The 56508-nt window shown below is 72.9% G+C and carries 49 protein-coding genes, 3 tRNA genes and 2 pseudogenes (1 of these 54 only partly in view); 30 read left to right on the plus strand and 24 right to left on the minus strand.

What is annotated here, in order from left to right; all coding sequences use genetic code 11:
* A pseudogene (locus tag OP86_RS38720) lies at positions 1-377 on the plus strand (TerD family protein); the annotation flags it as partial.
* Positions 378-434: 57 nt separating this feature from the next.
* Here OP86_RS38720 and OP86_RS09755 read toward each other — a convergent pair.
* Positions 435-1169: a Tellurium resistance gene (locus OP86_RS09755; protein WP_030061107.1), complete on the minus strand. Its 735-nt coding sequence runs from the start codon at positions 1167-1169 to the stop codon at positions 435-437.
* A 363-nt stretch (positions 1170-1532) separates the two neighbouring features.
* Here OP86_RS09755 and OP86_RS09760 point away from each other — a divergent pair, with 363 nt between their 5' ends.
* Positions 1533-2522, plus strand: a complete 990-nt coding sequence (locus OP86_RS09760; RefSeq protein ID WP_033331498.1) for a DUF2637 domain-containing protein — start codon at positions 1533-1535, stop codon at positions 2520-2522.
* A gap of 107 nt (positions 2523-2629) precedes the next feature.
* Here the strand turns inward: OP86_RS09760 and OP86_RS09765 are convergent, their stop codons facing one another.
* The 5 genes from OP86_RS09765 to OP86_RS09785 all read right to left on the minus strand — a co-directional run bounded on the left by OP86_RS09765 (position 2630) and on the right by OP86_RS09785 (position 6591).
* A complete protein-coding gene (locus OP86_RS09765) occupies positions 2630-3724 on the minus strand; it encodes a DUF475 domain-containing protein (RefSeq protein ID WP_030061113.1) in 1095 nt (364 codons plus the stop codon).
* A 146-nt stretch (positions 3725-3870) separates the two neighbouring features.
* Positions 3871-4449 (minus strand): TerD family protein, encoded by a 579-nt coding sequence (locus tag OP86_RS09770; protein ID WP_030061114.1) that lies wholly within the window; start codon positions 4447-4449, stop codon positions 3871-3873.
* 229 nt (positions 4450-4678) lie between these two features.
* A complete protein-coding gene (locus OP86_RS09775; RefSeq protein WP_030258351.1) occupies positions 4679-5254 on the minus strand; it encodes a TerD family protein in 576 nt (191 codons plus the stop codon).
* Positions 5255-5465: 211 nt separating this feature from the next.
* Positions 5466-5924, minus strand: a complete 459-nt coding sequence (locus tag OP86_RS09780) for a peroxiredoxin (protein ID WP_030061116.1) — start codon at positions 5922-5924, stop codon at positions 5466-5468.
* A gap of 226 nt (positions 5925-6150) precedes the next feature.
* Positions 6151-6591 carry a DUF3052 domain-containing protein gene (locus OP86_RS09785; RefSeq protein ID WP_030061117.1) on the minus strand — a complete coding sequence of 147 codons (441 nt, stop codon included), beginning with the start codon at positions 6589-6591 and terminating at the stop codon, positions 6151-6153.
* Between the two features lie 517 nt (positions 6592-7108).
* Between OP86_RS09785 and aceE the strand changes: the two genes are divergently transcribed.
* Both aceE and OP86_RS09795 read left to right on the plus strand, forming a co-directional pair.
* Positions 7109-9859 carry a pyruvate dehydrogenase (acetyl-transferring), homodimeric type gene (gene aceE, locus OP86_RS09790; protein ID WP_030061118.1) on the plus strand — a complete coding sequence of 917 codons (2751 nt, stop codon included), beginning with the start codon at positions 7109-7111 and terminating at the stop codon, positions 9857-9859.
* A 106-nt stretch (positions 9860-9965) separates the two neighbouring features.
* Positions 9966-10415, plus strand: coding sequence for a nitroreductase/quinone reductase family protein (locus tag OP86_RS09795; RefSeq protein ID WP_051829905.1), 450 nt, complete (start codon positions 9966-9968; stop codon positions 10413-10415).
* 71 nt (positions 10416-10486) lie between these two features.
* Here OP86_RS09795 and OP86_RS09800 read toward each other — a convergent pair whose 3' ends face one another.
* Positions 10487-12091: an MFS transporter gene (locus OP86_RS09800; RefSeq protein ID WP_030258348.1), complete on the minus strand. Its 1605-nt coding sequence runs from the start codon at positions 12089-12091 to the stop codon at positions 10487-10489.
* A 214-nt stretch (positions 12092-12305) separates the two neighbouring features.
* Between OP86_RS09800 and OP86_RS09805 the strand changes: the two genes are divergently transcribed.
* The 9 genes from OP86_RS09805 to OP86_RS09845 all read left to right on the plus strand — a co-directional run bounded on the left by OP86_RS09805 (position 12306) and on the right by OP86_RS09845 (position 24045).
* Positions 12306-12995 carry a TetR family transcriptional regulator gene (locus OP86_RS09805; protein WP_030061122.1) on the plus strand — a complete coding sequence of 230 codons (690 nt, stop codon included), beginning with the start codon at positions 12306-12308 and terminating at the stop codon, positions 12993-12995.
* Positions 12996-13110: 115 nt separating this feature from the next.
* Complete coding sequence (locus OP86_RS09810; RefSeq protein WP_078588939.1) at positions 13111-14424, plus strand: sensor histidine kinase; 1314 nt, start codon at positions 13111-13113, stop codon at positions 14422-14424.
* Positions 14421-15095, plus strand: a complete 675-nt coding sequence (locus OP86_RS09815) for a response regulator (protein ID WP_030061124.1) — start codon at positions 14421-14423, stop codon at positions 15093-15095. Before OP86_RS09810 ends, OP86_RS09815 begins: the two co-directional genes overlap by 4 nt.
* A gap of 126 nt (positions 15096-15221) precedes the next feature.
* On the plus strand, positions 15222-16343 hold the full coding sequence (locus OP86_RS09820; protein WP_030061125.1) for an alpha/beta hydrolase: 1122 nt from the start codon (positions 15222-15224) through the stop codon (positions 16341-16343).
* A gap of 30 nt (positions 16344-16373) precedes the next feature.
* Entirely contained in the window at positions 16374-17603 is a 1230-nt protein-coding gene (locus tag OP86_RS09825) for an acyltransferase family protein (protein WP_030258341.1), read from the plus strand.
* A 231-nt stretch (positions 17604-17834) separates the two neighbouring features.
* Positions 17835-19772, plus strand: a complete 1938-nt coding sequence (locus OP86_RS09830; protein ID WP_030258339.1) for a galactose oxidase early set domain-containing protein — start codon at positions 17835-17837, stop codon at positions 19770-19772.
* Between the two features lie 41 nt (positions 19773-19813).
* Positions 19814-22201, plus strand: a complete 2388-nt coding sequence (locus OP86_RS09835; protein ID WP_051829906.1) for a Dyp-type peroxidase — start codon at positions 19814-19816, stop codon at positions 22199-22201.
* Between the two features lie 93 nt (positions 22202-22294).
* Positions 22295-22630 carry an MmcQ/YjbR family DNA-binding protein gene (locus OP86_RS09840; RefSeq protein ID WP_030061132.1) on the plus strand — a complete coding sequence of 112 codons (336 nt, stop codon included), beginning with the start codon at positions 22295-22297 and terminating at the stop codon, positions 22628-22630.
* Between the two features lie 200 nt (positions 22631-22830).
* Positions 22831-24045 carry an alpha/beta hydrolase gene (locus OP86_RS09845; RefSeq protein WP_030258336.1) on the plus strand — a complete coding sequence of 405 codons (1215 nt, stop codon included), beginning with the start codon at positions 22831-22833 and terminating at the stop codon, positions 24043-24045.
* 56 nt (positions 24046-24101) lie between these two features.
* Here the strand turns inward: OP86_RS09845 and OP86_RS09850 are convergent, their stop codons facing one another.
* Positions 24102-25091 (minus strand): helix-turn-helix transcriptional regulator, encoded by a 990-nt coding sequence (locus OP86_RS09850; protein ID WP_030061134.1) that lies wholly within the window; start codon positions 25089-25091, stop codon positions 24102-24104.
* A 101-nt stretch (positions 25092-25192) separates the two neighbouring features.
* Here OP86_RS09850 and OP86_RS09855 point away from each other — a divergent pair, with 101 nt between their 5' ends.
* Positions 25193-25771, plus strand: coding sequence for a TIGR03086 family metal-binding protein (locus OP86_RS09855; protein ID WP_030061135.1), 579 nt, complete (start codon positions 25193-25195; stop codon positions 25769-25771).
* Positions 25772-25865: 94 nt separating this feature from the next.
* On the opposite strand, the pseudogene OP86_RS34680 reads toward OP86_RS09855, so the two are convergent.
* Positions 25866-26718, minus strand: a pseudogene (locus tag OP86_RS34680) (aldo/keto reductase); the annotation flags it as partial.
* 101 nt (positions 26719-26819) lie between these two features.
* Positions 26820-27323, minus strand: coding sequence for a MerR family transcriptional regulator (locus tag OP86_RS09865; RefSeq protein WP_078588937.1), 504 nt, complete (start codon positions 27321-27323; stop codon positions 26820-26822).
* A 131-nt stretch (positions 27324-27454) separates the two neighbouring features.
* On the opposite strand from OP86_RS09865, the gene OP86_RS09870 reads away from it, so the two are divergent.
* Positions 27455-28285, plus strand: coding sequence for a serine hydrolase domain-containing protein (locus OP86_RS09870; RefSeq protein ID WP_030061139.1), 831 nt, complete (start codon positions 27455-27457; stop codon positions 28283-28285).
* Positions 28286-28288: 3 nt separating this feature from the next.
* Here OP86_RS09870 and OP86_RS09875 read toward each other — a convergent pair whose 3' ends face one another.
* Complete coding sequence (locus OP86_RS09875) at positions 28289-29065, minus strand: pirin family protein (RefSeq protein ID WP_030258330.1); 777 nt, start codon at positions 29063-29065, stop codon at positions 28289-28291.
* A 205-nt stretch (positions 29066-29270) separates the two neighbouring features.
* Between OP86_RS09875 and OP86_RS09880 the strand changes: the two genes are divergently transcribed.
* The 5 genes from OP86_RS09880 (at position 29271) to fabF (ending at position 34309) form a co-directional block, all read left to right on the plus strand.
* Positions 29271-30467, plus strand: coding sequence for a PucR family transcriptional regulator (locus tag OP86_RS09880; protein ID WP_051829920.1), 1197 nt, complete (start codon positions 29271-29273; stop codon positions 30465-30467).
* A 91-nt stretch (positions 30468-30558) separates the two neighbouring features.
* Complete coding sequence (locus OP86_RS09885; protein WP_030061144.1) at positions 30559-31509, plus strand: ACP S-malonyltransferase; 951 nt, start codon at positions 30559-30561, stop codon at positions 31507-31509.
* A complete protein-coding gene (locus OP86_RS09890) occupies positions 31506-32537 on the plus strand; it encodes a beta-ketoacyl-ACP synthase III (RefSeq protein WP_030061145.1) in 1032 nt (343 codons plus the stop codon). Before OP86_RS09885 ends, OP86_RS09890 begins: the two co-directional genes overlap by 4 nt.
* Positions 32538-32616: 79 nt before the next feature.
* Complete coding sequence (locus OP86_RS09895) at positions 32617-32859, plus strand: acyl carrier protein (RefSeq protein WP_030258327.1); 243 nt, start codon at positions 32617-32619, stop codon at positions 32857-32859.
* A gap of 184 nt (positions 32860-33043) precedes the next feature.
* Positions 33044-34309: a beta-ketoacyl-ACP synthase II gene (gene fabF / locus OP86_RS09900; RefSeq protein WP_030061148.1), complete on the plus strand. Its 1266-nt coding sequence runs from the start codon at positions 33044-33046 to the stop codon at positions 34307-34309.
* 63 nt (positions 34310-34372) lie between these two features.
* Here the strand turns inward: fabF and OP86_RS09905 are convergent, their stop codons facing one another.
* Both OP86_RS09905 and OP86_RS09910 read right to left on the minus strand, forming a co-directional pair.
* Complete coding sequence (locus OP86_RS09905; RefSeq protein WP_030061150.1) at positions 34373-34867, minus strand: DUF3145 domain-containing protein; 495 nt, start codon at positions 34865-34867, stop codon at positions 34373-34375.
* Positions 34868-35231: 364 nt separating this feature from the next.
* Positions 35232-36257, minus strand: a complete 1026-nt coding sequence (locus OP86_RS09910; protein WP_030061152.1) for an NADP-dependent oxidoreductase — start codon at positions 36255-36257, stop codon at positions 35232-35234.
* Positions 36258-36359: 102 nt separating this feature from the next.
* Here OP86_RS09910 and OP86_RS09915 point away from each other — a divergent pair, with 102 nt between their 5' ends.
* Both OP86_RS09915 and OP86_RS09920 read left to right on the plus strand, forming a co-directional pair.
* Complete coding sequence (locus OP86_RS09915; protein ID WP_030061154.1) at positions 36360-36824, plus strand: MarR family winged helix-turn-helix transcriptional regulator; 465 nt, start codon at positions 36360-36362, stop codon at positions 36822-36824.
* 118 nt (positions 36825-36942) lie between these two features.
* Complete coding sequence (locus OP86_RS09920) at positions 36943-38475, plus strand: LCP family protein (protein ID WP_078588935.1); 1533 nt, start codon at positions 36943-36945, stop codon at positions 38473-38475.
* Between the two features lie 4 nt (positions 38476-38479).
* On the opposite strand, the gene OP86_RS09925 is transcribed toward OP86_RS09920, so the two are convergent.
* The 5 genes from OP86_RS09925 to OP86_RS09945 form a co-directional block, all read right to left on the minus strand.
* On the minus strand, positions 38480-39415 hold the full coding sequence (locus OP86_RS09925; RefSeq protein ID WP_030061157.1) for a 1-aminocyclopropane-1-carboxylate deaminase/D-cysteine desulfhydrase: 936 nt from the start codon (positions 39413-39415) through the stop codon (positions 38480-38482).
* Positions 39416-39498: 83 nt separating this feature from the next.
* Positions 39499-40137, minus strand: coding sequence for a GOLPH3/VPS74 family protein (locus tag OP86_RS09930; protein ID WP_030061158.1), 639 nt, complete (start codon positions 40135-40137; stop codon positions 39499-39501).
* Between the two features lie 38 nt (positions 40138-40175).
* Complete coding sequence (locus OP86_RS09935) at positions 40176-40403, minus strand: type II toxin-antitoxin system antitoxin (RefSeq protein ID WP_033331506.1); 228 nt, start codon at positions 40401-40403, stop codon at positions 40176-40178.
* Between the two features lie 9 nt (positions 40404-40412).
* Positions 40413-41360 (minus strand): SPFH domain-containing protein, encoded by a 948-nt coding sequence (locus OP86_RS09940; RefSeq protein ID WP_030061161.1) that lies wholly within the window; start codon positions 41358-41360, stop codon positions 40413-40415.
* 88 nt (positions 41361-41448) lie between these two features.
* Positions 41449-42105, minus strand: coding sequence for a TetR/AcrR family transcriptional regulator (locus tag OP86_RS09945; protein WP_030258321.1), 657 nt, complete (start codon positions 42103-42105; stop codon positions 41449-41451).
* 128 nt (positions 42106-42233) lie between these two features.
* Here OP86_RS09945 and OP86_RS09950 point away from each other — a divergent pair, with 128 nt between their 5' ends.
* Complete coding sequence (locus OP86_RS09950) at positions 42234-42815, plus strand: NADPH-dependent FMN reductase (protein WP_030258318.1); 582 nt, start codon at positions 42234-42236, stop codon at positions 42813-42815.
* A 25-nt stretch (positions 42816-42840) separates the two neighbouring features.
* Entirely contained in the window at positions 42841-44379 is a 1539-nt protein-coding gene (locus OP86_RS09955) for a DHA2 family efflux MFS transporter permease subunit (protein ID WP_078588933.1), read from the plus strand.
* Positions 44380-44595: 216 nt separating this feature from the next.
* Here the strand turns inward: OP86_RS09955 and OP86_RS09960 are convergent.
* Positions 44596-44669, minus strand: a tRNA-Ile gene (locus tag OP86_RS09960).
* 191 nt (positions 44670-44860) lie between these two features.
* On the opposite strand from OP86_RS09960, the gene OP86_RS09965 reads away from it, so the two are divergent.
* Both OP86_RS09965 and OP86_RS09970 read left to right on the plus strand, forming a co-directional pair.
* Positions 44861-45715 (plus strand): trypsin-like serine peptidase, encoded by an 855-nt coding sequence (locus OP86_RS09965; RefSeq protein WP_030258311.1) that lies wholly within the window; start codon positions 44861-44863, stop codon positions 45713-45715.
* A gap of 106 nt (positions 45716-45821) precedes the next feature.
* Positions 45822-46571 carry a trypsin-like serine peptidase gene (locus tag OP86_RS09970; RefSeq protein ID WP_033331509.1) on the plus strand — a complete coding sequence of 250 codons (750 nt, stop codon included), beginning with the start codon at positions 45822-45824 and terminating at the stop codon, positions 46569-46571.
* Positions 46572-46693: 122 nt separating this feature from the next.
* Here the strand turns inward: OP86_RS09970 and OP86_RS09975 are convergent.
* Together OP86_RS09975 and OP86_RS09980 are read right to left on the minus strand one after the other, a co-directional pair.
* Positions 46694-46766 (minus strand) — tRNA-Asn (locus OP86_RS09975).
* A 62-nt stretch (positions 46767-46828) separates the two neighbouring features.
* Positions 46829-46901: transfer RNA gene (locus OP86_RS09980), tRNA-Asn, on the minus strand.
* A gap of 231 nt (positions 46902-47132) precedes the next feature.
* On the opposite strand from OP86_RS09980, the gene OP86_RS09985 reads away from it, so the two are divergent.
* The 4 genes from OP86_RS09985 (at position 47133) to OP86_RS10000 (ending at position 51926) form a co-directional block, all read left to right on the plus strand.
* Positions 47133-47438: a hypothetical protein gene (locus OP86_RS09985; protein WP_234434980.1), complete on the plus strand. Its 306-nt coding sequence runs from the start codon at positions 47133-47135 to the stop codon at positions 47436-47438.
* Between the two features lie 107 nt (positions 47439-47545).
* Positions 47546-48979, plus strand: coding sequence for an FGGY family carbohydrate kinase (locus tag OP86_RS09990; protein ID WP_030258307.1), 1434 nt, complete (start codon positions 47546-47548; stop codon positions 48977-48979).
* 100 nt (positions 48980-49079) lie between these two features.
* On the plus strand, positions 49080-50483 hold the full coding sequence (gene gad, locus OP86_RS09995; protein ID WP_030258304.1) for a glutamate decarboxylase: 1404 nt from the start codon (positions 49080-49082) through the stop codon (positions 50481-50483).
* Positions 50484-50888: 405 nt separating this feature from the next.
* Complete coding sequence (locus OP86_RS10000; protein ID WP_030258301.1) at positions 50889-51926, plus strand: helix-turn-helix domain-containing protein; 1038 nt, start codon at positions 50889-50891, stop codon at positions 51924-51926.
* A gap of 47 nt (positions 51927-51973) precedes the next feature.
* Here OP86_RS10000 and OP86_RS10005 read toward each other — a convergent pair whose 3' ends face one another.
* The 3 genes from OP86_RS10005 to OP86_RS10015 form a co-directional block, all read right to left on the minus strand.
* A complete protein-coding gene (locus OP86_RS10005; protein ID WP_106973376.1) occupies positions 51974-53203 on the minus strand; it encodes an RNA polymerase sigma factor in 1230 nt (409 codons plus the stop codon).
* A gap of 121 nt (positions 53204-53324) precedes the next feature.
* Complete coding sequence (dnaG, locus tag OP86_RS10010) at positions 53325-55232, minus strand: DNA primase (protein WP_030061187.1); 1908 nt, start codon at positions 55230-55232, stop codon at positions 53325-53327.
* A gap of 68 nt (positions 55233-55300) precedes the next feature.
* Positions 55301-56508, minus strand: the 3' portion of a protein-coding gene (locus OP86_RS10015) for a deoxyguanosinetriphosphate triphosphohydrolase (protein WP_030061189.1). The gene runs 100 nt beyond the window's last position; the window shows 1208 of its 1308 coding nt (coding positions 101-1308); its start codon lies beyond the right edge, outside the window — the gene reads right to left on this strand; the stop codon is at positions 55301-55303.

Consider the following 56508-nt stretch of genomic DNA (forward strand, 5'->3'; position numbering starts at 1 on the left):
CGGCCCCGCCGACCGTCCCCCCGGCCCCGCCCACCCCGCCGCCGGGCCACCAACCCGCCCACCAGCCGGGCACCGGCTACGGCTACCCCCAGCAGCCCGGCACGGGGTACGGCTACCCGCAGCAGCAGCCCGGGACCGGCTACGGCTACCCGCAGCCCACCCAGCCGTACCCGCAGCAGCCGGGCACCGGCTACGGCTACCCCCAGCCGAACCCCTCCGTCCCGGCGCAGCCGCACCCGGGCGGCTACGGCTACCCGCAGCCCGGCACCGGCCAGCAGCCGCCTGTCCCGCCGCAGCCGCCGACGGCCCAGCCCCCGGCGCCCACCGGCGAGCCGTTCGCCCTGCCCCCGCAGGGCCCCCAGTTCCAGCCCCGCTGACCCGGCCCACCCGAACGGCCCCGCCCGAACGCGCACCCACCCGGCGGGGCCGCCCGGCTACCCCTTGTACCCCCGCTGCCACTGCATCCCGAACCCGTACAGCCGGTCGATGTCCGACTGGAACCCGTTGACGTACCGCACCTCGCGCCGCACCGTCAGCTGGTTGTCCCCCGCGTTCTCGATCAGCACCACGGCACAGGAGCGCGCCGCCCGGGCCCGCTCCTCCAGCTTGATCTCGATCCGCGGCCCGGTCTGCGGCACGATCGTCACCACCGCCTGCGACTGCTCGAAGGCCGGCGTGCCGTCGTAGATGTAGACGAAGATCAGCAGCCGTTTGAACTTGTCCTTCTTCTCCAGGTTGACGTACATCGTCTCGCCGGAGGGCGCCCCGTACTGGTCGTCGCCGCTGAGCTTGACGTACGGCGGGTTCTGGAGGTCGCCGAACAGGCCGCCGAGCGGCTGCACGACGCCCGTGGAGCCGTCCGAGAGCTCGTACATGCAGGCCAGGTCGAGGTCGACGTTCATCGGCTCGCTGTTCTGGGGCGAGTCCGGCTCCAGCGGGCTGAGGATCCGCGGGCTGAAGAACCGCTTGATGTTGTCCCGGGCGCTGGGCCGGGAGGCGCCGGGGCGCATCGACCAGTGCAGGTTGACGTAGAGGTAGCCGGTGGTGGCGGCCGCTCCGGTGATCGCGTGCTGCGGGGCCGACTTGGTGAGTATGACCTTGTGCTGACCGCCCGGGTTGTCGAAGGTGTAGCTCTTCTCCCCGCGCAGGTACTCCCAGATCGAGACCATCCCGTCCTCTCCCCCTGCTCCCGCCAGGCGATCTGACGGTCCGCCGACCAATGATCGGGCATCGGCCCGGCCGCCGGATACCCCGTCCTCCCCCTCCTCTACCCCGCCCGGCCACCCGCCGGTCATCGGCGGGACGAACCGGCGGGTCGATTGGCGGGAGCCAGCCGACCTCCCGTAGCATGCCGCCCCTTCGGACGCGATATCGTCTAGCCGCACAGGTGTCCCGTCCGCCCCTGCGCGGGCGCGGTGGGGAACGCCGTGCGGTGACGAACGAACCGTCAGGCAGAGCCCGCACGGCGGGCCCTGATCGCCTGTGTCGCACTGTGAACCTGTCCCCTGCGGAAACCCGAGGCCCGACCCGCAATGAACCTGACCTCCATACAGCTGGTCTGGACCGTCGTCGGCGGCGCAGCCCTGCTGTTCGTTGCCGTCCTGATGGCGACGCTGCGATTCAAGAGCTCGAACAAGGACGAGTCCTCCGACTCCTGGGAGCGCAGCGAGGAGCGCCGCCGCCGCAAGGAGATGATCTACGGCATCTCCTCGTACACGCTGCTGTTCTGCTGTGCCGGTGTCGCCGCCGCGCTCTCCTTCCACGGGCTGGTCGGCTTCGGCAAGGAGAACCTGGGCCTGTCCGGCGGCTGGGAGTACCTCGTCCCGTTCGGTCTGGACGGCGCCGCGATGTTCTGCTCGGTGCTCGCCGTCCGCGAGGCCAGCCACGGTGACGCGGCGCTCGGCTCGCGCCTGCTGGTCTGGGTGTTCGCGATCGCCTCGGCCTGGTTCAACTGGGTGCACGCCCCGCGTGGCGTCTCGCACGACGGCGCCCCGCAGTTCTTCTCCGGCATGTCGATCTCGGCGGCGATCCTGTTCGACCGCGCGCTGAAGCAGACCCGCAAGGCCGCGCTGCGCGAGCAGGGCCTGGTGCCGCGCCCGCTGCCGCAGATCCGCATCGTCCGCTGGCTGCGCGCCCCGCGCGAGACCTACGCGGCCTGGTCGCTGATGCTCCTGGAGAACGTCCGCAGCCTGGGCGGCCGCCAGGTGCCCGCCCTCACGGCTGCCGGAGACGGCCCGAGCGCTACGGAGCCTGCCCTAGCCGCGGATTCCGCCGCCACCACCTCGACCTCCTCGCTGGAGCCCGCCGCGCTGGACGCCGGCCGCCGCCCCCGTGCCGCCGTCTCCTCGTCCTACTCCTCCTCGCTCTCCGGCTCCGGCTCCTCGTCCTACTCGTCCGCCCTCTCCGGCTCGTCCCACCGCAGCTCGACCGTCGACCTGACGTCCGACGACGACACGCTGTCGATGCCGAAGCTGGACTCGCTGGAGCGCAAGCTGCGCGCGATCGAGCAGCAGCTCGGCTGACCGCGGCACCCGCGGAACCCGCAGCACCCCTGGCACCAGACACGCGGAACGGCCGCCCCCGGGAAACCCCGGGGGCGGCCGTTCCGCGTGCCAGGCGGCCTGCTTGCCTACTTGCCGCTGCCGACCAGCTCCGGTTCCTCGTCCGCACCCTCGCGCCGGTTGCGCAGGATCGACGAGCCCAGTGCCAGCCCGATGAAGGCGACGCCGATCAGCCCGGTGACGATCTCCGGGATGTGGTACTCGATCCCGACCAGCAGGATCACCGCCAGCGCGCCGATCGCGTAGTGCGCGCCGTGCTCCAGGTAGACGTAGTCGTCCAGGGTGCCCTTGCGGACCAGGAAGACGGTCAGCGAGCGGATGTACATCGCGCCGATGCCGAGGCCCAGGGTGATCTGGAAGATGTCGCTGGAGATGGCGAACGCGCCGACCACGCCGTCGAAGGAGAACGAGGCGTCCAGGACCTCCAGGTAGAGGAACAGGAAGAACGCGGCCTTGCCGGCGACCTGGACGACCGACTTGCCGGACTTCTCCACCTCCTCCTCGCGCTCGGCCTCCTCTTCGAGCCCCGACTCGAAGATCGAGGAGAGGCCGCCGACGGCGAGGTAGGTGATCAGGCCGAGGACGCCGGCGAGCAGAACGGTTTCAGCGTGCTCGGCGGCGAAGAAGCGGGAGGCCAGCACCAGCGCGACCAGGGCGACGACGCTGGACAGCGCGTCCAGCTTGCCGACCTTCTCCAGCGGGCGCTCCAGCCAGCCCAGCCAGTTGTGCTCCTTCTCCTCGAACACGAAGTCCAGGAAGATCATGAGCAGGAAGATGCCGCCGAAGGCGGCGATGGCCGGGTTGGCCGCCTCCAGGTACTGGCCGTAGGTCAGGCCGTCGTGGGTCTTGTCGGTGTGCAGCGCGAGGTCGATGACCGTCGCGGGGTTGAGCTTGGCGGTGAGGCCGACGACCAGCAGCGGGAAGACCAGGCGCATGCCGAAGACGGCGATGAGCACGCCGACGGTCAGGAAGATCTTCTGCCAGTACGGGTTCATCCGCTTCAACACCGTGGCGTTGACCACCGCGTTGTCGAACGACAGGGAGATCTCCAGGATGGAGAGGATCAGCACGATGCCGAAGCCTTGAGCTCCCCAGAGCAGTCCGGCCGCGGCCAGGCCGATGGCTGTGATCGCGAACGACCAGCCGAATGTGCGGAGGAACACGGGAGTTGGCTACCTTTCGGGTTCAGGCCGTGCCGGGGGCGGCCTCGTCCCCGAGACGCCCTGACCGGGCCGGGCCCGGTCAGGTCACCCCCGCACTGCCCTCTGTTCTCATGATCGGGTCGGGTGCGATTAGTCCGATTTCCGCCCTACTGTACGTTCACGCCGAAGTCGAGCGCGATGCCGCGCAGGCCGGAGGCGTACCCCTGGCCCACCGCGCGGAACTTCCACTCGCCCGCGTAGCGGTACAGCTCGCCGAAGATCATCGCGGTCTCGGCGGACGCGTCCTCGGACAGGTCGTAGCGGGCGATCTCCTGGCCGTCGACCGAGTTGACGACCCGGATGTAGGCGTTGCGGACCTGCCCGAAGTTCTGCAGCCGCGCCTCGGCCTCGTAGATCGAGACCGCGAAGACCACCTTGTCCGCCTGCACCGGGACGAGGTCCAGGTTGACCAGGACCACCTCGTCGTCACCCGTGTCGTCGCCGCCGGTGAGGTTGTCGCCCTGGTGCTCCACCGAGCCCTCGGGGCTCTTGAGGTTGTTGTAGAAGACGAAGTACTCGTCACCGAGCACTCGCCCGCCACCACAGAGCAGGGCGCTCGCGTCGAGGTCGAACGGGGCGCCCGTGGTCGAACGGGCGGACCAGCCGAGGCCGATCTGGACCTGCGTCAGGTTCGGCGCGGCCTTCGTGAGCGAGACGTTGCCGCCCTTGGCGAGCGTGACCACCATGACGTTCTTCCTCCCTTGCTTCTCCCGGGGCGCGCCTTACAGGTTTAGTCCCCCGCGACCCCGGCCGACCCGTTCTGGCCGGCTGAACTTCCTGAACTCACATCCTCGCAGCGCGGCGGACCGCCGCGGCAGCGGGTCGGACGGAACCGGGGCGGCCCCGGACCGCGAAGGTCCGGGGCCGCCCCGGGAGAACGGCGCGAAGCCCGCGCTGCAGGGCGCCGGCGACGGCTCAGACGTTGACGCCGAAGTCCTGCGCGATGCCGCGCAGACCGGAGGCGTACCCCTGGCCGATGGCGCGGAACTTCCACTCGGCGCCGTTGCGGTACAGCTCGCCGAAGACCATCGCGGTCTCGGTGGAGGCGTCCTCGGAGAGGTCGTAGCGGGCCAGCTCGGTGTTGTCCGCCTGGTTCACCACGCGGATGAACGCGTTGCGCACCTGGCCGAAGTTCTGGCCGCGGTTCTCCGCGTCGTAGATCGACACCGGGAAGACGATCTTCTCCACGTCGACCGGGACGCCCGCCAGGTTGACCTTGATCGCCTCGTCGTCGCCCTCGCCCTCACCGGTGCGGTTGTCGCCGGTGTGCTCGACGGAGCCGTCCGGGCTCTTCAGGTTGTTGAAGAACACGAAGTTGCCGTCCGAGGCGACCTTGCCCTGGGCGTTGCAGAGCAGTGCGCTGGCGTCCAGGTCGAAGTCGGTCCCGGTGGTGGTCCGGACGTCCCAGCCCAGGCCGACGACCACGGCCGTGAGCCCTGGGGCCTCCTTGGTGAGCGAGACGTTGCCGCCCTTGCTGAGGCTGACTCCCACGTGTCCTCCAAGAATCGGGAGGCACGTCCTTGGTGGTGCCCCCGGTGGTGCGGGTTCGGGGGCCCGGGAGCGCACCGGCTCCCGCACCCCACCCTGCCAACGGCCCGAGCGTAGTACGCGGTTCCCGTCCGCAGCGCGGTTGCGGCCGGACACGGCCGTCGGGCACCCGGCCGGCCGGGTGCCGGCCCCGTGCCGGGCGGCCGCGGCGGGCTCAGAGCCCGGCGAGGACCTTCAGGTACTCCTGCTCGTCCCGGGCGTCCGGGAGGCCGTTGACGACGCTCCAGCGCACCGTGCCGGCCTTGTCGATCACGAAGGTGCCGCGCAGCGGGCAGCCCCGCTCCTCGTCGAGGACGCCGTACGCGCGGGTGACCTCACCGTGCGGCCAGAAGTCGGCCAGCAGCGGGAACTCCAGGCCCTCCCGGTCGGCGAAGACGCGCTGGGAGAACTGCGAGTCGCAGGAGAGGCCGAGCACCTGGACGTCGTCGTTCTGCAGCCCCGCCAGTTCGCGCTGGATCGCGCCCAGCTCGCCGGTGCAGACCCCGGTGAACGCGAACGGGTAGAAGACCAGCACGACGTTCTTCGCGCCCCGGAAGTCGGCGAGCCGGACCGTCTCCCCGTGCTGGTTGCCGAGTGCGAAGTCCGGGGCCTGGGTGCCGACCTCGATGGCCATGAACGGGACCTTTCTGACGCGACCGCGCCGCGCGGCGGACGCGGCAGGCCACATCCTCCCATTCGTCGGCGACCGTTGCGCCGAACGGATGAGGCGGGCCGGGCCGACGGCCACCGGCGTTCGCCCTGGGCGAACATCCGGGGAAGCCGGTGCGCGCTCCGGAAAAGCGCCGGGCCCCGCCGGAGTGTTCCTCCGACGGGGCCCGGTGCGGGGCTTCAGAACCCGCTCAGCGCTTGTTGCCCGCCTTCGGCGTGGACTTGGTCGCGAGCCGCGTGGCCGCCCAGTCCTGCGCGATGTTGATCGAGCTCGTCTGCGAGAGCCCGGCGGTACGGGCCGCCTCGTTGATTTCGGAGGCCTCGATGTGGCCGTCCCGGCCGGTCTTGGGCGTCAGCAGCCAGATGACGCCGCCCTCGGCGAGGTATTCCAGCGCGTCGACGAGGGAGTCGGTGAGGTCCCCGTCGTCGTCGCGGTGCCACAGCAGGACGGCGTCCGCGACGTCGTCGTAGTCCTCGTCGACGAGTTCCGTCCCGGCGATCTCCTCGATGCCCTCGCGGAGATCCTGGTCAGTGTCTTCGTCGTACCCCAGCTCCTGGATGATCTGGCCTGCTTCGAAGCCGAGACGGGTCGCCGGGTTGGACTTGTCCGCGGGGTCCGCGGTCGCGCTCACGGGAATAACCTCCAGTATTCGGCTCGGCATCCATGCCGAGGCTGTGGCCGTAGTCCACACGGGCGCGGCGGTTCGCGCAAGTACCCGACCCCCGATCCCCTCCAAAGGTTGACGTGCCACACCGGGACACGCCGTTGGAGGTGTCGGGAATCACACCGATTTGCCCTTCTCTGCGTGGGACAAGGATGCTTCGGGTGGTCCCGGCCCACAGGCCGTACTCATGACCGAGATGCGAACGGCATTCGGGTCCGCGCGTGCGCGGGCGTAGAGTCTCCTGTTGGCCCTCACCCCGGCCGCCCGCCATCGGGCGGACGGGACACCAGGTCGGACCACCTCTTTTCGTAACACCCGGGGGTGCGCGGAACGGGCGATGAAGCCCGCGCCGCATGCCGCCAGACCGGACCGCCCACCCAGGCGGAACGGTTACCGATCGGTAGAGATGACGGATCTCCGAGCGCGGTAGCACGATGGAGGCGGCGCGACACACCTCAGTTTCGACCGACAGTGAAGGAACAGCGTGGCTTCCGGATCCGATCGCAACCCGATCATCATTGGCGGCCTTCCGAGTCAGGTCCCGGACTTCGATCCCGAGGAGACCGCGGAATGGCTGGAGTCGCTCGATGCGGCCATCGACGAGCGGGGGCGTGAGCGTGCCCGTTACCTGATGCTGCGGCTGATCGAGCGCGCCCGCGAGAAGCGTGTCGCCGTGCCCGAGATGCGCAGCACGGACTACGTCAACACCATCGCCACCAAGGACGAACCGTTCTTCCCCGGTAACGAGGAGATCGAGCGGAAGATCCTCAACGCGACGCGATGGAACGCGGCCGTCATGGTCTCCCGGGCGCAGCGCCCGGGCATCGGCGTCGGTGGCCACATCGCCACCTTCGCCTCCTCCGCGTCGCTCTACGACGTCGGCTTCAACTACTTCTTCCGTGGCAAGGACGCCGAGGGCGAGTCCGGCGACCAGATCTTCTTCCAGGGCCACGCCTCTCCCGGCATCTACGCCCGCGCCTTCCTCCTGGACCGGCTCACCGAGCAGCAGCTCGACGCGTTCCGCCAGGAGAAGTCGAAGGCCCCGTACGGCCTGTCCAGCTACCCGCACCCGCGGCTGATGCCGGACTTCTGGGAGTTCCCGACCGTCTCGATGGGCCTCGGCCCGCTCGGCGCGATCTACCAGGCCCGGATGAACCGCTACCTGGAGCACCGCGGGATCAAGGACACCTCCGACTCGCAGGTGTACGCCTTCCTCGGCGACGGCGAGATGGACGAGCCCGAGTCGCTCGGCCAGCTCTCCCTGGCCGCCCGCGAGGGCCTGGACAACCTGACCTTCGTGGTCAACTGCAACCTGCAGCGCCTGGACGGCCCGGTCCGCGGCAACGGCAAGATCATCCAGGAGCTGGAGTCCCAGTTCCGGGGCGCCGGCTGGAACGTGATCAAGCTGGTCTGGGACCGCAGCTGGGACCCGCTGCTCGCGCAGGACCGCGACGGCGTCCTGGTCAACAAGCTGAACACCACGGTGGACGGCCAGTTCCAGACCTACGCCACCGAGACCGGCTCCTACATCCGCGAGCACTTCTTCGGCGGCGACCTGCGCCTGCGCGCCATGGTCGAGAGCATGACCGACCAGCAGATCCAGCACCTGGGTCGCGGCGGCCACGACCACAAGAAGATCTACGCGGCGTTCAAGGCGGCCCGCGAGCACAAGGGCCAGCCGACGGTCATCCTCGCCCAGACGGTCAAGGGCTGGACGCTGGGCCCCAACTTCGAGGGCCGCAACGCCACCCACCAGATGAAGAAGCTGACGGTCGAGGACCTGAAGCGCTTCCGCGACCGGCTGCACCTGCCGATCACCGACAAGCAGCTCGACGAGGGCTACCCGCCCTACTACCACCCGGGCCGCGACTCGGAAGAGATCCAGTACATGCACGACCGCCGCAGCGAGCTGGGCGGCTACGTGCCCACCCGCAAGGTGCGTCCGCGCAAGCTGGAGCTGCCCGGCGACGACGCGTACAAGGCGGTCAAGAAGGGCTCCGGCAACCAGACCATCGCCACCACCATGGCGTTCGTCCGGGTGCTCAAGGACCTCATGCGGGACAAGGGCATCGGCAACCGCTTCGTGCCGATCGCGCCCGACGAGTACCGCACCTTCGGCATGGACTCGCTCTTCCCGTCGGCGAAGATCTACAACCCGCTCGGCCAGACCTACGAGTCGGTCGACCGGGACCTGCTCCTCGCCTACAAGGAGTCGCCGACCGGCCAGATGCTGCACGACGGCATCTCCGAGGCCGGTTGCACCGCCTCGCTGATCGCCGCCGGCTCCTCCTACGCCACCCACGGCGAGCCGCTGATCCCGGTCTACGTCTTCTACTCGATGTTCGGGTTCCAGCGCACCGGCGACCAGTTCTGGCAGATGGCCGACCAGCTGGCCCGCGGCTTCGTGATCGGCGCCACCGCCGGCCGCACCACGCTGACCGGTGAGGGCCTGCAGCACGCCGACGGCCACTCGCAGCTGCTGGCCTCGACCAACCCCGGCGTCGTCGCGTACGACCCGGCGTACGGCTTCGAGATCGCGCACATCGTCCAGGACGGTCTGCGGCGGATGTACGGCTCCAGCGCCGAGCACCCGCACGGCGAGGACGTGTTCTACTACATGACCGTCTACAACGAGCCGATCAAGATGCCGGCCGAGCCCGAGAACGTGGACGTCGAGGGCATCCTCAAGGGTCTGCACAAGTACGCGCCGGGCACCGCCGGCCAGATCCCGGCCCAGATCCTCGCCTCCGGCGTGGCCGTGCCGTGGGCCCTGGAGGCCCAGCGCATCCTCGCCGAGGAGTGGAACGTCAAGGCCGACGTCTGGTCCGCGACCTCCTGGAACGAGCTGCGCCGCGACGCGGTGGAGGCCGAGGAGTTCAACCTGCTGCACCCCGAGGAGCAGCAGCGCGTGCCGTACGTCACCCAGAAACTCCAGGGTGCCGAGGGCCCGGTCGTCGCGGTGTCCGACTGGATGCGCGCGGTGCCGGACCAGATCTCCCGCTGGGTGCCGGGCCAGTACCAGTCGCTGGGCGCCGACGGCTTCGGCTTCGCCGACACCCGTGGCGCGGCCCGTCGCTTCTTCCACATCGACGCGCAGTCGGTCGTCCTGGCGGTGCTCACCGAGCTCGCCAAGCAGGGCAAGATCGACCGCTCGGCGCTGAAGGACGCGATCGACCGCTACCAGCTGCTGGACGTGACCGCGGCCCACCCGGGCGCCGCCGGCGGCGACGCCTGATCACCCGCTAGCGCCTGAGAGGGCCGGACTCCCGTACGGGGTCCGGCCCTTCGGCGTTCCTCGGTCCTTGAACCTGACACCGGTGGCAGAGCCTAGAGTGACCGGCATGAAGAACCAGAGTGCGAACCCCCGCCACCCCGAACCCGCCGACGGCGCAGGAGAGTTCAACCGCAAGGTGATCGCCGGGTTCCGGACCGGCGAGGGGGTGGTGGGCGGCGATCTCGCCGGGATGCAGCTGCTGCTGCTCACCGTGGTCGGCGCCCGCAGCGGCGAGCCGCGCACCACCCCGCTGGTCTACCTCCCGGACGGCGAACGGCTGGTGGTCTTCGCCTCCAACGGCGGCAGCGACACCGACCCGGTCTGGTACCGCAACCTGGTCGCCCACCCGGAGGTCACCGTCGAGGTCGGCGCCGAACGGTACCCGGCCGTGGCGGCCGCGGTCGACCCGGCCGAGCACGACGCGCTCTGGGCCCGGGTGGTCGCCGCCTACCCGCAGTTCGCCGGGTACCGTACGACGGCCCGGACGGTCCCGCTGGTGGCGCTCGTCCGGGTCTGAGGCAGGCCCTGAGCAGCGCGGCGGCCCCGGACTCCCCCACGGAGTCCGGGGCCGCCGGTATGGCGGCGGGCTCAGATGTGCACGGCCGGGCCCGCGTCGGTGGTGCCGCGACGGGTCAGCAGGGCGAGCAGGGCGGCGCCGAAGGCCACCACCGCGGCCACCACGAAGGCGAGCGACATCCCGCTGACGAAGGACTGGTGCACGGCACCGGCCATCGCGTCCACCGCCTGCTGCGGGGTGCCGGGCGGGGCCGGCGGGGTGATGCCCAGCTGGGCGGCCTGCTTGAGGCCGTCGGCCTGCGGGCCCTCGACCGGCGGCAGTCCGGCCTTGGCCCAGTTGCCGGGCAGCACGTCGCCGACCTTGGCCGCCATCAGGGCGCCCAGCACGGCGGTGCCGAGGCTGCCGCCGACCTGCATCGCGGCCTGCTGGAGGCCGCCGGCCACGCCGGACAGCTCCAGCGGGGCGTTGCCGACGATGACCTCGGTGGCGCCGACGATGACCGGGCTGATGCCGAGGCCCATCAGGACGAACCAGAGCGACATCACGCCGGTGCCGGAGCCGGTGTCCAGGGTGGACATGCCGACCATCGCACCGGTGGTGAGCAGCATCCCGACCATGATCGGGATCCGCGGGCCGAGCTTGCCGATCGCGATGCCGGCCAGCGGCGAGCCGACGATCATCATGCCGGTCATCGGCAGCAGGTGGACGCCGGCGTCGACCGGCTTCATCCCGTGCACGTTCTGCAGGTAGAAGGTCACGAAGAAGATCGCGCCGAAGAACGCGAAGGCCATCAGCACCATCAGCAGCACGCCCGCCGACAGCGGCACCGAGCGGAACAGGCTGAGCGGGATCAGCGGCTCCTTCGCCCGGCCCTGCCAGAGCGCGAAGAGCACCATCAGCGCCACCGCGCCGCCCAGGAGCAGCAGCGTCCGCGTGTCGCCCCAGCCCCACTCGGGGGCCTTGATGATGCCGAAGACCAGCGCGAACATCCCGACCGACAGCAGCGCGATGCCCGGCAGGTCGAAGGACTTGGCGGCGTTCTCGGCCCGCACGTCCTTCAGGATCCACAGGCCGAGCGCCAGCGCGATCAGGCCGACCGGGATGTTGATGAAGAACACCGACTCCCAGCTGACGTGCTCGACCAGCAGGCCGCCGACGATCGGGCCGGCCGCGGTGGAGGCGCCGATCACGCCGCCCCAGATGCCGATCGCCATGTTGAGCTTCTCGGCCGGGAAGGCCCCGCGCAGCAGGCCGAGCGCGGCCGGCTGGAGCAGCGCGCCGAAGAGGCCCTGCAGCACCCGGCAGGCGATCACGGTCTGGATGTTGCCGGCGAAACCGATCGCGGCCGAGGTCGCGGCGAAGCCGACCGCGCCGACCAGGAAGGTGGTCTTGTGGCCGAACCGGTCACCGATCTTGCCGGCCGTGATCAGGAAGACCGCCAGGGCGAGCAGGTAGCCGCTGGTGACCCACTGGATCTCGGAGGGCGCCGCGTGCAGCTTCTCCTGGATCACCGGGTTGGCGATGGCGACGATCGTGCCGTCCAGGGCGACCATCATCACGCCGACCGCGACGGTCAGCAGGGTCAGCCAGGGGTGCCCCTTGAGGCCACCCCCGGACGTGGGTGTCGGCGGCGGCGGGGCGTCCGCCTCCGAGTTCTTGACGACGGACTGGCTCATCTGGGCCCTCCGGGGCGTGGCTGGTTCGGAACGTGGTCGTGGCGCCCCGGCCCACCCGTCCCCACAGGTGCCCCGGCCGGACGGGCGCCACTAGCGGGAGATTATGTCAGCGACTGACATTCGGCAAACAGTGACTTCTGGCCATTACTGACATTTGTCAGAACGCTAAGGTTGTGTTCCCACCCGTCACACCCGCGCTCCGGAAGGCCCCGCCATGGCCGCTCACACCCCCCGCCCCACCGCCGCCCCGGAGGACGCCGGGCGGACACCCGGGCTGCGTGAGCGCAAGAAGCAGCAGACCCGGGACGCCCTGGTCCAGGCCGCCCACGAGCTCTTCCTCGGCCAGGGCTTCGCCCGCACCACCGTCGACGAGATCGCCTCCGCCGTCGACGTCTCCCAGCGCACCTTCTTCCGCTACTTCGCCAACAAGGACGAGGCCGCACTCGCCGTGATGGCCGAGGCCGAGGACTACTTCATCGAGTGCCTGCACCACCGCCCGGCCGACGAGACCCCGCTCCAGGCCCTGCGCGCCTCGATCATCAAGGCCTGGCGCGACCTCGGGAACGACAAGGCCTCCGGCCCCGGCTCGATCACCAGCGCCCTCGAACTCATGCGGCTGATCGAGGACACGCCCACCCTGCTCGCCGCCCACCTGCGCCGCGTCACCGAACAGGAACGCATCGTCGTCCGGGTGCTCGCCGAACGCGAAGGGCTGGACCCGCGCGAGGACCTGCGCCCCACCGTGCTCGCCGCCGTGTTCGGCAGCGTGCTGCGCGCCGCCCACCTGTCCTGGACGGCCGACCGCGAACCCGAAGGCCCGGAAGGCATGATCGCCCTGATCGAGCAGCACTTCGACCAGCTCGGCCCCGCCCTCGCCGGCCACTGGCGCACCCCCGCCACCTGACCGCCGGCGCACCCCCGCGACCTGACCGCTGATACCCGGGTACTACCTGGGTACTACCCGGGATCCAGCCCCGTGGTCCGACGCCGGCCCCTCCGCCCGCCCCTACCCTGGCGGGATGATCCACCCGTCCACCGGGCAGTCCCGCGGCCCGTCCCCGCGCACCCTGCTCGCGTCCCTGCTCGCGTCCCTGCTGCACCCGTCCACCGACCACACCCCGCTGCTGGCACAGGCCCGACGCCGCTGGCTGCGCTACCTGCCCTACGTCGCCGCGCTCGCCGCGATCTCCTCGCTGCTGCCCAGCTCGATCAACGTGCTGGCGCACGACTACGGACTCAACGCCGGGCTCGCCGCGGCGCTCTCGGTGGCCCAGACCGTACCCCTGCTGCTGGCGCCCACCCGACCGTTGGCCGCCTGGTGGATGGTCGGGTCGGCGAACGTGCTGACCTCCGCGCTGACGCTCGCCACCGGCCAGAACACCTCTCCGGTGTGGCCCTGGCCGGCCACCGGCCTGGTCGGCTACCTGCTGCTGATGCTGCCGCTCGCCCTCCGCGAGGAGCGGCGGACCCTGGTCGCGGTCTGGCTGGCCACCAGCGTATGGAGCCTCGCCTTCTCGGTGATCGGCACGGTGCGCGACTGGGGCGGCGACAACAGCCTGCTCGCGATCGCCCTGACCGGCGCGGTCCTGGTCCTCGGCGGCGCCCTGCGGGAACGCGCCGAGGCGCGCCGGCTGCTCACCGAGCAGGAGCAGATCAGCGAGGTCGAGCGCGAACGGCGCACCCTGCTGGAGGAACGCGCCAGGATCGCCCGGGAGTTGCACGACGTGGTGGCCCACCACATGTCGGTGATCGCGGTGCAGGCGGCCAGCGCGCCGTACCGGATCGCCGACGTCCCGGCCGAGGCCGCCGAGGAGTTCACCACGATCGCCGGCACCGCCCGCGAGTCGCTCGCCGAGATGCGCCGGCTGCTCGGTGTGCTGCGCAGCGAGGAGTCCGGCGGGGAGAAGGCCCCGCAGCCCGGGGTCGGCCAACTCGCCCAGCTGGTCGAGACGGTGGGACGGGCCGGGGTGCCCGCCGAACTGAGTGTCGACGAGGGGCTGGCCGAGCGGGTGCCGCAGGCCGTCGGCCTCTCCACCTACCGGATCGTCCAGGAGGCACTGGCCAACGTGGTGCGGCACGCCCCCGGCGCCCGGACCTGGGTGTCGCTCTCCTCCGACGGCCCGGAACTGCGGCTCACCGTGGTCAACGCGCCCCCGCCGGAGCGCACCGAGTCGCTGGAGGCCTCGGCCGAGGGCACCGGGCACGGCCTGGTCGGAATGCGCGAACGCGTCCGGCTGGTCGATGGCAGGCTGGACACCGGCCCGCTGCCGGACGGCGGCTTCAAGGTGGCCGCCGTCCTGCCCCTCGACACTCCCCGGGAGACCACCGCATGACCATCCGCGTGATCATCGTCGACGACCAGGCCATGGTGCGCGCGGGCTTCGCCGCCCTGCTCAACGCCCAGAGCGACATCGACGTGGTCGGGGACGCGGCGGACGGCGCCCAGGCCCTGGACGTCGTCGGCCGCACCCACCCGGACGTGGTGCTGATGGACGTCCGGATGCCCGTGATGGACGGCCTGGAGGCGGCCCGGCGGCTACTCGACCCGGCCGTGCCGGGCGCGCACCGCCCCAAGGTGCTGATGCTGACCACCTTCGACGTGGACGACTACGTGTACGAGGCGCTGCGCGCCGGGGCCAGCGGCTTCCTGCTCAAGGACGCCCCGCCGGCCGACCTGATCGCCGCCGTCCGGGTGGTCGCGGCCGGCGAGGCACTGCTCGCCCCCTCGGTGACCCGCCGGCTGATCGAGGACTTCGCCCGCACCCGCCCGGCCAGGCGCCACGACCCCAGGGTGTGGCTCAACGGCCTGACCCCGCGCGAGACCGAGGTGCTGGAGCTGATCGCCCGCGGCCTGTCCAACCAGGAGATAGCCGCCCGGCTGGTGCTCGCCGAACAGACCGTCAAGACCCACATCGGCCGCATCCTCGCCAAGCTCGACCTGCGCGACCGCGCCCAGGCCGTGGTGCTGGCCTACGAGTCGGGCCTGGTGACCCCCGGTCAGTGAGGGGGGATATCCCCCTGATACCCGGGTAGCACCCGGGAGTTGGCCCCGCGGTGTGACGTCCGCGGGGCCGTCGCGTTCCTACCTTCCTCTCCGTCGCCAGTCGAACGGACGAGGGAGAGCAGGGACATGCGCAGATTCCGGGCCGGGCGGGCACTCGCCGCCGCCGCCGTGGCACTGGCCGTGGTGCTCGGCGCCGGCGGCTGGGCCGCCGACACCCAGACCCCCCTCACCGGCCCGCCGCCCGGCAGCGCCGCCTGGACGGCCGACACCTCGCTCGGCCTGCGGCCGCCCGACCCGGCCACCGCCACCCCCGCCCGAGTCGCCTCGTTCTTCGCCGGGTTGACCCAGGCCCAGCAGGACGCGCTGGCCACCCGGCACCCGCTGGTGGTCGGCAACCTGGACGGCGCCCCGGTCGCCCTCCGGTACCGGGCCAACGCCCTGGCCCTCGCCGCCGAACGCACCCGCGAACTCGCCCGCGCCACCGACCCCGCCCTCACCCCGCAGGACCACGAGGCGGCCCGCACCCGCGCCGAGCGCTACCGCACCCTGCTGGACGGCGGCCGGCAGATCCTCGCCTTCGACCCGCGCGGCCGCGGCCAGGCCGCCGAGGTGTACGGCGACCTCGCCACCGCCCGCCGCACCGCCGTGATCGTCCCCGGCTCGGACATCGACCTGCTCCGATTCGACCGCGCCTCCGACCCGTACGGCGCCCCCGCCGGCATGGCCCGCGCGCTGTACCAGGCCACCGACCGGCAGACCGCCGTGATCGCCTGGGCCGGCTACACCACCCCGGTCGGCCTCGGCCTGGACGCCGCCACCGAGGACCTCGCCCGGGCCGGCGCCACCCGCCTGACCCGGCTGCTCGACGGACTCGCCGTCAGCACCCGCCCGCAGGCCCCGCCCACGGTGTTCTGCCACAGCTACGGCTCGGTGGTCTGCGGCCTGGCCCGCCCCACCCCGGCCCAGGCCTCCGGCCTGGTGGTGCTCGGCTCGCCCGGCATGGGCGTCGACTCGGCCGCCGACCTCGACCGCGGCGTCCCGCTCTGGGCCACCGCCCGCAACGGCTCCGACTGGATCGGCTACGTGCCGGGCGTCCGGCTGCTCGGCCTCGGCCACGGCGCCGACCCGACCGCCCCCGGCTTCGGCGCCCGCCCGCTGCCCGCCACCGGATCCCACGGCCACACCGGCTACTTCGCCCCCGGCACCGCCTCCCTCGCCGCCTACGCCGCCGTCGCCCTCGGGCACTGAACCGCCCGCACCCCGACAGGAGCTCCAGCCATGGCCCACCCGCTCACCACCCTGCGCCGCGCCGCCGAGAAGGTCGACGCGAAGACCCCCGCCAGCCGCGACCGCGCCCTGGACGGCCTGCGCGCCCTCGCCCTGCTCGCCGTCCCGGTCGGGCACTGGATGCTCGGCGGCTTCACCCTCTCCCCCGACGGCGCCCTGCACAACGCCAGCCCGCTCTCCTCGCTCGGCTTCTTCGCCCCGATCAGCTGGGGCCTCCAGATGCTCGGGGTGTTCTTCCTGGTCGGCGGCCACTCCTCGGTCCGCTCACTGGAACGGGCCCGGGAGAAGGGGCTGACGGTCGGCGGCTGGCTGCGCGGCCGTACGGTGCGGCTGCTGCGCCCGGTGCTCGGGGTGACGGCGGTCTGGGCGCTGCTGGTCCCGCTGCTGCCCGCGCTCGGCGTCCCCGCGGACACCCTGCGCACCGGCGCGACGCTGGTGGTGCAGCCGCTCTGGTACATCGCCGTCTACCTGGGGCTGACCGCGCTCACCCCGCTGTGCGTGGCCGCCGGGCGCCGGTTGGGCGGCTGGTCGGCGGGCCTGCTGGTGGTCTCGGTGGCCGCCGTCGACCTGCTGCGGTACGGGCCGTGGGCGCAGGCCGTGCCGTCCTGGGTCGCGCTGCTGAACATCCTGCCGGGCTGGCTGTTCGGCTACCAGCTCGGCGTGCTCTGGGCGCAGGGCCGGCTGGGCCGCCGGGCGGCCCGGGTGCTGCTGCTGGGCGGCGGCGCACTGTTCGCGGTGCTGCTGCTGGTGTTCCACTACCCGGCCAGCATGGTCGGCGTGCCCGGGGCCGAGCGCACCAACTCGCACCCGCCGTCCCTGCTGGTGCTCGCCCTGGCGGCGTTCCAGTGCGGCGCCGCGGTGCTGCTGCGGGAGCGGCTGGGGCGGCTGCTGGCGCGCCGTCCGCTGCTGTGGCTGCCGGTGGTGGCGGTCAACCTGTCGGCGATGACGATCTTCTGCTGGCACCAGAGCGCGATGCTCGCGGTGGCGGTGCCGGGCGCGGCCGGCCTGGGCGCCGTCCCGGGGCTGACCACCGCACCGGACTCGCTCGGCTGGGTGGCCGCCCGGCTGGCGCTGCTTCCGCTGTTCGGAGCCGTCCTGGTGGCGATCGGGTGGTTCGCCCGGAGGTTCGACGGGCCGTGGACGTCCTTCTCCCGGGCCGGGAAGGCGGTGGCCGGCGCCGCGGCCGCACTGTTCGCGGCGTACGCGCTGGGCGTGGTGTGAGCCTGGCGGAGCACCGGACGAAGGGGGCGTGGACCGGCCGGTCCACGCCCCCTTCGGGCAGTCCGCGCGGCCCTCGCCCGGTGGCTGCACGAGGGAAGAACACCCGCATGCGAACCACCACACACTGTGATGTCCTGTGACGGTCGGCGACCACCGCAGGACCGCGCCCGCCCCTGGCCCGTCCGTCCGCATTCGCCGGCCTCCCCCGACACCCCGCTCCCTAGGAGACCCATGTCCACGCCCCCATCACGCCCACAGCCGCGGCCCCGGGCCCGCCGCCGGCTCGCGGGCACCGCCGTCGTCCTCGCGGTGACCGCCGGCACCCTGCTGAGCGCCGTCGCCCCGGCCGTCGCCCACGGCGGACCGGCCACCCCCGGCGCCGACGACGTCACCCCGCACGTCGACTCCCCCCGGGTGATGGCCGAGCTACGGCAGGACGAGGTCGCGGCACTCGGCCAGGAGCACGCCGAGGAGCACGCCCGGATGCGCGCCGCCATCCGAGGCATCGGCGACTACCCGCAGACCACCCGCACCAACCGGTACAACGCGCTGACGGCCTCCCAGGCCGACCACAACAAGGCCTTCGACCCGGCCACGTTCGGCGCGTTCAAGCAGTACTTCCCCTCCCCGGACTTCGGCGACCACGTCGCCCTGCTGCCGACCGGCAAGGTGCTGCTGTTCTCCTTCGAGCGGATCGAGACCAACCCGGAGAAGGAGCCCGCCCCCACCCAGACCATCGGCAAGGAGAACGCCGGGCGGGCCTTCCTCTGGGACCCGGCCAAGGGCACCGGCCCGGACGCCTTCAAACAGGTCACCCCGCCGGTCAACGACATGCCGGACGGCCTGGGCCAGCCCCGCCCCGTCCCGTTCTTCTGCTCCGGCCACTCCTTCCTGCCCAACGGCATGCTCGGCGTCTTCGGCGGCAACCTCGGCGGCAACGGCGGCACGGGCGCCAAGCTCTCGCTGATCTTCGACCCGTGGACCGAGACCTGGACCCGCAACCCCGACATGTCCGTCGGCCGCTGGTACCCCTCCGTGGTGACCGGCGCCGACGGCCGCCAGCTGATCATGTCCGGCCAGTCCGAACTCGGCTACGGCACCCCCACCCCGGTCGTCGAGCGCTTCCCCGCCAAGCCCTTCGCCGTCCCGGTGAAGAAGACCGACCTGCCCACCAACACCTCGGTGGACCGGTTCAAGGTGGACGCCCCGTTCACCACCGACTACCCGCACCTGTTCTCGCTCAACGACGGCAACATCTACGGCTTCGGCCGCCAGGCCGCCGAGCAGTGGAAGTTCGACCCGGTCGCCGAGTCCCGCACCGACCTGACCGCCCGCCCGGACGGCCGCAAGCGCAACTACGGCTCCGCCGTGATGCTCCCCAACGGCGTCAGCGGCCCGGACTCCGCGCTGATCCTCGGCGGCGACCGCGACAACCCGAGCACCCTGCGCTTCTCCAACGGCAGTTGGACCGCCGAGAAGTCCCGCGCCTTCGGCCGCACCCAGGACGACACCATCCTGCTGCCCACCGGCCGGCTGATGACCGTCAACGGCGCCTACGACATCCGCGACTACGGCAACGGCCCGTACAACCCCAACGCGGACCTCAAGTACCGCCAGATCGAGCTGCGCGACGACCAGGGCAACTGGAAGCTCGGCCCGGTCCAGCGGCTGCCGCGCGGCTACCACTCCAACGCGGTGGTGCTGCCGGACGGACGCGTCATGGTGACCGGCGACGAGCTCCAGCAGCTGGCCAACAACACGGACGTCAACGGCACCGTCAGCGGCATCCCCGGCACCGCCGGGCCGACCACCATGAACGGCACCATCGAGATCTACGAGCCGTCCTACCTGTACCAGGGCGACCGGCCCGCACTGGCCAACGCACCCACCACGCCGGTCGGTTACGACAAGAAGTTCACCGTCTCCAGCACCACCCCGGGCCTCGCCGCCAAGGCCGTCCTGCTGGCGCCGACCACCTCCACCCACTCGGTCAACACCAGCCAGCGCCACATCGACCTGCGGCTCACCAGCCGGGCCGGCAACCGGCTGGAGTTCCAGGCCCCGCCGGACGCCAAGGCCGCTCCGCCCGGCTGGTACATGCTCTTCCTGCTCAGCGACCAGGGCGTGCCCAGCGTCGCGCAGTGGATCCAGCTCGGCTCCCCGGCCTGAGGCGTTCAGGCGCTCCCCACCCCGAAAGGACATCCCCACCCATGAGCACGGATCTGAGCCTGCGCGAGAGCGTGGAGATCCAGGGCGACATCCTCGCCGGCTTCAAGAAGGACAACGTCAGCCTCCTGTTCCTCAAGTTCGAGGACGCCACCCGGGCCCGCGACTGGCTGCGCAAGCTCACCCCCCAGATCTCCACCACCCGGGAGGTCGCCGCGTTCAACGAGAGCTTCAGCGAGGCCAGGAAGGCCTCCGGCGGCGACGACCCCAAGTCGCTGACCGCGACCTGGCTGGGCGTCAGCTTCACCTACGAGGGCCTGCGGATGCTCTCCGCCACCGACCCGTTCCCGACCGCCCCGCCGGTCGGCAGCGGCCTGGAGGCCTACAAGGAGGGCTCGGCCAGGCGGGCCGGCGCACTCGGCGACACCGGCGACAACTCCCCGGACAACTGGCTGTTCGGCAACGGCAAGACCCAGCCGGTCCACGCCATGCTGAAGATCTCCGCCGACACCGAGCGGGACCTCCAGTCGGCGATCGAGGCCCAGCGGATCGCCGCCGCCGAGTGCCGGGTCCTGATCGTCTACCAGCAGAACGCGCAGACCCTGCTGGGCAGCCGCCGGGGCAAGGAGCACTTCGGCTTCAAGGACGGCATCAGCGAGCCCGGCATCAAGGGCTTCGACCGGCCGAACCCGAGCAAACCGGACGAGGTGGACGGCCACCCCGGCACCCGGCTCATCCCGGCCGGCGAGTTCGTCTGCGGCCTGGAGAACGACCAGTTCAGCTTCCCCAGGGACCAGTACCCCGAGTGGGCCCGCAACGGCTCCTTCCAGGTGATCCGCCGGCTCGCCCAGGACGTGCCCGGCTGGTGGTCACAGGTCGCGGCCAAGCTGGAGGAACTCAGACGGGCCAAGGCCGTCCCGGACCACGCCACCACCGAGTGGCTGTCCGCCCGGATGGTCGGCCGCTGGCGCTCCGGCGCCCCGGTCTGCAAGTACCAGGACCGGGACGTCCCGAACACCCCGGGCGCCGCCAAGGACAACGACTTCACCTTCCGCGACGACCCGGAGGGCCTGGTCACCCCGCTCTGGTCGCACCTGCGCAAGACCGAACCGCGCGCGGGCCTGCAGGAGGCCCCGGACAAGCCCCCGTTCGACGCCAAGGACCTCAACGGCCGCAGGATCATGCGCCGCGGCACGCCGTACGGGGCGCCGTTCGACCCGGCCTCCGAGGGGCCGGGCGGCCCGGACGACCCGCGCGGCCTGCTGTTCATCTGCTACCAGGCGGACATCCAGCGGCAGTTCGAGTTCATCCAGGCCGACTGGATGGACCAGCCGAACTTCCCGCCCAACCGCGACTCCCAGGGGACCACCCCGCCCGGGCACGCGGAGCCCAGGCCCGTACCCGGCCGGGACCCGGTCACCCAGAGCTGCACGAACCCGGACACCGGTGAGGTCACCCCGCTCGACTACGAGAGCCGGGACCAGGGCGGCCTGATCCAGCACACCCCGCTGAGCTTCCAGCAGTTCGTCCAGACCACCGGCTCGGTGTACGGCTTCATGCCCTCCATGAGCATCCTGCGCGCGCTCTGCGAGGGCCGGCTCACCCCGATCGGCGGGCAGACCGGAGACCAGACCGGGCAGACGGGAGACCAGACCGGCGGCCAGCCCAAGCCCCAGCCGGTGAAGGCCTACCCGTGCGACGAGTTCGTCACCGTCCCGGACCAGTACCGCCGCGGCGGGCAGAGCCAGTACTGGGCGTTCCACGGCGACCGCTGCCGGCTGATCTCGATCGCCGACGGCTCCGCCCACACCGACCGCAAGGTCGAGGACGACACCTGGCTGAACACCTGGTCCTGTCTGCGCGACGTCGGCCGGGTCGACTGCGTGCTGCCCGTCCCGGACCAGCAGGACCCGGCCGGCAAGAGCGTGTACTGGGTGTTCCACAGCACCAGCGGCCGCCAGCAGTACCGGCTGGTCTCGATCACCTGCGGCGGCGGCCGGTACACCACGGCCCTCGAACGCTCCGACCGCGACCTCACCTACTGGGGCTCGCTCAGCGGCGTCGGCCAGGTGGACTGCTGGCTGCCGGTGCCGGACCAGCAGCGGGTCGGCGGCAAGAGCTGGTACTGGTGCTTCCACACCACCGCCGGCCGCCAGCAGTACCGGCTGATCTCCATCGCCGACGGCTCCTCGCACACCGACGTGCGCGAGCGCACCGACCGCGAACTCTCCCAGTGGAGCTCGCTGAACGGCCTGAACCGGGTGGACTGCTTCCTGCCCGTCCCGGACTGCCAGCGGGTCGGCGGGAACAGCGAGTACTGGGTGTTCTGCGGCCAGAACTACCGCCGGATCTCCATCGCCGACGGCAGCGGCCACCCCGACCGGCTGGTCTCCGGCGACCGCTCCTGCGACGCCTGGACCTCGCTGTCCTGACCCGGCACCGGAGGCCCGAAGGCCCAACCCGCCCCCGGTGCGCCACGCGCGCACCGGGGGCGCACTGTCGGTGCCCTGCTCTACCCTGCCGCCATGGTCACGTTCGACGAATTCCGCGCGATGGCACTGGCCCTGCCGGAGGCCGCCCAGGAGCCGACCTGGGACATCGAGACGCTGCGGGTCCGCAGCCGGATCTTCGCGATGGGCGCCCCCGACGGCGACCGGGTCACCGTCAAGGCCTCCCCCGAGGACCAGGCCGAACTGCTCGCCGCCGAGCCCGAGGTGTTCTCCTCCGCCCCCTACGTCGGGCGGCACGGCTGGGTGAGCGTCCGGTTGAGCCTCGTCGACCCGGACGAGCTGCGCGACCTGGTGACCGAGGCGTGGCGGCGGACGGCGCCGAAGCGGCTGGTACGGGAGTTCGACGCCTGAGCGGCCCTCCGTCCGGGCCACCGCCCGAACCACTGGGAGACGTCGGGAGGACACTCCCGGTTCATGTGATCCATCCCACAGTTTGGGCGTGCCCGGCGTGCCGCCGGGCCCCCTAGGCTTGCGCAGGGAAGTCAGCAGTCCTATCGCACCCTCCGGGCGCCGCCCGCGAAACGGTGACGGGCCCCAAGGGAGTTGGTGCGGTGCGCAACCGTCGGCGCTGGAAGCGGGTACTGATCGGGGCGTTCGCGGGCTGCGCCGTGCTCGCCGACGCCGGCGCCTCGGCCGCCGCGGCCGCGGTCTCCTCCGAACAGCTGGCGATCTCCACGCCCCCGGCCGGCAGCGCCGCCTGGGTCCAGGACCACTCCTTCGGCCGCACGCTGCCCGACCCGGCCACCACCACCCCGGCCGCCGCCGCCGAGTTCTTCGCCTCGCTCGCGCCCACCGAGCTGGACCGGCTGATCCAGGACTACCCGTTGGTCGTCGGCAACTACGACGGCGCCCCGCTGGACCTGCGCTATCGCGCCAACCGGATCGCCCTGGCCGCCGAACGCGACAAGGCCCAGGCCCGCGCCGCCGACCACGAGCTCGACTCCGACACCCGCGCACTGGCCGTCTCCCGCGCCAACGACGTCGAGCACCTGCTCGCCCCCGGCCGCCAGATCCTGGCCTTCGACCCGCGCGGCCGGGGCCTGGTCACCGAGGTGTGGGGCGACCTCGCCGACGCCGAACGGATCTCCGTCGTCGTCCCCGGCTCGGACGCCGACCTCGGCCACTTCGACCAGACGGCCGACCCGCTGCGCTCCCCGGCCGGCATGGCCCGCGCCCTCTACGCCGAGGAGCAGCGCCAGGCCCCGGGCACCCGTACCGCGGTGGTGTCCTGGACCGGTTACGTCACCCCCTCCGGCCTCGGCCCGGACGCGGCCACCTCCCGGCTCGCCGACGTCGCCGCCCCCCGGCTGCAGCGGCTGCTCGCCGGGCTCAAGGAGACCACCCGGCCGGACGCGCCCCCGTCGCTGCTCTGCCACTCGTACGGCTCGGTGGTCTGCGGCACCGCCGCCCCCGAGATCCCGCGCGCGGCCTCCTCGCCGTCCGACACCTCGGGCATCACCGACATGATGGTGTTCGGCAGCCCCGGCATGGGCGTGCAGAGCACCGCCGAGCTGGGCACCGGCGTGCACGTCTGGGCCACCCGCAACCCGAGCGACTGGATCGGCAACGTGCCGTTCCTGGAGGTCGGCGGACTCGGCCACGGCGCCGACCCGACCGCCAGCGGCTTCGGCGCCGAGCAGATCTCCTCGGCCCGGGCGGTCGGCCACACCGGGTACTTCACCGAGGGCACCGACAGCCTGCACAACTTCGCGGCGATCTCGCTCGGCCACTACCAGGACGTGATCCGGCCGAACTCCGGCTCCTGACGGCCCCCGAAGCCGACCGCTCCCGCCGGCTCAGGACGCGGGCTCAGGACGCGGGCTCAGGACAACTGGTCCTGGTACAGCCGCAGCGCGTCCGCCGCCGCCCTGGCCAGCTCGCGCCGGGCGGCCGGCGGGGCCAGCACCTCGACGTCCGCGCCCAGCGCCAGCAGCGCACGGACGGCGGCCGGCCCCGGGAAGGCCATCGCCACCTCCACCCAGTCCTCGGCCGGCCCGATGCCCGCCTCCGGCGGCGGCGCGGTGACCCGGCCGCCGTGGATGCGCAGGAACATGTCCAGCCGCCCGCGCCGGACCCGCACCCGGACGGGCACTTCCTTGGGCAGCCGCTCCACCTGCTCGCGCAGCACCACCCACGCGTCGCCGAGCCCCACCCCGGCCCGGCGGCGCACCGCCTCCTCGGTGGTCTCGGCGGCCAGCACCCGGTCGGCCCGGAACAGTCGCGGCTCACCGTGCAGGTCGGCCACCAGGTACCAGACGCCCCCCTTGCTCACCAGCCCGTACGGGTCGACGGTGTACTCCACCGGCGCGGGCGTTCCGCCGTGCCGGTAGCGCAGCCGCAGCCGCCGGTCGGCGAAGACGGCGTACTGCAGCTCACCCAGGTCCGGGCCGGGCGCGGCACCCGCCGCGGCGCCCTGCATCCACCGGGCCGGGTCGACCAGGATCCGCTCGCTGGTCCGCTCGGCGGCCGGGCGGTGCGGGGCGGGCAGCGCCGCCATCACCTTGCGCAGCGCCGAGCCGAGCGCGCCGTCCAGCCCGAGGTCGGTGTGCGCGCCCCGGGCGGAGAGGACGAACAGCGCCCTGGCCTCGTCCGCGGTCAGGCCGGTGACGTCGGTGCGGTAGCCGGGCAGCAGGCCGATGCCGCCGTGCCGCCCGCGTTCGGTGAACACCGGCACTCCGGCGGCGGAGAGCGAGTCCACGTCGCGGTAGATGGTGCGGACGGACACCTCCAGCCGCGCGGCGAGTTCGGTGGCGGACACCCGGCCGCGGGTCTGGAGCAGCAGGAGGATCGAGAGCAGGCGGTCGGCCTTCATGGTCCAAGAATTCCAGCAATCCTGACGGCGCTTGTCAGGTTTTACTGGGAGATTGCGTTCCGAGCCCGAAGGACCGCCCGATACCAGGGAGTTGACCGCATATGACCGCCGTCCAGGATGCCCGGCCGCAGTACCTGCTCGCCCTCGACCAGCTGGAGAAGCTGTTCGCCGTGATCACCCCGGCCGACCTCGACCGGCCCACCCCGTGCACCGAGTTCACGCTGCGGCAGCTGCTGAACCACGTGGTCGGCGGCATCCACCGCTTCGCGTACCTGGGCGAGGGCGGCCGCGCCGAGGACATCGTGGCCGCCATCGAGGACCCGGGGGACGACGGCTGGCCGGCCGCGCTGGGCCGCGCCCGCGCCCGGGCGGCCGCCGCCTGGGCGGAGGACGCCAAGCTCGGCCGCCCGACCGCCGCGCCCTGGGGCGAGGTGCCCGGCGCGATGGTGGTCGGCGGCTACGTGATGGAGACGGTGACCCACACCTGGGACATCGCGCGGGCCCTGGACGGCGGCTTCGCGCTGGACGACACTCTGGCGCACACCGCGCTGGCCATCGCCGAGCTCGTCCTGCCGCGCGAGAGCCGGGTCGAGGGCGTCCCGTTCGGCGAGGTGCAGCCGGTCGCCGAGGACGCCGACGTCCACACCCGCCTGGCGGCCTGGCTGGGCCGCACGGCCTGAGAGGCGGGGGGCCCGGGGGGGGGGGGATCCCCCGGGCCCCCCCCCCGCCCCCTTCCGCCCGCCCCCCACCCCCCCCCCCCCCCGGGAAAGACACTATCGGCACGACGGTCAGCCCGTGCACCTCGGAGCGCTGGTGCACCCAGGCCAGCGCGACCTGGGCGAGCGTCACGCCGTGGGCCTGCGCGATCTCCCGCAGCGGGGCGAGCAGTTCGCCGTTGGCGGCCGCGTTGTCGCCGGTGTAGCGCGGGTGGGTGCGCCGGAAGTCGCTCTCGGCGAGCTTCCCGGCGTCCTGGAAGGCGCCGGTGAGGAAGCCGCGCCCGAGCGGCGAGTACGGCACGAAGGCGACGCCGAGCTCCGCCGCGGCCGGCACCGCCGAGCGCTCGACGTCGCGGGCGAACACCGACCACTCGGACTGCAGCGCGGCGATCGGGTGGACGGCGTGCGCCTCGCGCAGCTCGGCCCCGGTCACCTCGGACAGGCCGAGGTGGCGCACCTTGCCGGCCTGGACCAGCTCGGCCATCGCGCCGACCGACTCGGCCAGCGGCACGGCCGGGTCGCGGCGGTGCATGTAGTAGAGGTCGATCTCGTCCACGCCGAGGCGGCGCAGCGAGGCGTCGACGGCGGCCCGGATGTACGCCGGGTCGTTGCGGACGGCGCGCCGGGTCGTCCTCCGAGCGCTCGATGGCGAACTTGGTGGCGATCGCCACCTTGTCCCGGTTGGCCCGGACGAAGGGGCCGACGAACTCCTCGTTGCGGCCGAAGCCGTACATGTCGGCGGTGTCGAACAGGGTGACACCGGTGTCCAGCGCGGCGTCCAGGGTGGCGAGCGCCTCGTCGGAGTCGGTCGGGCCGTAGAACTCGCTGATGCCCATGCAGCCGAGGCCCTGGACACCCACCAGCGGGCCGCCGGTGCCGAGTTCGACGGTGGGAAGGACGGGGTGAGTCATGTGATACCTCCACAAACCCCCGACCGGGGCCGGGGAATGGATCGGATCCTTTTGCGGACCCGCGAGGGTCGGAATCCTCCAGCTTCGGCCGGAGGCTGATGTCAAGCGCTCTGCTCTTCCTCTTGGTGGTACTGGCATTCGGCCGGGACGCCGGTGGCGTCGGCGACCTTCCCGGCATAGAGATCGATCTTGTAGTCGAGGACGGCCAGGGTGGCCTGGAGGTCGACGATCCGCTGCCGGACCTCCTCGCGCTGGTCGACCAGCAGCTGCCGGCGGTCCTCGTAGGTCCGCTCGCCCTGGCGGGCCATGTCGACGTACTTGAGCATGTCGGCCACGGACATGCCGGTCAGCCGCAGCCGCCCCAGGAAGGCCAGTCGGTGCAGGTCGGCGTCGCAGTAGCGGCGCTGGCCGCCGGCCGCGCGGTCGACCGGGTCCAGCAGGCCGATCCGCTCGTACCAGCGCAGGGTGTGCGCGGTGAGCCCGCTCGCCACGGCGACCTCGCTGATGGTGTGCCGCGGGGTCCGGTCCGGATCGCCGCCGGGGGCTCGGTTGAACACCTCGGAGCAGCTGCGCAGGTCCGCCTCGATGCGTGCGGGTACGGCCATGGATCGTTTCCCCCTGTCTCGTGCGACGGGAAAAACGCTACCGAGTTGGAGTGCACTCCAAGCAAGCCCGCCCGGCCCGGCAGCCGGGTGCCCCCGCCACCCGTCTCCCGCCCCGACTACAGTCGAGGTCCATGGAGAGCTTGCGTGTGATCGAGAACTGGCCGGTGCCCCACGCCGCGGCGGCGGTGGTCCGGGGGGCGGACGGCGCGGTGCTGGGGGCGCACGGGCCGCAGCAGCACCTGTTCCCGCTGGCGTCGGTGACCAAGCTGCTCACCTCGTACGCGGCGCTGGTCGCGGTCGAGGAGGGCGTGTTCGAACTGGACGACCCGGCCGGGCCGCCCGGTGCGACCGTCCGCCACCTGCTCGCACACACCTCCGGCCTGGGCTTCGACGAGGACCGGGTGTTCGCCGAGCCCGGCAACCGCCGGCTCTACTCCAACGCGGGCTTCGACGCGCTGGCGCGGGCGCTGTCCGAGGCCGCCGGGATCGAGTTCTCCCGCTACGTCGCCGAGGCGGTGTTCGAGCCGCTGGGCATGGCCGACACCCTGATCAACACCGCGCACAAGTCCCCGGCCGGCGCCGGCGGCCTGTCCACCGTCGCCGACCTCGCCCGGTTCGCCGCCGAGCTCCAGGCGCCCAAGCTGCTGGACGCGTCCACCGTCCGGCGGGCCACCCGCGAGGTCGCCTTCCCCGGCACCAGCGGCGTGCTGCCCGGCTACGGCCACCGGCGCCCGAACGACTGGGGCCTCGGCTTCGAGATCCGCGACGGCAAGAGCCCGCACTGGACCGGCACCGGCAACTCCCCCGCCACCTTCGGCCACTTCGGCCAGTCCGGCACCTTCCTCTGGGTCGACCCGGAGGCGGGCGCGGCCTGCATCGCGCTCACCGACCGGGACTTCGGGCCCTGGGCCGTCGAGGCCTGGCCCGCCTTCTCCGACGCGGTGCTCGCAGAGCTCCGGTAGGCCCTAGCCGTACGAGACCGGCGAGTGCATCTCCCAGAGCAGGAGTTGCGCGCCGGCCTCGCCCGCCGTCGGGTCGGCGAAGGCCTCGCCGGTGATCCGCACGCTGTCGCCCGGGGCCATCGAGCGGCCGCCGCCCTTGGGCCCCGGGATCGTCCGGTAGCCCAGCGAGCCGGCCGTCAGGTGCGCGTACCGCCAGGGGGCCTCGGGCAGTTCGGGCAGCGGCTGCCACGGCCCGGCGGTCGCCAGCCAGAGCGCGGCGTCGCGGCGGCGCAGCCGCAGGGCGTCCGTCCCGGTGTCGCGCGCCAGCCCGGAGGCGAGCAGCGTCAACCCGCCGTCCGCCGGTTCCACCCTGCGCAGCCCGTACACCGGGTCGGCGTCGAACTCGTCCGGCTGGAGCCACATCTGGACGAAGCGGACCGGGCCGGTGGCGCCGCCGACGTTGCGCTCGGTGTGGGTGACGCCGGAGCCGGAGCCGAGGTGCTGGACCATCCCCTGGCGGACCACCCCGCTGTGGCCGTGCGAGTCCCGGTGGGCCAGCGCGCCCTCCAGCACCCAGGTGAGGATCTCGGTGTCCCGGTGCTTGTGCTCCTCGAACCCCGCGCCGGGGGCGAGGAGTTCCTCGTTGCACGCGAGCAGCGCGCCGAAGTGCGTGTTCTTCGGGTCGTAGTGCCCGGAGAAGGAGAACGCGTGTCGGGTCTCGATGCCCTCGGCCGGGGTGGAGCGGTAGCGCTCGGCGGCGCGGCGCAGGTCGGCACGGGGGCGGTCAGCGGCATCGGTCACGCCCCCACGGTAGTAGGTGTGACTCTTGCCACCGGGCCGCTCCGCCGGGGGTGTGCACGAGCAGTCACTCACGTGAGGCAGTCTTGTCCTTGTGCCAGCCGCTTCCGCGAACTCCAAGAGCGAACCCAGTCCCGTGCCCGAACCGACCGGGAAGAGCCCGGCTCCCCGGTCGGGCCGCGACCGTCCCGGCCGCGCGGCGCCCCGTCTGACGGCGCAGGAGCGCAGAACCGCCGCCGAGCGCGCCGAGCGCCGGGCGGCGACGCTCAAGCGGCTGGAGAAGTCCTCGGGCAAGCTGGCCACCGCCGCGATCTCGCGGATGGACGACCAGCTCGGCTGGTACCGGCGGATGCCGCCGGAGCACCGGTCCTGGATCGGCCTGGTCGCCCAGGCCGGCATCGCCGCCTTCACCGAGTGGTACCGCCACCCCGAGTCCGCGAAGGCCATCTCCACCGACGTCTTCGGCACTGCCCCGCGCGAGCTGACCAGGGCGATCACCCTGCGCCAGACCGTCGAGCTGATCCGCACCACGATCGAGGTGATGGAGGAGGCCATCGAGGAGGTGGCCGCCCCCGGCGACGAGGCCGACATGCGCGAGTCGGTGCTGGTCTACGCCCGGGAGATCGCCTTCGCCACCGCCCAGGTGTACGCCCAGGCCGCCGAGGCGCGCGGCGCCTGGGACGCCCGGCTGGAGGCGCTGGTGGTCAACTCGCTGCTGTCCGGCGACGCCGACGAGGGGGTGCTCTCCCGCGCCGCGGCGCTCGGCTGGGGCCAGCCCAGCCAGATCCGGGTGGTGATCGGCAGCGCGCCGGACGGCGACAGCGAGCTGGTGGTCGAGGCGATCCGCCGGGCCGCCCGGTACGCCAAGCTGCACGTGCTGACCGGTGTGCTGGGCAAGCGCCTGGTGGTGGTGGTCGGCGGCGAGAAGGAGCCGGTACAGGCGGCCAGGGCGCTGATCGGCCAGTTCGCGCCCGGGCCGGTGGTGGTCGGCCCGACCGTGCCCGATCTGCTCTCCGCGACCCGCTCGGCGCAGGCCGCCACGGCCGGACTGCGGGCCTGCGCGGCCTGGCCGGACGCCCCGCGCCCGGTGCTGGCCGACGACCTGCTGCCCGAGCGGGCGCTGGCCGGGGACCAGGCCGCCCGTCGTCAGCTGGTGGAGGAGATCTACACACCGCTGGACGAGGCGGGCTCGGCACTGCTGGAGACGCTGAGTGTCTACCTGGAGCAGGCCTCCTCGCTGGAGGGGGCGGCCCGGATGCTCTTCGTCCACCCCAACACGGTGCGCTACCGGCTCCGACGTGTGACCGACGTCACGGGGTACGCGCCCTCCGACGTGCGTTCGGCGTTCACTCTGCGGATCGCGCTGGCCCTCGGCCGGCTGACCGACGCCGGAGAGCCCGGCTGAGCCGGAGTGTAGGGACCATACAATCCCGGATGGTTTTCTTCGTTACCGTCGCCTACCCGCCCCTGGGCGCCTGGCGAGAGAGGGTTGAACCGTGCTCGTAATCGTCGCCCCTGGACAGGGTGCCCAGTCCCCCGGTTTCCTCAGCCCCTGGTTGGAGCTGGACGGTGTCGCCGACCGCCTGCGTGGCTGGTCGGAGGTCGCCGGGCTCGACCTGGTGCACGCCGGCACCGAGGCGTCCGCCGAGGAGATCAAGGACACCGCCGTCGCCCAGCCGCTGCTGGTCGCGGCCGGCCTGGTGACCGCCCGTGCGCTGTTCCCGGACGAGGAGCTCGCCCGCAAGCAGGTCGGCGCCGTGGCCGGCCACAGCGTCGGCGAGATCACCGCCGCCGCCGGCGCCGGGGTGCTCAGCGCCCACGACGCGCTGACCTTCGTCCGTGAGCGCGGCCGGGCGATGGCCGCGGCCGCCGCCGTCACCGAGACCGGCATGATCGCCGTGCTCGGCGGCGACCCGGAGGCCGTCGCCGCGAAGCTGGCCGAACACGGCCTGACCGCGGCCAACAACAACGGCGGCGGCCAGATCGTCGCCGCCGGCACGCTGGCCCAGCTGGAGACGCTGAAGGCGGACCCGCCGGCCGGTGCCAAGCTGATCGCCCTGAAGGTGGCCGGCGCGTTCCACACGGAGCACATGGCCCCGGGTGTCGAGCGGCTGGCCGAGCTGGCCCCGACCCTGACCGCGGCCGACCCGCAGGTCCGGTACGTCTCCAACAAGGACGGCGGGGTCGTGGACTCCGGCGCCGAGGTGCTGGCGCGCCTGGTGTCGCAGGTCTCCAACCCGGTCCGCTGGGACCTCTGCATGGAGACCCTCGGGCAGCTGGGCGCGACGGCGGTGATCGAGCTGTCCCCCGCGGGCACCCTCACCGCACTGCTCAAGCGCAACCTCAAGGGTGTGGCCACGCTCGCCCTCAAGACCCCCGCCGACCTGGACAAGGCCCGCGAGCTCGTCGCGGAGCACGGCGGTCAGGAGCAGGAGATCACCGCATGACCAAGCCCCAGATCCGCCCCGCCACGGGCGCGCAGTACTCGCGCATCCACGGCGTCGGCGGTTACCGCCCGGTCCGGGTGATTCCCAACGCCGAGGTCCTGGAGTGGATCGACTCGTCGGACGAGTGGATCCGCACCCGCAGCGGGATCGCCGAGCGCCGCTGGGCCGGCCCGGAGGAGTCCGTCGCCGAGATGTCGGTGCAGGCCGCCGGCAAGGCCATCGCGCAGGCCGGGATCTCCCCCGAGCAGATCGGCGGCGTGATCGTCGCGACGGTCTCGCACCTCAAGCAGACCCCGGCGATCGCCACCCAGATCGCCGAGCGCCTCGGCTGCGGCAACGCCCCGGCCTTCGACATCTCGGCCGCCTGCGCCGGCTTCGGCTACGGCCTGGGCCTGGCCGACGGCATGATCCGCGGCGGCAACGCCGAGTACGTGCTGGTGATCGGCGTCGAGCGGCTCAGCGACCTGACCGACAAGTCGGACCGCTCGACCGCCTTCATCTTCGGCGACGGCGCCGGCGCCGCGATCGTCGGCCCGTCCGACACCCCCGGCATCGGCAAGCTGATCTGGGGTTCGGACGGCTCGCAGGCCGACGTCATCACCCAGACCGAGGCCTGGGACACCGCCTTCGCCAAGTCCGACGCCGTCAACGGCGTGGGCGAGGAGACGAAGTGGCCGTACCTGCGGATGGACGGCCAGCCGGTCTTCCGCTGGGCGGTCTGGGAGATGGCCAAGGTCGCCCAGCAGGCGCTGGACGCCGCCGGGGTGACCGCCGACCAGCTCGGCGCGTTCATCCCGCACCAGGCCAACATGCGGATCACCGACGCCATGATCAAGGCGCTGAAGCTGCCGGAGTCGGTGCCGGTCGCCCGTGACATCGCGGAGACCGGCAACACCTCCGCGGCCTCCATTCCGCTCGCGATGGAGCGGATGCTGGAGACCGGCGAGGCCCACAGCGGCGACCTGGCGCTGATCATCGGGTTCGGGGCGGGTCTCGTGTACGCCGCGGCAGTCGTTACGCTCCCCTAGGCGCGTTTCGCCCACTGATTCACAAGCCTGTGCCCGGCCGCCGGCCGGACACGTTCAACACTGAAGAGGAGCAGCCAGTATGGCTACCAAGGACGAGGTCCTGGAAGGTCTCGCCGAGATCGTCAACGAGATCGCCGGTATCCCGACCGAGGATGTCGCGCTCGACAAGTCCTTCACCGATGACCTGGACGTCGACTCGCTGTCCATGGTCGAGGTCGTCGTGGCCGCCGAGGAGCGCTTCGACGTCAAGATCCCGGACGACGAGGTCAAGAACCTGAAGACCGTCGGCGACGCGGTGGAGTACATCCTCAGCAACGCCTGATCGATCGACTCGCTCGATTCGGCCAGCCCGTCCGGCGTCCCGCACGCCTCCGACGGCTGACCTTGTCGGCCCGGCTCGTCCGAGCCGGGCCGACCAACCGGCCGGGACGCCCCACCGGGGCGCCCGGCCGGGCCCTTCCTCGGCTCCCGCCGACCCCCCGCACACGTGAGAGAAGAAGAAACCAGTGACCGCTGAAAATCGCACCGTGGTCGTCACGGGTATCGGCGCCTTCACGCCGCTGGGCGCCGACGCCGCCGGCACCTGGGAGAACCTGGTCGCCGGTAAGTCCGGTGTGGCGGCCCTGACCGAGGAGTGGGCCGAGGAGCTGCCGGTTCGGATCGGTGCGCGCACCGCCGTCGAGCCCGGCGAGATCCTGCCCCGCCCGCTGGCCCGCAAGCTGGACCGCTCGGCGCAGTTCGCCGTGATCGCGGCCCGCGAGGCCTGGGCCGACGCCGGCTACGAGACCCCTGCCACCGACGAGTCCTCCAAGCTCGCCCCCGAGCGCCTGGGCACCGTCATCGCCTCCGGCATCGGCGGCGTGACCACCCTCCTCGACCAGTACGACGTGCTGAAGGAGAAGGGCGCCCGCAAGGTCTCCCCGCACACCGTCCCGATGCTGATGCCCAACTCCCCGGCGGCCAACGTCGGTCTGGAGGTCGGCGCCCGCGCGGGTGTGCACACCCCCGTCTCCGCCTGTGCCTCCGGCGCCGAGGCGATCGGCTACGCGATCGAGATGATCCGCACCGGCCGCGCCGACGTCGTGGTGGCCGGCGGCACCGAGGCCGCGATCCACCCGCTGCCGATCGCCGCGTTCGCCAGCATGATGGCGATGTCCAAGAACAACGACGACCCGGAGCACGCCTCCCGCCCGTACGACAAGGCCCGCGACGGCTTCGTCCTGGGCGAGGGCGCCGGCGTGGTGGTCCTGGAGTCGATCGAGCACGCCGAGGCCCGCGGCGCCCGGATCTACTGCGAGGCCGTGGGCCAGGGCCTGTCCTCGGACGCCCACCACATCGCCCAGCCCGAGCCCACCGGCGCCGGCGTGGCCCGCGCGCTGGCCGACCTGTTCGAGCGCAACGAGCTGGACAAGGCCGAGATCGTGCACGTCAACGCGCACGCCACCTCGACCCCGCAGGGTGACACCGCCGAGCTGAAGGCGCTCCGCAAGGAGCTCGGCGACGACCTCGACCACATCGCCATCTCGGCCACCAAGTCGATGACCGGCCACCTGCTGGGCGGCGCCGGCGGCGTCGAGACCGTCGCCACCGTGCTGGCCCTGCACCACCGTCTCGCCCCGCCGACCATCAACGTCGACGACCTGGACGACGACGTGGACGCGGACATCGTACGCGGCGAGGCCCGCAAGCTGCCCGAGGGCCGGATCGCGGCGCTGAACAACTCGTTCGGCTTCGGCGGCCACAACGTGGTGCTGGCCTTCCGCACCCGCTGACGCACACGGGGAAGGGGCCGACGCTCGCGCAGAGCGTCGGCCCCTTCGTCGTACCCGCCGGGCTCAGACCACCTGGTGCAGCCAGCGCACCGGCGCACCCTCGCCCGCGTACCGGAACGGCTCCAGTTCGTCGTCCCAGGGCTTGCCGAGCAGCCGGGCGATCTCGGCCTCCAGGTCGGCCCCCTCGCTGCGGGCGCGGAGCAGGACGGCGCGCAACCGGTCCTCGGGGATCAGGATGTCGCCGTGGATGCCCGTGACAGCGTGGAAGATGCCGAGCGTGGGCGTGCTGCTGTAGCGCTCCCCCTCCGCCGTGGCGCAGGGCTCGCTGGTCACCTCGTACCGCATCAGCTGCCAGCCGCGCAGTGCGGAGGCGAGCTTCGAGGCCGTACCGGGCTCCCCCTGCCAGGAGAGCTCGGCACGCCAGTGCCCGGGTGAGGCCGGCTGGCGGATCCAGTCCAGGCTCACCCGTACACCGAGCACCCCCGCGACGGCCCACTCGACGTGCGGGCACAGCGCGCGGGGCGCGGAGTGGATGTAGAGAACTCCACGTGTCGTCACCGGGACCTCCAGGCTGTGGACGAGGGTCGCCTTCCCCAGCTGCCTCGTGCCTGCAGTTGATCCACAGTTACCCACGTTAGCCGACATTAAGTCACTAAATTGAGCAAAACGGACAGGCTTTCGCTCAATGCTAGTCGAATCCTCAACGAGGTCTACCCCTCGGTCGGATCTCTCCCCCGAACGGCCCCATCACCAGGCGGGACCACCGTACCGCGCCGTCCCACGGGATGGATGACGCACTTTCAGATCCGACCGGAATGCGGTAGTGCGGCCCGCTCCCCCGCGCCCGACTGCGAACCTTCTCGACAGAACGCCCCGCCGCCCGGGAGGGGGCGGCGGGGCGTCTCGGATCGCTGATGATGCGTCAGCCGTCCAGGCGGACGACCATCTTGCCGGTGTTGACGCCGCGCAGCAGGTCGAGGAAGGCCTCGGCGGTGTTCTCGAAGCCGTCCACCACGGTCTCCGCGTGGCGCAGTTCGCCGGACTTCAGCCAGCCGGCCACCTCGGCGACGAACTGCGGCCGCAGCGCGGCGTGGTCGCCGACCAGCATGCCCTCCAGGCGCAGCCGCTTGCCGATGGCGAGCGCGAGGTTGCGCGGGGCGGCGGGCGCGGTGGTCTCGTTGTACTGGGCGATCGCGCCGCAGAGCACCGCGCGGCCGTGCACGCCGAGGGCGCCGATCGCGGCCTCCAGGTGGTCGCCGCCGACGTTGTCGAAGTAGAGGTCGATGCCGTCCGGGGCGGCCTGGGCGAGCTGCTCGCGGACCGGGGCGTCCTTGTAGTTGAAGGCGGCGTCGAAGCCGTACTCGTCGACCAGCTTGGCGACCTTCTCCGCCGAGCCGGCCGAACCGACCACCAGGGAGGCGCCCTTGAGCTTGGCGATCTGGCCGACCATGCTTCCGACCGCGCCGGCCGCGCCGGAGACGAAGACCTTGTCGCCCTCCTTGAGGCCGCCGACGGCGAGCAGGCCGGCGTAGGCGGTCAGGCCGGTCATGCCGAGCACGCCGAGGTAGGCGGGGAGCGGGGCGGCGGCCGGGTCGACCTTGACGGCCTGCCGGGCGTCCACGGTCGCGTACTCGCGCCAGCCGAGCCCGTGCAGCACGGCGTCGCCGGGGGCGAAGCCCTCGGCCTCCGAGGCCACCACGTAGCCGACCGCGCCGCCGTCCATGGGCTTGCCGAGCTGGAACGGGGGGACGTACGAGGGCACGTCGTTCATCCGGCCGCGCATGTACGGGTCCACCGAGAGGTAGGCGTTGCGGACCAGGATCTCGCCCGGGCCGGGAGTCCGGACCGGGGCTTCGACCAGGGCGAAGTCGGACTCCACCGGCCAGCCCTGCGGGCGGGCGGCGAGGTGCCATTCACGGGCGGTCGCGGGGGCGGCCTGCTCTGCCATGGTGGTGCTCCTTGCGGTTCAGGTGCATGAAAGGTTGAGAAACTTAAGTAACGATGGACATGAAAGGTTCACCTTGTCAACTTTTCAGGTAGACTCTGGACCATGGACACCCAGCCGGCCCAGGGCGCCACGCCGCAGCCCGACGAGATCACCCGCGAGGTCGTCGACCTGATGGCCAACCTGGTCGCGCTCTTCCACCGCGAGTACGAGGAGGCCGCCGCCGCCCGCTCGCTCACCGGCGCCCAGGCCAAGGTCCTCGCCCTGCTGCGGCGCGGACCGATGCCGATGCGCCAGATCGCCCAGACGCTCAGCTGCGAACCGTCCAACATCACCGGCATCGTCGACCGGCTGGAGTCCCGCGGCTTCGTCACCCGCGAGGCCGACCGGCAGGACCGCCGGGTCAAGCTGGTCGCCGCCACCGACACCGGCGCGGCCGCCTCCGAGGAGCTGCGCGAGTCGCTGAACTTCGCCCGCGAGCCGCTGGCATCGCTCGGCCCGGACGAGCGGACGGTCCTGCGCGACCTGCTCCGGCGAATGCTCACGGGCGCCTCCGGCCCCGGAGCGTGACCAGCATCACAGGCCCGGGAGGCGATCCGTTCGCCCATCGGGGGTAACCGAACGGCCTTCCGGAACGTCTAACGTTCGAACATCGAACGCGAGAGACCTGAAACGGGGGGCACGGAGGATGAGCACCAGCACGCGCCGGCGCCGCTACCTGCGGACCGCGATCGGCCTGGCCGCCGTTCTGGTGCTGTCGGTCGTGGGAGCCGGAGCCTGGTTCTACCACCGGCTGGACGACAACATCACCACCTTCGACGCGGGCGGCGTCGCCACCGAGCGCCCGCCGGCCCCGGTCCCGGCCACCCCCGGCGCCCAGGTGCCGGTCAACGTGCTGCTGCTCGGCTCCGACACCCGCGACGACGGCAACAACTCGCTGGGCGGCGGCGACGAGGGCGTCGGCCACTCGGACACCGCGATCGTGGTGCACATCTACGCCGACCACAAGCACGCCGTCGGCGTCTCCATCCCCCGCGACACCCTGGTCACCATGCCGTCCTGCAAGCTGCAGAACGGCACCTGGACGACCCCGAAGACCGACCAGATGTTCAACTCCGCCTTCACCGTGGGCGAGTACCCCAAGGGCAACCCGGCCTGCACCCAGAACACCGTGGAGAAGCTCACCGGGCTGCGGATCGACCACACCGTCGTGGTCGACTTCAAGGGCGCCGCCGCGATGGCCGACGCCGTCGGCGGCGTGGAGGCCTGCGTGCCCAACGACGTCAACCAGTACGGCATACACCTCAAGAAGGGCCTGCAGAAGCTCTCCGGGCAGTCCGCGGTGGACTACCTCAGAGCCCGCCACGGCATCGGCGACAACTCCGACATAGGCCGGATGAAGCGCCAGCAGGCCTTCCTCTCCTCGATGATCAAGAAGGTCCAGAGCCAGGGCTTCTCCCTGCCCACCCTGCTGCCGCTGGCCGACGCCGCCACCAAGTCGCTCACCGTGGACGAGGGGCTCGGCACCGCGATGAAGCTGGTGGACTTCGCCCGCTCCGTCCAGGACATCAAGCTCTCCGACGTCACCTTCGTGACCGCCCCCTGGCGCTTCGCCGGCGAGCGGGTGCGCCTCGTCCAGCCGGACGCCGACGCCCTGTGGAAGCTGCTGCGCGAGGACCGCACCCTGGACGGGCAGAGCACCGCCGGGACGGGCCAGGCGACCTCCTCCCCCACCGCCGGCCCCGGCGCACCGGCGGGCGCCGACACCCCGCTCACCCCCGAGCAGGCCGCGGCGCCGATCACCGTGGTGAACGGGGTCGGCACCGCCGGACTGGCGGGCTCCGGCGCGGAGACGCTCAAGGCGCGCGGCTTCGCGAACGTCACGCTCGGCTCCAACGAGCCGGGGCACCAGACCTCCCGGATCGGGTACGACCCCGCGCTGAAGGCCACCGCCGACCAGGTGGTGGCGCTCTTCCCCGGCGCCCGGGCGGTCGAGGAGCCCGGCTCGGGGGCGATCACCGTCACCCTCGGCGCCGACTACCGCGCCGCGGGCACCCGGATCGACTCGGTGTCCGCCCCCAGCCCGGCACCGGGCGCCACCCCCGACACCACGGCCGGCGCCACCCCCGGTCTCCCGTCGCCCGGCGGCATCCCCACCGGCATAGCGGAGAACACCCGCAACGCCGACACCGACCCCTGCGCGAACCTGACCTTCGGCTGAGGCCCTACGGGGTGTCCTGAGGGTCCGGCAGCCCGGTGACCACGGCGGTGAGGCGGGTGCCGGGCGGGAAGGCGCCCGCCGCGGCCAGGTCGGTCAGCGCGGCGAGCAGCTTGGCGACGTAACGGCGCTCCAGCGGGACACCGTGGCGGTGCTCGAAGCGCACGGCGAAGGCGGCCAGTTCGGCCGGGACCTTGCCGTAGCCGCCGCCGTGGTGCCCGTGGTCGATCCGCCAGTTGCCGAACTCGCGTCCGTAGGCGGCCCGGTGGAGCCGGGCCACCTCCGCCTCCAGGTAGCCCTCGCCGCCGCGCAGCACGGCCACCCCGAGCGCCCGCGCGCCCGGCGGCAGGCCCGCCGCGATGCCCGCCAGGGTGCCGCCGGTGCCGACCGGGCAGCAGACCACGTCGCGCTCGCCCAGGTCGGGCAGTTCCGCCGGGATCGCGGCCGCGCCGACGGCGGCCAGGGCGTTGGAGCCGCCCTCCGGGAGCACCAGGCAGCGGCCCCAGCGGCGCCGCATGTCGTCCACCGTGCCCTCGTCCGTCGGGCCGTCCCCGGCGGCCCGGCCGGTGGCCTCCCGGTAGGCGGCCCGGGTCAGGAACTCCAGCCGCATCCCGGCCGCTTCGGCGGCCCGCAGCGACCAGTTGCGCGGCCGGTCGGCCAGTTCCTCGCCGCGGACCAGCCCGACGCTCTCCAGCCCCAGCACCCCGGCGGCGGCCGCGACGGCCCGCAGGTGGGTCGAGTACGCCCCGCCGAAAGTCAGCAGCCGGGTGTGGCCCTGCTCGACGGCGGCGGCCAGGTTGGGCGCCAGCTTGCGCCACTTGTTGCCGGGGACGGTCGGGTGCAGCAGGTCGTCCCGCTTGAGCCGCAGCTCCACCCCGGCCCGGGCGAAGACCTCGTCGGTGCAGTCCACCAGCGGGGTCGGCAGCAGGGCGGGTTCGAGCACCCGGCCAGCTTACGGGCCCCGAACGGCAGGAGCCCGGCCGCCGGTGGCGGCGGCCGGGCAGGCCCTGGGTCCGTGCCGTCCGGTCAGCCCGCCCCGCCGTCCCCGCCCTGCGCGTTGACGGCCCGGCGCAGCGCGCGCGGGACGGGGCCGGCGGCGGGGGCCAGCTTGTCGATCCGGGTGCGGAACTCACGGCGCTGGCGCCAGGTCAGGGCCGAGCCCAGCCGCGCGGCGTCGACCAGCGCGACCAGGGCGGCGTCCGCCGGGTCGACCCGGCTGAGCGGGCCGCTCAGCGCCGACGTGACACTCGCCGCCAGCGCCTTGCGCAGCCGGGGTTCCGGCAGGGTGACCCGCGCGACCGGGAAGAGCCCGAGCACCCGGTGCTCCTCGACCCGGATCCGGCCGGCGGCCCTGAGCCCGTCGCGGACCACCCGCGCCGACCACGCCTGGCGCCCGATCCAGCTCTTCCAGCTGCGCCGCCGCCCCTGGCGGATCTGCTCCAGCAGTGAGGCGGAGAGCGGGTCGAGGCCGTCGGCCGCGCCGCCCACGCCGTCCACGGCGGCCGGGTGTCGGCCGTCGTCCCGGATCAGCCCGCGGCGGAGGAGTTCGGTGAGCGCCGCCGCCCGCACGACCAGGTCGAGCTTGATGGTGGCGGTGATCCGCTCGCGCCGCGGATCGTAGGCGAGCAGGTACAGCTTCTCGGGGAGGGTGACGGGCTGGTCCATGTCGGTCTCCGAAAGGTCGTCGCGGGCCCGGCCGTCGGTCAGCTCCCTTCGGAGCCGCCGTCCTCCGGGCTCTCCTTGGGCGGGCGTCCGCGCCGGGGAAGCCGGTTCGCGCCGCTGGGCATCCGGCCCGCGTCGCCGAGGGCGCGGCGGAGCAGGTACTCGATCTGCGCGTTGGTGCTGCGCAGTTCGTCCGCGGCCCACCTGGCGAGTGCGTCGTGAACTGAAGGGTCCAGTCGCAACAGGATCTTCTTCCGTTCCGTCGCCAATGCCGCGCCTTACTGGTAGAGGGAGCCCGTGTTCACGACGGGCTGGGTGCCGCGGTCGCCGCAGAGCACCACCAGGAGGTTGCTGACCATGGCGGCCTTGCGCTCCTCGTCCAGCTCCACCACGTCGCGCTCGGCGAGGCGGTCCAGCGCCTCCTCGACCATACCGACGGCGCCCTCGACGATCAGCCTGCGCGCCGCGACCACGGCCCCGGCCTGCTGGCGCTGGAGCATCACCTGGGCGACCTCCGGCGCGTACGCGAGCCTGGTGATCCGGGACTCGACGACCCGCACGCCGGCCGAGGCGACCCGTTCGGCGATCTCGGCGGAGAGCTTGCGGGCGATCTCGTCCGCGCCGTCGCGCAGCGACAACTGGCCCTCGTGGTGGGCGTCGTACGGGTAGCTGCTGGCGATGTGCCGGACGGCCGTCTCGGTCTGGATGGCGACGAAGTCGGTGTAGTCGTCGACCTCGAAGACCGCCATCGCGGTGTCCTCGACCTGCCAGACCACCACGGCGGCCATCTCGATCGGGTTGCCGTCCGCGTCGTTGACCTTGGTGGTCTCGGTCTCGTGGTTGCGGATCCGGGTGGAGATCCGGCGGCGGCTGGTGAAGGGGTTCAGCCAGGTCAGGCCCTCGGCACGGATGGTGCCGCGGTAGCGCCCGAGCAGCTGGACCACCCGGGCCTGGCCGGGCGAGACCACCGTCAGCCCGCACAGCAGCAGCAGCGAGGTCAGCAGCAGCACCGGCCCGGCGATCACCAGGGTGACGCCCAACCCCTTGCTCCCGCCCGCCAGTTGGATCGCGCCGGTGATGACCGACCCAACTCCGGCGGCCAGGCCGAACAGCGCGCCGAAGAGCACCGGCAGCCCGGCGGCCCCGGTGATGATCCGTTCGGTGATCTTGGGGACCGGCAGGTCCAGGGCAGGGCCGTCCTCGACGGCGAAACGCGGCGTGGCCATGAGACCGACTCCTTCGGCGAGTGTCGCATCCGTTGGCAAAGTGATATCACTTTTTTCGCGCAGCGCGCCAGGGCCGGCCCCGCCCGCGTCACCGGCGGGGTGCCGCGTAGGCGCGCAGGAAGGCCCGGACGCCGGCGACGACGATCTCCTCGGTCTCCGCCCGGCCCAGCGGGTACGCACCCCAGTACGACCGCTGGGTGACCTCCGTCGCGGTCAGCAGCACGAAGTGCGCGGCCGCCCGCCCCGGGTCCGGCGCCTCCAGCCACCCGTCCTCGGCCAGCTCCCCGAACCGCTGCCCGAGGGCGGCGGACACCCGGCGCGGTCCGGCCTCCTGCCAGGCGTCCAGGGCGGCCTTCGGCAGGTGCCGGGCCTCGGCGTTGATCTGGCGCACCAGCCCGAAGTGGTCGGCGAACTCGGTCAGCGGGGTCACCCAGGCCAGGGCGAACGCGGTGAGGTCCGCCTCCAGGTCGGTGACCTTCCCGAGCCGGCGCTCGATGATGTCCAGCTGGGCGTCGGCGACCTGCGCCGCGCTCTCCCGGACGACGGTCTGGAAGAGCAGTTCCTTGCCCGCGAAGTGGTTGTAGATGGTGCGGGTGGACACCCCGGCCTCCGCCGCGATGGCGTCGATGCTGGCGCGGGTGTAGCCGTCCCGGCCGAAGACCGTGCGGGCGGCCCGGGTGATGGCCTGGCGCTTCTCGGCCAGCCCCCGGCGGGGCCGGTCCGGCGTTTCCTGCCGGCTGGTCATGGAGTCTCCTTCAGTGCCCTCGAAAAATTGCAGTCACCGTTGTACTTCTTGCCATACACGTTGTACTTTACCTGACGTGCCGTCCGAACGGGCGGTGACAGAACAGCAGCGCACCCCTGGAGACAGCCATGTCCGAGACCCCGTTCCGCCTCGCCGTCATCATCGCCAGCACCCGGCAGGGCCGCTTCGCGCCCACCGTCGCCGACTGGTTCGTCCGGACCGCCGGACAGCGCGCGGACCTCGACATCGACGTCGTCGACCTGGCCGAGCACCCGCTGGCCCACGTGGGCGAGGAGCCCACCGCCGAGCAGGCCGAGCGGCACGCCGCCCTCTCGCCCCGACTGGCCGCCGCCGATGCCTTCGTGGTGATCACCCCGGAGTACAACCACAGCTTCCCGGCCGCCCTCAAGAACGCCATCGACCTGCACGGCGCCGAGTGGCGGGCCAAGCCGGTCGGCTTCGTCTCCTACGGCGGTCTCGGCGGCGGGCTGCGCGCGGTCGAGCAGCTCCGGCTGGTCTTCGCCGAGCTGCACGCCGTCACCGTCCGGGACACCGTCAGCTTCCACAACGTCTGGAGCCTCTTCGGCGAGGACGGCGAGCCGGTCGACCCGACCGTCCAGAACGGCGCCACCAAGGGCATGCTCGACCAGCTCACCTGGTGGGCGCACGCGCTCCGGGACGCCCGCACCGTCCGCCCGTACGGCGTCTGAACCGCGGCCGCGGGGAACGAAGAAGATGAGCACCGCCACCGAGCCGGTCACGGCCGGGACAGCCACCGACGCAGCCACCGGCACAGCCACCGCGGCCGTCGCCGTCGTCGTGGTCCTCGGCTCGCTGATGACCGTCCTCGACACCACGATCGTCAACGTCGCCCTCAACCGCCTCGCCGGGGACTTCGGTGCCCCGCTGGCCACCATCCAGTGGGTCACCACCGGCTACACCCTGGCGCTCGCCACCGTCACACCGGTCACCGCCTGGGCGATCGGACGGTTCGGCACCCGCCGCCTCTACCTGACCGCGCTCACGCTGTTCGTGCTCGGCTCGGCGCTGGCCGGCGCCGCCTGGGACGCCCCCTCGCTGATCGCCTTCCGCGTCCTCCAGGGCCTGGGCGGAGGCATGGTGATGCCGGTCGGGATGACCGTCCTGGTCCGCGCCTCCGACCCGGCCCGCACCGGCCGCACCATGAGCGTGCTCGGCATCCCCGTCCTGATCGGCCCGCTGGCCGGGCCGGTGCTCGGCGGCTGGCTGGTCGACGAGGCCTCCTGGCGCTGGGTCTTCCTGGTCAACCTGCCGCTCGGCGCGGTCGCCCTCGTCCTCGCCGCCCGGTTGCTGCCCCGCGACGGCGGCGGCGCCCGCCGCCGGCTGGACCTGCCCGGCCTGCTGATGCTCCCCCCGGGCCTGGCCGCACTGATCTACGGGCTGGGCGCCGAGCACGGACACCCCGCCGCGGCCGGCAGCCTGCTGCCCACCCTGGCCGGCGCGGCCCTGGTCGCCGGGTTCGTCGTCCGGGCGCTGACCGCGGCGCAGCCGCTGATCGACCTGCGGCTGCTGGCCCGGCGCGCCTTCGCCGGCCCCGCCGCCACCATCGCCCTGTTCGGCTGCGGCTACTTCGGCTCGATGCTGCTGCTCCCGCTCTACTACCAGCTGGTGCGCGGCCAGAGCGCCACCGGTGTCGGCCTGCTCGGCATCCCGCAGGCGCTCGCCACCGGCATCACCATGCAGTTCTCCGGCCGGCTGTCCGACCGCTTCGCCCCCGGCCGGATCGTGGTCATCGGCACCGCCGTGGCCGCCACCGGCTTCCTCGGCTTCACCGTCCAGGTCGCCGCCGACACCCCGTACCCCCACCTGATCGCCGCCCTGGTGGTGATGGGGGCGGGCATCGGCATGACGCTGATGCCGGCCATGGCGGCCGCCACCCGCAGCGTCGCCCCGGCCGAGGTCCCGGCCGCCACCACCCTGGTCACCATCGTCCAGCAGGTCTCCGGCTCGGTCGGCACCGCCCTGATGTCCGTCCTGCTCACCGGGGCGATGGCCGACCGGCTGCCGACCGCAGTCGCCGGCGGGGAGGCCGGTGGCGGGCTGGCCGCGGTGCAGGCCCCGGACGGCGCCGCGCGGGCCGCGCTCGCCCCCGGCCTCGCGGACGCCTTCCGGGACACCTACGGCTGGGCCGTCGCCCTGCTCGCACTCGCCCTGCTGCCCGCGCTGCTGCTCTCCCGCCGGCCCCCGGGCGCCGGCGCCGGGAGCACCAAGTCCGGGAGCACCAAGTCACGGTGAGGGGCAGCGTCTCGTCGGCGGGCGCCGAGTCGACGGCGCGCTCGCGGTCAGCAGTCCACTCACCTGCGCCATGTCCACGAGAAGTCCACTGGCGGGTGAATCTCGGCGTGGCATCAGGCCATCGGGCCGCCCCGTGCCCTACAGTTCCGATCGGAATCTGGACGTTTCACCAGGTCAGAGCAGCTTTTTCGCTGACGGTGCGTCGGCTGTTCACGGTGGGGCGGGTGGGACTCGAACCCACGACCAAGGGATTATGAGTCCCCTGCTCTAACCGGCTGAGCTACCGCCCCGGTTCGCCGCGCGCGCCGGTCCTCGGCCACGGCAGCAGCAGACGGCCCCAGCGAGGCCGTCCCGGGCAGCATAGCCGGTCGATCACCCGTGGTGCGCGCCGGGGGCGCACCTGGGTGCGGGAGGGCGCGCGCCTCTCCGGCCGGCACAGCTCGGGTGGCGGCCGAGCCCCCGCCCGGGGCAGCCTGGGCGGATGACGATACGTAGGGCGGGGGCGGGGGCGGCCGGGCTGGTCGCGCTGCTGCTGGCGGTGACGGGCTGCACCACCTCGGCGGGGCCCGGCGGGGGCGTGCCCACGGTCACCTCCGCGCCGGCCACGGCCGCCTCGGGGAGCAGCCACGGCTGGAACAGGCAGCGGTTCAAGGGCGCGACCGGCCGGCACACCGGAGTCACCCGCACCGCCAAGCCCACCGTCCTCAACGGCCTGGTCGGCGCGGTCTTCACCCGCAACGCCGACGGCGACCACTTCTGCACCGCCAGCGTGGTCGACAGCGCCGGGCTCAACCTCATCGTGACCGCCGCCCACTGCGTCTGGGACCCGAAGCTCGGCCAGCGCAGCGACCTCGTCTTCGTCCCCGGCTACCGGGACGGCGAGACCCCCAGCGGCGTCTGGCCGCTGCTGGCCGTCACCGTGGACGGCGCCTGGAAGGACCACGCCGACCCGGACGTGGACGTCGCCTTCGCGGTCGTCCAGGCCCAGAACGGGCAGCAGGTCCAGCAGGTGCTCGGCGCCAACCGACTGGGCGTCAACCGCGGTTACCGGCTCCCGGTGAAGGTCACCGGCTACCCGGGCAGCAGCGAGGTCCCGATCACCTGCTCCAACACCACCTCCCAGCAGAGCCCCACCCAACTGCGCATCGACTGCCCCGACTACACCGGCGGCACCAGCGGCAGCCCCTGGGTCACCGACTTCGACCCGACGACCAGGACCGGCACCGTGGTCGGCGTGATCGGCGGCTACCAGGAGGGCGGCAACAACCCGGACACCTCGTACAGCAGCTACTTCGGCGACCGCGTCCAGGCCCTGTACGACCGCGCCACCGGCTGAGCCGGAGGGGCCGGTGGCGCCGCCGGGCACGGCCTGGTAGATCTTCCTCACGAACGGCGGAACGCACGACACCGGTGCCCGCCCCGAGGAACGAGACGGAGCCCCGATGGCCCCCCGCCCGGCACGGCCCGCGCACACGGTACGAACGGCCGCGCTGGCCGTCCTGCTGCTCGCCGCCGGCACCGCGTGCGGCGGGCAGCAGGACGGGGCGCCGACCGCCGAGGTCGCCCGGCACAGCCCCGCCCGGGACCGGATCGGCACCCTCTCCATCCACACCGCGCAGGGCCCCCGGGCCTGCACCGCGAGCGTTGTGCAGAGCCCCCGGCACAACCTGCTGGTCACCGCGGCGCACTGCGTGCAGAGCCGCCGGATCGGCCTGCTGGACGGCCTGGTGTTCACCCCGGGCTACCGCAACGGGGCCACCCCGTACGGGACCTGGCCGGTGCGGACGGTCACCATCGACCCGCGCTGGGCGGCCGGCGACGACCCCGAGTACGACGTGGCGTTCGTCACCGTGGGCCCGGTCGACGGCCGGCAGGTCGAGGACGCGGTGGGCGGCAACCCGATCGACACCGGCCAGGGCTTCGGCCTGTCGGTCTCGGTGACCGGCTACCCGAACGAGAGCGACGAGCCGATCACCTGCGCGGTCCGCACCAGCTCGCAGAGCGCCACCCAGGAGCGCTTCGACTGCGGTGGCTACACCGACGGCACCAGCGGCAGCCCGTGGGTGACCGAGAAGGGCTCGGTGGTCGGCGTGATCGGCGGCTACCAGGAGGGCGGCAACACCCCCGGCACCTCGTACAGCGTCACCTTCGACCAGCGGGTCGCCGACCTCTACGGCAAGGCCACCGCCTGACCCCGGGCCCCGCCCGGGCCCCTCGACGTGACGCGCCCGACACCGTGCGGGCACAACACGAAGGCCCCCCGGTCGACCGGGGGGCCTTCGCTCTGAGCAGTCACCGGGCGGGCCCGGCGCAGCTCCCGCAATTGGACTCGAACCAATAACCTGCCGATTAACAGTCGGCTGCTCTGCCAATTGAGCTATGCGGGATCACGGCACTCAACTTCCGTACCACGGACGGGAAGACGACCCCGGAAGGGTCTCGTCCCGAGCTCCCCCAATTGGACTCGAACCAATAACCTGCCGATTAACAGTCGGCTGCTCTGCCAATTGAGCTATGGGGGATCGGCTTCCGCCTCGGCCCCCGGTTTCCCGGGCTCCGCGGCGCTCGCTGCGGGACATACATTAGCGCACTCGGGGGGGTGGTCCGCCAATCGCTTTCCGCGGTCGCCCCGGGCTTGCCGGACGGCGTGCCCCGCGCGCGCCCGGCGCCGCACCCGGGGATGCTGGGGGCGCGGACGGTTCGCCGTCCCGACGGACGGGTAGGGCAATGCGGCAGAAGGCCGCCAGGAGAGGGTGGATCCGATCATGTGGAAGCTGTCGTTGGCCGCGGGCTTCGCGGCCGGCTACGTCCTGGGCTCGCGGGCCGGGCGCCGGCGCTACGAACAGATCGCCAAGGTCACCCGGCAGATCGCCCAGAGCCCCACGGTGCAGGGCGCGACCGACCGGGCACGACAGCAGGCCGGCGCGGTGGCCGGGAAGGCCGCGGGCGCGGTCGCGGACCGGGTCGGCGGCCACCTGCCGTCGGCCGTCACGGACCGGGTGCCGTACTTCAACCGCGCCCGGCCGGAGGACGACGGCTGGGGTACCTTCCGCCCGTGACGGGGCGGTGAGGCCACGGTGAACGGGAGCCCCACCGAGGGTTCCGAACCGGCAACGGCTCACCCGGCCCGGACGCGTCCCGGGCCGGGCTGAGGCATGATCTCGACATGGCCATCGTCGCGGGGATAGACAGCTCGACCAGCCGTACCCGGATCGTCGCGTGCGACGCGGACACCGGCGCCGTCCTGCGCTCCGGCAAGGCTCCGCACCCCGTCCCCGAGGACCAGGACCTGCGCCCCGGCGAGGCCGACCCGCAGGTCTGGCTGCACTCGCTCGGCGACGCCGCGGCCGGCGGCCTGCTGGAGGGCGTCCGGGCGATCGGCGTCAGCGCCCAGCAGCACGGCATGATCGGCCTGGACGCGGGCGGGGTGCTCGTCCGCCCGGCGATCCTGTGGAACGACCCGCGCTCCAGCGGCGCCGCCGCCAAGCTGCTGGACGCCCTCGGCGGCCCGGCCGCCTGGACCGCCGCGATCGGCGCGGTGCCCGCCCCGACGTACACCATCGCCAAGCTGCGCTGGCTGGCCGAGTTCGAGCCGGCCAACGCCCGCCGGGTCGCCGAGGTGCTGCTGCCGCACGACTGGCTGGTCTGGCAGCTGCTCGGCCACCCCAAGCGCCGCACCACCGACCGCGGCGACGCCTCCGGCACCGGGTACTGGTCCCCGATCACCGGCGAGTACCGCCAGGACCTGGTCGAGCTGGCGCTCGGCCACGAGCTGCGGCTGCCCGACGTCCTTCCCCCCGCCGAGCCCGCCGGGCACACGCCCGAGGGCCTGCTGATCTCGGCCGGCACCGGCGACAACATGGCCGCCGCGCTGGGCCTGGGCCTCGGCCCGGGCGACGCGGTGGTCTCGCTCGGCAGCGCCGGGACGATCTTCGCGGTGCACGAGGAGGCCGTGGTGGACGCCTCCGGTCTGGTCTCCTCCTTCGCCGACGCCAGCGGCCGGCACCTGCCGATGGTCGCCACCCTCAACGCCGCCCAGGTGCTGCGCTCCACCGCCGCGATGCTCGGCCAGGACCTGGACGGCCTGAGCGACCTCGCCCTGCACTCCTCCCCCGGCGCGTACGGACTGGTCCTGCTGCCGTACCTGGACGGCGAGCGCACCCCCGCGCTGCCGCACGCGGCCGGCACGCTGACCGGGCTCCGGGCCGAGGCGATGACCCCTCAGCACCTGGCCCGGGCCGCCGTCGAGGGCATGCTGTGCAACATCGCGGACGCGCTGGACGTGCTGCGTGCCCAGGGCGTCGAGGTGAAGCGGGTGTTCCTGCTCGGCGCGGCCGGGCGGCTGCCCGCCGTCCGGCACATCGCCCCGATGCTGTTCGGCGTCCCGGTCGTGGTGCCGCCGCCGGGCGCGCACGCCGCCCGCGGGGCCGCCCGGCAGGCCGCCTGGGCGCTGGCGGGCACCCCGGAGCCGCCGGAGTGGGAACTGCCGGACGCCGAGACCGTCGAGCCCGACGGGGAGCAGGACCTGGCGATCGGCTCGGCGGTGCGCATGCAGTACCGGGCCGCCCGGGACCAGATCCACCCGGAGGCCGCGGTCTGACCGCCCGCCCGCGCCGGCGGCCGGTGAAGATGCGTCACCCGACGCCCGATGGCAGCGTGGGACGGGACACGGCCACCGAGGCGAAGGGCGGCAGGACGCCATGGCGCTGCACAAGGGGGCGGGCGACGACCGCCGGCTGAGCATCGGTCCGTTCGCGGCCGCCGCCGACCCGCTGGGCGCGATGCGGCTGGCCCCGCCGGTGCACCGGCTCGGCGAGGGCCCCGTCGCGGCCGAGACCGCCTACCAGCTGATCCACGACGAGCTGATGCTGGACGGCAACGCCAAGCTCAACCTCGCGACCTTCGTCACCACGTCGATGGAGGTGCAGGCCACCCGGCTGATGACCGAGTGCCTCGACAAGAACATGATCGACAAGGACGAGTACCCGCAGACCGCCGAACTGGAGCGGCGCTGCGTGGCGATCCTCGCCGACCTCTGGCACGCCCCCGACCCGGACACCGTGGTCGGCTGCTCCACCACCGGCTCCAGCGAGGCCTGCATGCTGGCCGGCATGGCGCTCAAGCGCCGCTGGACGCACCGCAACCCCGAGCGCTACGCGGCCGGCGCCCGGCCCAACCTGGTCATGGGCGTCAACGTGCAGGTGTGCTGGGACAAGTTCTGCAACTTCTGGGAGATCGAGCCGCGCACCGCACCGATGGAGGGCGAGCGCTTCCACCTCGACGCCGAACGGGCGGTCGCGCTGTGCGACGAGAACACCATCGGCGTGGTCGGCGTCCTCGGCTCCACCTTCGACGGTTCGTACGAGCCGATCGCGGAGATCTGCGCGGCCCTGGACGCGTTCCAGGAGCGCACCGGCATCGACGTCCCGGTGCACGTCGACGGCGCCTCCGGCGGCATGGTGGCGCCCTTCCTCGACCCCGAGCTGGTCTGGGACTTCCGGCTCCCCCGGGTGGCCTCGATCAACACCTCAGGCCACAAGTACGGCCTGGTCTACCCGGGCGTCGGCTGGGCGCTCTGGCGCGACCAGGCGGCGCTGCCGGAGGAGCTGGTCTTCCGGGTCAACTACCTCGGCGGCGAGATGCCGACCTTCGCGCTCAACTTCTCCCGGCCCGGCGCGGAGGTGATCGCCCAGTACTACGTCCTCCTGCGGCTCGGCCGGGAGGGCTTCCGGGCCGTCCAGGGCGCCTGCCGCGAGGTGGCCGGCTACCTGGCCGGGGAGATCGGGAAGCTGGACTGCTTCCGGCTGCTGACCCGCGGCGACCAGGTTCCGGTGTTCGCCTTCACCACCGACGGGGACGTCCCCTTCGACGTGTTCGACGTCTCCCGGCGGCTGCGCGAGCGCGGCTGGCAGGTGCCCGCGTACACCTTCCCGGCGAACCGGGAGGACCTGTCGGTGCTCCGGGTGGTCTGCCGCAACGGCTTCTCCCGGGACCTCGCCGACCTGCTGCTGGCCGACCTCCGCCGGCTGCTGCCGGAGCTGCGGCGCCAGCCCGTCCCGCTCAAGGAGCTCGGGGTGCCGGCCCGGTCGGGTTTCCACCACTGAGGCCCGTTCCACTCCACGCGCTTCGGTCCCGGTGGGAGGGCACGATGACGCGCCCTCCCGCCGGGTGTCCCGGACGGTCGGGGCAGCCTCCCCCCGCGAGGCTGCCCCGACCGGTGGGGGAATCCGGGATCGCTGTCGGACCCGACGACGGCTGACCGGCCGGTTGTCCGAACGAAGCGGCCGGGCGACGAAACGCACCGGCCAGGGAACTCTGCACGACGAACGCGTGACCGGTCGAGGGTTCCCTGGTGTTGTGAGACACTTCCGTCCGTCTCAACGCCATGACCTGGGGTTTGGGACGCCGCGCCGCTGAGGTTGGAGAAGGGGGAGACACCGAACGGCCCGGGCCGGACCCCCACCGCCCGCCCCGTCCCCCGCCCCCGTTCGTGACTTTGGAGCGCCGCATTGGGTTCCACCTGGAAGCAGCTGCCCGAGGAGCTGTCCGAACCCGCCAGACGCCTGGCGGAGGACCTCCGGGCCATCAAGGACGCCGCCGGCCTCTCGCTGTCCGAGCTGGCCACCCGCACGCACTACAGCCGGGCCTCCTGGGAGCGCTGGCTGAACGGCAAGCGCGTGGTCACCGAGCAGGCGCTGGAGGCGCTGATCGGGACGGTGGACTGCGACGCCGCCGAGCTGCGCCGACAGTGGCGGCAGGCCATGGAGCCGGTCGGCCGGGAGGCTGCCGCCGGCGAGGCCGCGGAGGCTGTGGTGGCCGCGGTCGAGGAACCGGCCCGCGAAGAGACGGCTGCCGAGGAGCCCGCCGCACCGGAGCCGGTGGCCGTGGAGCCCGCCGAGCCCGCCCCCACCGCCTGGTGGCGCCGCCCGGCCGTGCTGGTCTCGGTGGCCGCGGTGCTCGCGCTCCTGCTGGTGCTGGTCGGCCTGCGGATCTCCCGGCACGACGAGCAGGCCTCGGCCGCCGACGAGCCCTCCCCGAGCCCCGCCGTCACCACCGCGGCCAAGCCCGCCCCGGGCGCCCCGGCCTGCCAGGCCGTCGGCTGCGCGCACAAGGACCCCAAGACCACCGGCTGCGGCAAGGACGCCCGGACGCTGCAGACCCAGGTGATCGGCAAGGTGGTCGTCTACCTCCGGTACAGCCAGACCTGCCGGGCCGCCTGGGCGGCGATCACCGAGGGCGAGCCGAAGGACTACGCGACGATCACCGACGGCGTCGGCGACAGCGAGACGGCGCTCATCCACTACGGCTACGACAACTACTCGGCGATGCTGAACGCGGCGGACCCGACCGTCACCTTCCAGGTCTGCGGGTACCAGCCGGCCGGGCACGACTGCACGGGTGTCGTCGCCGACCTGGCCTCGGTGGTGGCCTCCACCCCGATCCCGATCGGCCCCGCCTCGCCGCCGCCGGGCACGGGGGCCGGAGCGGCGACGGCCACACCGACGGAGACGGAGACGGCCGCCGCGACCGAGTCGGCGGGGCCCTAGGGTCTGTCCCCGGGGTCGACCCGCAGACGGGAGTTCGAAGACAGGCCCTAGTCCAGGTAGCCGCGCAGCTGCTCGGCGAAGGCGTGGTCGCGGAGTTTGACCAGCGTCTTCGACTCGATCTGCCGGATCCGCTCCCGCGTCACGCCGAACAGCACGCCGATCTCCTCCAGCGTGCGCGGGCGGCCGTCGTCCAGCCCGTAGCGGAGCTGGACGACCTGGCGCTCCCGCTCGCCCAGGGTGGCCAGCACCGCGTCGAGGTGCCGGCGCAGCAGCAGGAAGGTCGCCGACTCGGCGGGCGAGGCGGCATCGGCGTCCTCGATCAGGTCGCCGAACGCGACGTCGTCCTCCTCGCCGACCGGGGTGTGCAGCGAGATCGGCTCCTGGGCCAGCCGGAGCAGCTCCCGCACCCGTTCCGGGGTCAGCTCCAGACGGGCGGCGATCTCGGCCGCCGTCGGTTCCAGGCCGCGCTCCTGCAGCAGGCCCCGCTGGACCCGGACCACCCGGTTGATCAGCTCGACCACGTGCACCGGCACCCGGATCGTCCGGGCCTGGTCGGCCAGCGCCCGGCTCATCGCCTGCCGGATCCACCAGGTCGCGTACGTGGAGAACTTGTAGCCGCGGGTGTAGTCGAACTTCTCCACCGCCCGGATCAGCCCCAGGTTGCCCTCCTGGACGAGGTCCAGCAGGGTCAGCCCGCGGCCGATGTAGCGCTTGGCGACGGAGACGACGAGGCGCAGGTTGGCCTCGATCAGCCGGCGCTTGGCGATCCGGCCCCGCACCACCAGGGTGTCCAGCTCGCCGGCCAGCGGGTCGGGCGGCGGCGGCTTCCCGCTCAGCCGTTCCTCGGCGAACAGGCCGACCTCGACCCGGCGGGCCAGTTCGACCTCCTCGGCGGCGGTGAGCAGCCGGATCCGGCCGATCTCGCGCAGGTACTGGCGCAGCAGGTCGGCGGCCGGTCCGCCGTTCTCGGCCGGCTCGGGGCGCTCGTCCGCCGCGTCGACGCCGCGCTCGGCCTCGGTGTCGGCATCGACATCAGAATCGGCATCGGCATCGGCATCGGCATCGGCATCGATGGCGGGCTCGGGCTCGGGTTCCGGGCCTGCCGGATGGCCCTCCGGCAGGCCCTCGGCCGGGGCCCGCGCGCCGTCCGGGGGCGCCGCCCCGGCCCGGCCGTGGTCGCTCTCCTGTTCCCCGGCCGGTGCGGCGGGATTCGCTCTCGTCCTGGTGGCGGTCGCTCTGGTGGTGGTCGCTGCGGCGAGGCCTTGCTCCACGGGCATCCCCTCGGGGCGGGCGCGACTCTGGCGGACCCGCGCTGTACGGAGGTGGGACGCCCTCCAGTGTGCGGTACGCCACACTCCGTGGCCGAGACTCGTGCGCCGACTTTCTGCGCAGCGGGTACTACAGGCCTGCGGCGCCCCGGCTCTTCAGGTGGTCGCCGTACTGCTGGAGCTGCCACAGCTCGGTCTGCACCGCGTGCAACTGCTCGGCGTCGGCCCGGGGGCCGAGCCGCTGGAGGTAGCCGCGGACCTCGGTGACCCGCCGCTCGACGGCCAGCAGGCGCAGCTTGACCAGGAACTCCCCCGCGTAGACGGCGTCCGCCTTGCGGCGCGAGCGCACCGGCTCGACGGTCAGCTCGGTGACCAGCGAGCGCACCCGGTCGTCCGGGGACGCCTCGCGCACCGCGCTGGTGAAGTCCGGCATCGTCGCCCCGTACGCGGCGCCGCCGGCCTTGGCGATGGCCTGGCGGACGGCGGCGTACGGCGGGGTCGGGAACTCGTCCTCGCCGTAGTGGTCGAAGGCCGGGCTGACCAGGTCCGGGTGCTGCAGCGCGAGTTTGAGCAGCTCGCGCTCGACGAACTGGGCCGGGTCGCGCGGGTTGAGCCGGAAGGCGGGCTGCGCGGGGCGCGACGGCTGGGCCGGCTCGGGGCGGCGCTGGGCGGCGGCGCCGCGCGGGTTCTGCTGGCGTTCGCGGTCCCAGCGGGCCAGCTGGGAGATCCGGCGGACGACGAACTGCTCGTCCAGGATGCCGAGCATGCCGGCCAGTCGGACGGCGTACTCGTGCTGGATCGAGCGGTCCTTGATCTTGGCGACGATCGGGGCCGCCTCCTCCAGTGCCGCCGAGCGCCCCTCCGGGGTGTCCACCCGGTGCCGGGCCACCACCGAGTTCAGCGCGAACTCGAACAGCGGGACGGGGTTGTCGATCAGCTGCTTGACGGCCTCGTCGCCCTGGGCCAGGCGCAGTTCGCACGGGTCCATGCCGCCCGGGCTGACCGCGATGGAGGTCTTGGCGGCGAACTTCTGGTCGTCCTCGAAGGCCCGCAGCGCGGCCTTCTGGCCGGCCGCGTCGCCGTCGAAGGTGAAGACCGTCTCGCCCCGGTACTGGGAGGTGTCCATCAGCAGTCGGCGGATGATCTTGATGTGGTCCTCGGCGAAGGCGGTGCCGCAGGTCGCCACCGCCGAGGTGACCCCGGCCAGGTGGCAGGCCATCACGTCGGTGTAGCCCTCGACCACCACCGCGCGGCCCGACTTGGCGATCTCCTTCTTCGCCAGGTCGATGCCGTACAGCACGTGGGATTTCTTGTAGATCGGCGTCTCGGGGGTGTTGAGGTACTTCGGCCCGTTGTCGTCCTCGCGCAGGCGGCGGGCGCCGAAGCCGACCACCTCGCCCGCGATGTCCCGGATCGGCCAGACCAGCCGGCCCCGGAAGCGGTCGATCAGGCCGCCGCGCTGGCCCTGCGAGGCCAGGCCGCCGAGCAGGATCTCCTTGTCGGTGAAGCCCTTGCCCCGCAGGTAGCGGACCAGGTGCTCCCACCCGGCCGGGGCGTAGCCGACGCCGAAGGTCGTCGCGGCCTCCTCGTCGAAACCGCGCTCGGCCAGGAAGCGGCGGCCGATCTCCGCCTCCGGCGAGGCCAGCTGCTCCCGGTAGTAGGCGGCGGCGACCTTGTGCGCCTCGACCAGGCGGGTGCGCTCGCCCTGCTGGTGGCGGGGGCTGTAGCCGCCCTCCTCGTAGCGCAGGGTGATGCCCGCCTGGGCGGCCATCCGCTCGACGGCCTCGGCGAAGGTGAAGTGCTCGATCTTCATCAGGAAGGCGATGGTGTCGCCGTTCTCCTGGCAGCCGAAGCAGTGGAAGACGCCCTTGGCGGGGTTGACGTAGAAGGACGCGGACTTCTCGTCGTGGAAGGGGCAGACGCCCTTGTACTCGCCGCCGCCACCGTTGGTGAGCTGTACGTAGTCGCCGACCACCGCGTCGATCGGCAGTGCGCTGCGCACCGCCTGTACGTCTTCGTCCCTGATCCGCCCGGCCACCCCGGAAGTCTACTGGGGTGGCCGGGGTTTCGAGCCCGGGTCGGCGGGCGGGGCACCGGGGGCAGGCGTCACGCCCAGGCGGCGCCGACGAGCTTGGCGTGCAGGGCCAGGGCGGAGGCGTCGGTCAGGGTGGCGATCTGGTCGATGACCGTGCGCAGCGCGGCGCCGTCGTCCTCGGCCTCGTGGTACATCGCGGCGAACACCGGGTCCAGCCCCTCGGGGGCGCGCTGGGTGAGCACGTACGCCAGCTCGGCGATCACGATCCGCTGCCGGGCCCGCAGCTGGGCCTGCTCGTCGCGCTGCATGACGAAGCGGACGGCGACCGCCTTGAGCACCGCGCACTCCAGCCGGACGTCCCGCGGCACCACCAGCTCGGCGGCGTAGCGGGTCAGCCGGCCGGGCCCGTAGCGGGCGCGGGTGGCCTGCTCGGCGGCCAGGCAGAACCGGCCGATCAGCTGGCTGGTGAGGTCCTTGAGCCCGGCCCGGGCCCGGGCGGTGCCGTCGTACGAGCGGGGCCACCACTCCTGGGCGAGCAGCCGGTCCAGGGCGGCGGACAGCTCCTCCGGATCGGCGTCGGGGGCGTAGCGCTCGGCGACCTTGAAGAGCTCGGCGCGCTCGCTCGGGGCGCGCAGCACGGCCGGGTCGATGTGGCCGGCCTGCAGGCCGTCCTCGACGTCGTGGGTGGAGTAGGCCACGTCGTCGGACCAGTCCATCACGGTGGCCTCGAAGCACTTGCGCCCGGCCGGGGAGCCGGCCCGCAGCCAGCGGAAGACCGGCAGGTCGTCGGCGTAGACGCCGTACTTGGGCGACTGCGGGTCGACGGGGTGGGCGCCCTTGGTCCACGGGTACTTGGTGGCGGCGTCGAGCGCGGCGCGGCTCAGGTTGAGGCCGACGCTGCGGCCGGGCCAGGGGGCGAGCCGGGTCGACGGCTCCTCCCGGGGGGCGAAGCGCTTGGGTTCGAGCCTGGTCAGGATGCGCAGCGACTGGGCGTTGCCCTCGAAGCCCCCGCACGCCTCGGCGGCCTGGTCGAGGGCCTCCTCGCCGGTGTGGCCGAAGGGCGGGTGGCCGATGTCGTGGGCCAGGCAGGCCGTCTCCACCAGATCCGGGTCGCAGCCCAGGGCCGCGCCCAACTCCCGGCCCACCTGGGCGCATTCGAGGGAGTGGGTGAGCCGGGTGCGCGGGAAGTCGCTGCGCATCGGGGCGACCACCTGGGTGGTGCCGGCCAGCCGGCGCAGCGCCGCCGAGTGCAGCACCCGGGCGCGGTCGCGCTGGAAGG

This window comes from Streptomyces novaecaesareae, from assembly GCF_000716875.1.
Taxonomy (GTDB): Bacteria; Actinomycetota; Actinomycetes; order Streptomycetales; family Streptomycetaceae; genus Kitasatospora; species Kitasatospora novaecaesareae.

Bases quoted from the DNA above. Each gene is read 5' to 3' on its own strand.
- OP86_RS09755 (WP_030061107.1), bottom strand. From the start codon at position 1,169: ATGGTCTCGATCTGGGAGTACCTGCGCGGGGAGAAGAGCTACACCTTC.
- OP86_RS09760 (WP_033331498.1), top strand. From the start codon at position 1,533: ATGAACCTGACCTCCATACAGCTGGTCTGGACCGTCGTCGGCGGCGCA.
- OP86_RS09770 (WP_030061114.1), bottom strand. From the start codon at position 4,449: ATGGTGGTCACGCTCGCCAAGGGCGGCAACGTCTCGCTCACGAAGGCC.
- OP86_RS09780 (WP_030061116.1), bottom strand. From the start codon at position 5,924: ATGGCCATCGAGGTCGGCACCCAGGCCCCGGACTTCGCACTCGGCAAC.
- OP86_RS09795 (WP_051829905.1), top strand. From the start codon at position 9,966: ATGAAGAACCAGAGTGCGAACCCCCGCCACCCCGAACCCGCCGACGGC.
- OP86_RS09800 (WP_030258348.1), bottom strand. From the start codon at position 12,091: ATGAGCCAGTCCGTCGTCAAGAACTCGGAGGCGGACGCCCCGCCGCCG.
- OP86_RS09805 (WP_030061122.1), top strand. From the start codon at position 12,306: ATGGCCGCTCACACCCCCCGCCCCACCGCCGCCCCGGAGGACGCCGGG.
- OP86_RS09810 (WP_078588939.1), top strand. From the start codon at position 13,111: ATGATCCACCCGTCCACCGGGCAGTCCCGCGGCCCGTCCCCGCGCACC.
- OP86_RS09815 (WP_030061124.1), top strand. From the start codon at position 14,421: ATGACCATCCGCGTGATCATCGTCGACGACCAGGCCATGGTGCGCGCG.
- OP86_RS09820 (WP_030061125.1), top strand. From the start codon at position 15,222: ATGCGCAGATTCCGGGCCGGGCGGGCACTCGCCGCCGCCGCCGTGGCA.
- OP86_RS09825 (WP_030258341.1), top strand. From the start codon at position 16,374: ATGGCCCACCCGCTCACCACCCTGCGCCGCGCCGCCGAGAAGGTCGAC.
- OP86_RS09830 (WP_030258339.1), top strand. From the start codon at position 17,835: ATGTCCACGCCCCCATCACGCCCACAGCCGCGGCCCCGGGCCCGCCGC.
- OP86_RS09835 (WP_051829906.1), top strand. From the start codon at position 19,814: ATGAGCACGGATCTGAGCCTGCGCGAGAGCGTGGAGATCCAGGGCGAC.
- OP86_RS09840 (WP_030061132.1), top strand. From the start codon at position 22,295: ATGGTCACGTTCGACGAATTCCGCGCGATGGCACTGGCCCTGCCGGAG.
- OP86_RS09850 (WP_030061134.1), bottom strand. From the start codon at position 25,091: ATGAAGGCCGACCGCCTGCTCTCGATCCTCCTGCTGCTCCAGACCCGC.
- OP86_RS09855 (WP_030061135.1), top strand. From the start codon at position 25,193: ATGACCGCCGTCCAGGATGCCCGGCCGCAGTACCTGCTCGCCCTCGAC.
- OP86_RS09865 (WP_078588937.1), bottom strand. From the start codon at position 27,323: ATGGCCGTACCCGCACGCATCGAGGCGGACCTGCGCAGCTGCTCCGAG.
- OP86_RS09870 (WP_030061139.1), top strand. From the start codon at position 27,455: ATGGAGAGCTTGCGTGTGATCGAGAACTGGCCGGTGCCCCACGCCGCG.
- OP86_RS09890 (WP_030061145.1), top strand. From the start codon at position 31,506: ATGACCAAGCCCCAGATCCGCCCCGCCACGGGCGCGCAGTACTCGCGC.
- OP86_RS09895 (WP_030258327.1), top strand. From the start codon at position 32,617: ATGGCTACCAAGGACGAGGTCCTGGAAGGTCTCGCCGAGATCGTCAAC.
- OP86_RS09910 (WP_030061152.1), bottom strand. From the start codon at position 36,257: ATGGCAGAGCAGGCCGCCCCCGCGACCGCCCGTGAATGGCACCTCGCC.
- OP86_RS09915 (WP_030061154.1), top strand. From the start codon at position 36,360: ATGGACACCCAGCCGGCCCAGGGCGCCACGCCGCAGCCCGACGAGATC.
- OP86_RS09920 (WP_078588935.1), top strand. From the start codon at position 36,943: ATGAGCACCAGCACGCGCCGGCGCCGCTACCTGCGGACCGCGATCGGC.
- OP86_RS09930 (WP_030061158.1), bottom strand. From the start codon at position 40,137: ATGGACCAGCCCGTCACCCTCCCCGAGAAGCTGTACCTGCTCGCCTAC.
- OP86_RS09940 (WP_030061161.1), bottom strand. From the start codon at position 41,360: ATGGCCACGCCGCGTTTCGCCGTCGAGGACGGCCCTGCCCTGGACCTG.
- OP86_RS09945 (WP_030258321.1), bottom strand. From the start codon at position 42,105: ATGACCAGCCGGCAGGAAACGCCGGACCGGCCCCGCCGGGGGCTGGCC.
- OP86_RS09950 (WP_030258318.1), top strand. From the start codon at position 42,234: ATGTCCGAGACCCCGTTCCGCCTCGCCGTCATCATCGCCAGCACCCGG.
- OP86_RS09955 (WP_078588933.1), top strand. From the start codon at position 42,841: ATGAGCACCGCCACCGAGCCGGTCACGGCCGGGACAGCCACCGACGCA.
- OP86_RS09965 (WP_030258311.1), top strand. From the start codon at position 44,861: ATGACGATACGTAGGGCGGGGGCGGGGGCGGCCGGGCTGGTCGCGCTG.
- OP86_RS09970 (WP_033331509.1), top strand. From the start codon at position 45,822: ATGGCCCCCCGCCCGGCACGGCCCGCGCACACGGTACGAACGGCCGCG.
- OP86_RS09990 (WP_030258307.1), top strand. From the start codon at position 47,546: ATGGCCATCGTCGCGGGGATAGACAGCTCGACCAGCCGTACCCGGATC.
- gad (WP_030258304.1), top strand. From the start codon at position 49,080: ATGGCGCTGCACAAGGGGGCGGGCGACGACCGCCGGCTGAGCATCGGT.
- OP86_RS10005 (WP_106973376.1), bottom strand. From the start codon at position 53,203: ATGCCCGTGGAGCAAGGCCTCGCCGCAGCGACCACCACCAGAGCGACC.